The following is a 57,201-nucleotide window of genomic DNA, read 5'->3' as shown; positions in this document are numbered from 1 at the left end:
GACGGATGCCCGCGTTGTCACGCAGCCAGCGCAACGCCGGCGCGATCTGCCCGTCGGGAGTCTCACCGCAGCAATAGATGTCGCGACGGGTCTCGCCGCCCTCATAGAGCGCCGGATAGGCGTAGGGCACCCGCCCCGCCACCACCGGCGCCAACGCGTTGCGCACCGAGGAGATGTGCCAACCGCTCACCGCATGCGCGCGGCCGCTGGTGATCAGCGCGTCAACCGCTCCGGCGACGACCGCGGGCGGCGCTCCCCCGTCGACGATCTCGACGCACACCTCACGTCCCAATACGCCGCCGGCGCGGTTCAGATCATCGGCCACCAACCGGCTCACCGCTTCACACGACGGCCCGAACACCCCGCCCGGCCCCTGCAGCGGCACGACCATGGCCAGCCGCCATGCCTCGTCGCGACCCGAAGTCGCGGAGTGCCTGTTCACTGCGTCGTCCTCACCGGAGCCGTCGACGGATCGGCTGCTATCATTTCCACTTGGAAGTATTGCGCCCGCCGGGTGGTCTGGGCAAGGTCCGGAGGAGATGTCGTTCATGCCGAATGACCGGTCTGCCGATCTGGCAGCAACGACATCGACGGCACCGGCGGTGCTGCGGGCGGCGCGCAGACTCTCCGCCGGCCTCGAGGCCGAACTGCAGGCCGAGCAACTCGGCATCGATCATTGGCTGGCCATCGAGGCGCTGGCCGCCGCCAGCGGGTTGACCATGGCCGAGTTGCAGAGCGCGACCGCGACGGCCGGACCGACGCTGACCCGGATCGTCGACAAGCTGATCAGCCTCTCGCTGGCATACCGCGAGGTCGATGCGGTGGACCGACGCAAGGTGCGGGTGTACCTGAGCCCACGCGGGGAGCAGCTGCGTGACCGGCTCGCACCGGTCCTGGCCGATGTCGAACACCAGTGGTTGGAGTCCGAGGGCGGTGCGCTGCGCCGGTCTCTCACCCGTCGCACCTGAGCTCTGTTCTGTGCTCCCATCCGCCGTGTGTGTAGGACGTCGCCGAACTTGTCGGATTTGAGGACCAGTGACCTGCGGGATTCTCACCAGCCTTGCACTCGGTGTTTCACCAAGGTGTCGGAACCCTCGGGTGATTGCCTGGATGACGGCGCCGGCCGGTCGGTGACATGGGTCGTCAGTCGATGTCTGGCGCAGGTGTGGTCATGGAATGCCAAACGGAGAAACGGACGGTTGCGGCTACACGACGTCGATTCAATATCGTCGTCGCGCTGGAGCTGATCGTCGTGGAACTGCGCAACTCGTCGGCGCCAGCCTCGTCCGCGGTCACATCGGCTCAGTGTTCGCCGAGCACGCGAGGTTGGTCCAGTACCCGTTCGATCACGTCCGCAGCCGTGGCGGCGCCTCCGGCAGCATCCATCTCGGTACGCATCTGACCCAGTCGATCACGTATGCCCGCATCGCCGGCGGCCGCGGTCACCGCCGTCCAGATGGCAGTGGCGTCGAGGTGCTCCGGGTTGAGAGCGAGCCCGAGGCCAAGCCCGGCGATCCGATCGGCGTTCGCCCGCTGCTCGGCCATCTGCGGTATTGCGATCAACGGAACCCGCTGGTAGATGCTCTCCATGGTGCTGCCCATCCCGCCGTGGGTTAGGAAGGCGTGAGCGTGCCGTAGGACGGCCACCTGCGGCACCTGATCATGGACCTCGACATTGTCCGGGATGGGTCCGAGCCCGTCTGGAGCGACCTGTCCGCCGATCGCGAGCACAACATGCCAGGGCCGGTCGGCGGCCGACTCGACGATCATCCGGTAGAACTCGGGCCGGTCGTTGTAGGCCGTCCCGAGTGAGACCAGCAGGACCGGTCGACGGTTTGCCGGTGGCGTCCAGTCGGCGTTCAAAGCCTGCTCGGTGAGACATGGCCCGACGAAATGCCATCCCTCGAAGGTCTCACCGGAGTACTGGAAGGCGCGGGGCAGGGTGACGAGCCGCGCGGCTGCGGACCGGCCTTGGAGGAAGTTGCCGACCCCGCCGATGTCCTGGCTGCGCAAGTAGCGGCCGATCCGGAATATCTGCCACAGGAACCGCGGGCTGACCGGGTTGATCTCGGCATAGGTGTTCATCGACCAATGCTCATTGCTGACGAAGTTCGGCCAGGTCTCCACCGCGGGCACACGCCACCGATGAGCCAGGATCCTGCCCCACCAGGCGAGTGTGCCGTCGTGCAGCACTAGGTCGGGAGGCTGCGTCGCGGCGAGAAGGGGCACCACGGCTGCGGTCTCATCCAGCAGCAATCCCATCGCTCGGATCAGTTCCTTGCCATGCATTTGCGGTGGCCCACCATCGACCTGTTCCCAGGTTGAGATGACAGGTTCGAACCGGGCACCTGTCTCGGCGATTCGATCGCCGAACATGCGGGGCGCCCAATAGGTCACCCGGTGGTCCCGGCGTAAGAGTTCGGCCACGATCCCGAGCGTGGGATTGATGTGACCGGCTCCCAGCGGGCCGTAGGCATAAATGGTCGCCACTAAGGATCAAAGGTAACCGAAACTCGCGCCGGAGGCGCTAACGCGCGCGAACGAGCCTGACGGTGCACCGAAGATCCGAACAATATCGGCGGATTCCTACAGTGTGTTCGCCCACAGCGCAGCACCGCGCCGCCGGGAACAACCCGACCGCCTCCGTAGTTGAGCCCCTCAGAATCAACTTTGGAGGTTTGATGTCTGAAGCCATCGCAGTCCCGGTCTTGTTCGTCAGCGAACCCATCGTGCTGCCCGGCATGGTGGTGCCCATCGAGCTCGACGACGCCGCCCGCGCCGCCGTCGAAGCGGCCCAGGTCGCAGCCGGCGAGGGTGAGACCGGCACGCTGCTCATCGCCCCGCGCCTGGATGACCGCTATCCCACCCACGGTGTGCTGGCCTCGATCGTGCAGGTCGGCCGGGTCCCGGGCGGCGGCGCCGCTGCCGTCGTCAAGGGCGAGACCCGCGCACACATCGGCTCGGGCACGACCGGACCGGGCGCGGCGCTGTGGGTCGAGGTCGACCCGATCGCCGATGCCGAGGTGTCCGAGGAGACCAAGACGCTGGCGGGCGAGTACAAGAAGCTGCTGCTGGCGATGCTGCAGCGGCGCGAAGCCTGGCAGATCGTCGACGTCGTCAACAAGATCAGCGATCCGTCCGCGCTGGCCGACACCGCCGGCTACGCGTCGTACCTGACCGACGTGCAGAAACGCGAGCTACTGGAAACCTCCGATGTGGGCCGTCGCCTCCGTCTGCTGATCGACTGGACCGGCGAGCACCTGGCCGAGACCGAGGTCAACGACAAGATCGCCGAGGACGTCCGGGCCGGAATGGACAAGCAGCAGAAGGAATTCCTGCTGCGCCAGCAGCTGGCCGCGATCCGCAAGGAACTCGGGGAATTGGGCCCAGAGGGTGCTGACGACCCAGCGGATTATCGGGCCCGCGTGGAGGCCGCCGAGCTGCCCGAGAAGGTCCGCGAGGCCGCGCTGCGCGAGGTCGGCAAGCTGGAACGCACCAGCGACCAGAGCCCCGAGGGCGGTTGGATCCGCACCTGGCTGGACACCGTGCTGGACCTGCCGTGGAACTCCCGCACCGAGGATTCGACGGATCTGAAGTCCGCCCGCGAGATCCTGGACGCCGATCACCACGGACTCGACGACGTCAAGGATCGCATCGTCGAGTACCTGGCGGTGCGCGCGCGGCGCGCCCAGCGCAACATGTCCGTCGTCGGCGGTCGCGGTTCGGGTGCGGTCATGGTGCTGTCCGGGCCTCCCGGCGTCGGTAAGACCTCGTTGGGCGAATCCGTGGCACGGGCGTTGGGCCGCAAGTTCGTTCGCGTGGCTCTCGGCGGCGTGCGCGACGAGGCCGAGATCCGCGGGCACCGGCGCACCTACGTCGGTGCGCTGCCAGGCCGCATCGTGCGAGCCATCGGTGAGGCGGGATCGATGAACCCCGTCGTGCTGCTCGACGAGATCGACAAGGTCGGTTCGGACTACCGCGGCGACCCGTCATCGGCGCTGCTGGAGGTGCTGGACCCGGCGCAGAACCACACCTTCCGCGACCACTACCTGGAGCTGGATCTCGATCTGAGCGACGTGGTGTTCCTGGCCACGGCCAACGTGATCGAGAACATCCCGTCGGCGCTGCTGGACCGCATGGAGCTGATCCAGATCGACGGGTACACCGAGGACGACAAGGTGGCCATCGCCCGGGATTACCTGCTGCCGCGCCAGGCCGAACGGGCCGCGCTGACCTCCGATGAGGTCACCGTCACCGACGCCGCACTGCGCAAGATCGCGGCCGACTACACCCGCGAACCGGGCGTGCGCCAGTTCGAGCGGCTACTGGCCAAGGCACTGCGCAAGGTCACCACCAAGATCGCCGGTGACCCGATCACGATCGATGAGCCGGATCTCGTTGCGTACCTGGGCCGTCCGCGGTTCACCCCGGATTCCGACGAACGCACGTCGGTCCCGGGCGTGGCGACCGGCCTGGCCGTCACCGGACTGGGCGGCGATGTGCTCTACATCGAGGCCGGTTCGGTCGACGCGGAGCCGGGGCTGAAGCTGACGGGTCAACTGGGCGACGTGATGAAGGAGTCGGCGCAGATCGCGCTGTCCTACGTCCGCGCGCACGCCGAGCAGTTGGGCGTCGACCCGAAGGCACTGGACCGGCAGATCCACGTCCACGTGCCCGCGGGCGCGGTGCCCAAGGACGGCCCGTCGGCCGGCGTGACGATGGTGACCGCGTTGGTTTCCATGGCCACCGGACGGCAGGTGCGCGGCGATGTCGGCATGACCGGCGAGGTCACGCTGAACGGCCGGGTGCTGCCCATCGGCGGTGTCAAGCAGAAGCTGCTCGCCGCACAGCGGGCCGGGCTGAAGACCGTCTTCATCCCGCAGCGCAACGAACCCGATCTCGACGAGGTCCCGGCCGAGGTGCTCGATGCGCTGGAGGTGCGGCCGATGACCGATGTCGCCGAGATCGTGGCCTTGGCGCTGGAGCCGGCCGCCGAGACGGTGACCGCGGCCGCCTGACAGCTCTCCAACCCCCGCCGCGAGCAGACGTGAATGGCCCTATATCTCGGGATATAGGGGCCATTCACGTCTGCTCGCCGGGATAAGGTGACCGGCATGACCGGTAAGACGCATCAGTACGCGCTCGATATCACCTGGACGGGCAATACCGGTACGGGCACCAGCGGCTACCGGGAATACGAACGGGCGCACGAGATCAGCGCGCCGGGCAAGCCGACCATCGCCGGCAGCTCGGATCCGTCCTTCCGCGGTGATCCGCAGCGCTGGAACCCCGAGGAACTGCTGGTGGCGTCGCTGTCGCAGTGCCACATGCTGTGGTTTCTGGCGCTGTGCGCGCAGCAGGGCATCGTGGTCACCGGCTACACCGACCACCCGTCGGGGACCATGGCCGAAACACCGGACGGGGGCGGGCATTTCACCGACGTCACGCTTCGGCCGGTGGTGTCGCTGGCCGATCCGTCGCAGGCCGATGCGCTGCTCGATATCCACGAGCGCGCCCATCACCTGTGTTTCATCGCCAACTCGGTGAATTTCGAGGTCCGGTGCGAGCCCGGTTCGGCTTAAACTCGGCGGCATGACCGACGTGAACGCGCTCAAACGCCGTGTCGTGCATCCCGTTCAGCGCCGCGTCGTCAATCCCGTCGGACGGCGTCTGCCCGTCACCATGCTGGAGACCACCGGCCGCAAGTCCGGGCAGCCGCGGCGCACCGCGGTGGGCGGGCGGGTCGTCGACAATCAGTTCTGGATGGTCTCAGAGCACGGTGAGCATTCGCACTACGTGCGAAACATCAAAGCCGACCCGGCCGTCCGGGTCCGGATCAGGGGTCGATGGCGCACCGGCACCGCGCACCTGCTGCCCTCGGATGATCCGATCGCCCGGCTGGCCCAGCTGCCGCAGCTCAACAGCGCGATGGTGCGGGCCATGGGCAGCGACCTACTCACCATTCGCATCGATCTGGACTGACGATGGCCTACGACGAAGACCTCGCCGAGCGGGTCCGAGAGCTGCTCGGCGGCGCCGACGAGAAGCGGATGTTCGGCGGGCTGGCTTTCCTGGTGAACGGCAATATGGCCGTCTGCGTCTCGGGCCAGGGCGGGTTGATGGTGCGGGTGCCGCCCGAGACGACCGAAACGCTGCTGGCACGCGCCCATGTGACGCCGATGGTGATGTCCGGCCGTGAGGTCCGTGGCTGGATCCGGGTGGCGACGACGGGCCTGACCGACAAGCGCACGCTGCGATCCTGGGTGCAGCGCGGGGCCGACCACGCGAGGTCACTCGAGCCCAAATAGCCGACGTTTGTCGTGGCCCGTGCGCGGGGTACCTCAACCGGATGTCGGATCACGAAGAAACAGTCGATCGACTCCTCGAACACGCAGGCACCACCTACGCCGATGAAGCCGGCATCTCACTCAAGGACACACCGGCACCGCTGTTCCAACTGCTTACGCTGGCCATGCTGGCCAGCAAACCCATCGGCGCGGATATCGCCACCGCGGCCGCCCACGAGCTACACACGTCGGGACTGCGGACACCGGACGCCGTCCTCGACGCCGACCGCAAGACCATGATCGAGGCATTCGGCCGCGCCCATTACGCCCGCTACGACGAGAGTTCGGCGACCCGGATGACCGAACTGGCATCCCGGGTACGCGACGAGTACGGCGGGGATCTGCGCAATCTCGCCGAGTACGCGAAACATGATGTGGCAGTGGCCAAGCGGGACCTGCAGGAATTCAAGGGCATCGGCCCGACCGGTGCGGACATCTTCCTACGGGAAGTGCAGGACACCTGGACATGGGTGCGGCCCTACTTCGACGATCGTGCCGTCGACGCCGCCCGCGAGCTCGGACTGCCTGCCGCCCCGGACAACCTGGGCAGGCTCGCGCCCCGCCGATCGGCCCAACTCGCCGCCGCACTGGTGCGGGTATCCCTGGACGACGACCTGCGCGACACCATCAAGTCCGAGCGGACGGAGAAGCGGTCATGACCAAACCCACCCATGTCATCATCGGCGGCGGACTCGCCGGCGCCAAGGCGGTTGAGGCACTGCGCAGCAAGGACTTCGGCGGCACCATCATCCTGTTCGGTGCCGAGGACGAACTCCCCTACGAGCGTCCTCCGCTGTCGAAGGACTATCTGGCGGGCAAGGCCACACCGGCCGATTTCACCGTGCAGCAAGCCGATTGGTACCGCGAGCACGATGTCGATCTCCGGCTCGGTACCGAGGTCACGACGATCGACCCGGCGGCGCATGCCATCAGCTTCGACGAAGGCCGTCACGAGCACTACGACAAGTTGCTGTTGGCCACCGGTTCCCGGCCACGTCGGCTCACGATCCCCGGCGCCGACGCCGACGGTGTGCACGTGCTACGCACCGTCGGCGATGCCGCCACGCTGCTGTCGGTCCTGGAACACGGTAAGCGGCTGGCGATCGTGGGCGCGGGCTGGATCGGGCTGGAGGTCGCGGCGTCCGCACGGTCGCGCGGGATCGAGGTGACGGTCGTCGAAACGGCCGAGTTGCCCCTGCTGACTGCGCTGGGGCGCGAGAACGCCGAGATCTTCGCCGCCCTGCACACCGACCATGGCGTGGATCTGCGCTTCGGTGCCACCGTCGACGGCATCACCACCACCGCCGGCGGGCCCGCCACCGGACTGCGGCTGGGCGACGGTTCGACGGTGGTCGCCGACGCCGTGCTGATCGCGGTCGGTGCCCAACCCAACGTGGAGCTGGCCGAACAAGCCGGCCTGGACATCGTCGAGGGCGGTATCGCCGTCGACGCGTCGCTCAAGACCAGCGACGACGATATCTACGCCGTCGGCGATATCGTGTCAGCCCAGCATCCGCTGTACGGCACCCGGATACGCACCGAACATTGGGCCAACGCGCTCAAGCAGCCGGAGGTGGCCGTCGCCGGCATGCTGGGCACCCCGGGGATATACGACGAGCTGCCCTACTTCTACACCGATCAGTACGACCTCGGCATGGAATACGTCGGCTATGCACCCCAGTACGACTCGGTGGTGTTCCGCGGCGATGTCACCAAACGTGAATACACCTCGTTCTGGCTGGACAAGAAGAACCGCGTGCTGGCGGGGATGAACGTGAACATCTGGGAAGGACTCGATGACATCAAGGCGGTCATCCGGTCCGGCAAGAAGATCGACCCTGATCAATTGGCGGATTCGAAAGTCCCACTGGCCGAACTGTTCAACTGACCACCGCTAGGGTGGTCCCCATGTTCCCCACCCCGGTCAACGTCGTCGTCACCGGTGCCGCCGGCCAGATCGGTTACGCTGCCCTGTTCCGGATCGCCGCGGGCGCCATGCTCGGCCGTGACACCCCGGTCACCCTCCGACTACTGGAACTGCCCGACGCTGTCCGCGCCGCCGAGGGCGTCGTGATGGAACTCGATGACGGCGCCTTCCCACTGCTGGCCGGCACCGAGATCTACGACGACCCGGTGCGGGCCTTCGACGGCGTCGACGTCGCCCTGCTGATCGGTGCCCGGCCACGCACCAAGGGGATGGAACGTGCCGATCTGTTGGGTGCCAACGCCCAGATCTTCGCCACCGCGGGTGCGGCGCTCAACGCCGGCGCCTCCACGGGGGTGCGGGTTCTGGTCGTCGGAAATCCCGCCAACACCAATGCCCTGGTGGCCTCGACGCACGCACCCGACATCCCGCGCGAGCGGTTCACCGCGCTGACCCGACTGGACCACAACCGCGCGGTGGCCGCGATGGCCCGCCACGCACGCGTGCCGGTCACCGAGATCAGCCGGATGACCATCTGGGGCAACCACTCCCCGACGCAGTACCCCGACATCTTCCACGCCATCGTCGGCGGCCGGTCGGGCGCCGACTACGCCGCCGACACCCATTGGCTGGCTGATGATTTCATACCGACGGTGGCCCGGCGCGGCACCGCGATCATCGAGGCACGCGGTGCCAGTTCGGCGGCCTCGGCCGCCAACGGCGCCATCGACCACATCGACGACTGGGTGCACGGCACCCCCGACGGTGACTGGACGTCGGTGGCCCTGCCCTCCCCCGGCGCCTACGGTGTCGAGGAGGGACTGGTGTGCTCCTTCCCGTGCCGTTCGGTCGACGGGCGCTGGGAGATCGTCGAAGGCCTTGACGTCAACGCCTTCTCACGATCCCGCATCGACGCCTCGCTGACCGAACTACGCGAGGAACGCGACGCCGTGGCGGCGCTGGGCCTGCTGTAGCTCAGCCCAGCGTCGCCGTTCCGTCGGCGTGCACGGTGACCTTCGCGCCGGCGATGTCCTCGGCGACGCTGGCCTGCGCCTGGGAACGATCGTCGAGCACCGCCAGCGTGCGGGTGTCCGCCGGGGTGCGCACCGCCAGGAAGGCCTTCTCCGGCACACCGTCGCGGTCGAACGGCGTCGTCCAGGTCTCCACCGTCCCCACCCCGGACCACTCGACCTCCGCGGCCCGCGTCGGCTCGGCGTCCACCGCGGACTGCACGTCCTCCCAGCGGAATTCGTGGCTGGGCGGCTCGGTACCGTACACCCCGAAGCTGTGCTTGGTGAGGTAGCCGCCATTGGCGGTGATCAGCCCGCGGCTGCCCGGAGCGGCGACCAGGCGCTCCGCCATGGTCGCGATCGAGTGGGTGACGTAGTTGTTCCACGGGCCGCCGGCGAACGTCAGGCCGCCGGTGACCGTCAGCGGTCGCTGCGGGTCATCGAGGGGCAGCCCCAACTCGTTGGCCGCCACCTGCACCGCCGAGGGGAAGCAGGAGTAGACGTCGACCATGGCGATATCGCCGATACCGGTTTCGGCGAGTTCGAGCGCGCGGCGCCCACCGATCCGGATCGCCGGTGAGCCGTGGAACTCGGCGCGCTGACTGATCTCGTAGGTGTCGTGGGCGTCGGTCCCGGCGTACGGGAAAACCCAACGCTCCCTGGGAATCTGCAGGTACGTCGCCTTCTGCGCCGACATCAGGATCAACGCGGCGCCCTGGTCCACCATGTTGTTGGAGTTCATCAGCTTGGTGTAGGGCGCGCTGATCATCCGGTTCTTCGGTCCGGGCGTGGCGATCTCCTCGGCCGGCACCGCTTGCTGGTTCCAGGCGTGCGGGTTCGAGGCCGCCACGGCACTGAAGCGCGCCCACAGCTCACCGATGCGGTGTTGGTGCGCTGCCGGTGACTCCCCGGCGGCGATGCGCAGCGCCTGTTCGAACATCGGATAGACGAACGCCGGTCGGTCCAGGTGGATGCGCAGCTCACCCGGCCCGGCCAGGGCGAACTCATCCTCGGACCCGGGTGCCAGCGGCACCGACTCGTCCTGCTTGGTGCCGACCAGCTTTTCGCCTCGAGCCCGCAGCCGTGTGCGGCTGCGCCAGGTTTCACCGCCGCTGATCAGCACGACCTCGTTGCGGCCCTGCTGGATGTCCAGGCAGGCCTGGTTGACCAGTGACTGCGGGATGTTCCCGCCGATCGGGGTGTAGCAGGTCTCGGCGTCACCGGCTCCGATGCGCTGGGCCAGCAGCAGACCGGGGTCGCGGTAACGCCACGACAGCAGGTTCACGATCCGCACCGAGTCGACGGCGGCCAGCACCCGGGGATCGGCCGCCGCGCGTGCGGCGGACTCCATCAGGTCGACCGGCTCGTTCGCCGCGCTCTCCTCGCGCTGATTGACCTGGCCGTACCCGACGAGCACCGGGGTCCTGGGGTCGATGGTCATGGGTGCATTCCTCTCCACGAGCGTGCGGAAACTCTTGGCTGGGCGCGGCGTGTTGGGGTGCAGACACGCACGCTCGCCGATATCAGGCGGGGCCGACCCGGTAGATCGACTTGAGCACCTGATAGGCGGCCATTCCCTCGGGTCCGAGTTCGCGACCGAGCCCGCTGGCCTTGACCCCGCCGAACGGTGCGTTCACGTCCAGCTGGTACTCGTTGACGCCGATGGTGCCGGTGCGCACGGCCCGCGCGATATCGGTGGCCCGCTCGACGTCGGTGGACCACACGGTGCCGCCCAAGCCGAACTCGCTGTCGTTGGCGATGTCGATGGCCTCCTGCTCGGTGCCGTACGGGATGACCGTCAACACCGGGCCGAAGATCTCCTCCTGGGCGATGCGCGCCGAGTTGTCGACATCGGCGAACACCGTGGGCGAGACGAACCAGCCCTGCGGCTGATCGGCCGGAACCGAACCGCCGGCCACCAGTTTGGCCTCCGACCTGCCGATGTCGATGTAGTCGAGCACCCGGTCCTGCTGACGCTTGCTGACCAGCGGGCCGATATCGGTGGCCTTCTCCAGCGGATCGCCGACCACCAGTCCGTCGGCCAGCGCCGCGACCGCGTCGACCACCTCGGCATAGCGCGAGCGCGGCGCCAGGATGCGCGAACTCAGGTGACAGGTCTGACCGTTGTTGACGAACGATGCCGAGCGCAAACCCTTGACCGTCGCGTCCAGGTCGGCATCGTCGAGAATGATCGCCGCCGACTTGCCGCCGAGTTCCAGCGTCACCGGACGCAGCAGTTGGCCGCACACCTGCGCGATGGTGCGTCCGGCGGCGGTCGAACCGGTGAAGGCGACCTTGTCCACACCCGGATGTGCGACCAGGTGCGCCCCGGCCCCGGGTCCACCGGCGATGACGTTGAGCACGCCGGCGGGGAGACCGGCCTCCTGCGCGGCCTCGGCGAATACCAGTGCGTCCAGTGCCGTTTCGGGTGCGGCCTTGAGCACCATGGTGGCTCCGGCGGCCAACGCGGGCGCGATCTTCATCGCGGCCAGCGCCTGCGGATAGTTCCACGGCGTGATCGCGGCGACCACACCCACCGGTTCGCGGCGCACGATGGTGTGTCCGATGGCCGCCGGGCGGGTGTCCTCGTCGGCACCGGACTCGATCAGGTCCGCGTAGTAGCGCAGCAGCAGCGCGGGATAGATGCCGTTGGCGCCCTTGGACAGCCGGATCGGCATGCCGTTCTCACGCGAGCACAGGCGGTGGGTGTCCGCGCCCCGTTGTTGCAGGGCGTCGGCGAAGCGCCGCAGCACGGCGGCGCGCTCGGCAGCGGGGGTGCCTGCCCAGACCTGCAGCGCGTCGCGGGCCGCCGCGACCGCGGCGTCGACCTCGGATTGGGTTGCCGCCGAACCCAGTCCGAGTTGTTGCTCAGTGGCCGCCTCGATGACGGGGGTGGACTCTGCCGCAGTGCGGAACTCGCCACCGATGAAGATGGATGCGGTGCTCACGGGGTCACTCCTGGTGGTCGTCGGTGTATTCGAACAAGACGTCGGCGGCGATCAGCCGGTCGATCTCGACCTGGTCGAGGCCGAGCGCCCGGTGGGCGATGTCACGGGTGTGCTGCCCGGCCATCGGGGCGGGACGCAACTCACCGCGGGGAATGCGGCGATACGGAGCTGGTCCGGTTTCACTCGGCATCGGTTCGTCGAACAGCGGGTGCTTCAGCTCGGCGTATAGCGACCGGAACTGCACCTGCACATCGTCGAGCACATCGCCGGCCCGGTTCATCGGGCCGGCCGGGATGCCGGCGCGCTGCAGTTGCTCGCTCACCTCGTGCTTGTCCCGGTCGGCGGTGAAGGCCCCCAGAATGGCGGTGAGCGCGCCGGCGTCGGCGGGCAGATCGATGCCGATCAGGGATGCCAGCGTGTCCCGGTCCTTCTGGTCGCGCACCGAGATGACACACCATTCGTCCTCACCTGCGCACGGGCACACCGCATGCACCGCAGGGTCCGCGGTGACGGCCACCCCGGCCCGCGTCGCGGCCTCGCCGACATAGGCCATGGCGAGCTGATTGACCGCGACCTCGGCCTGCGAGATGTGCACATGCGCACCGGTTCCGGTGCGTTCCCGGCCGATCAGCACGGCCAGGGTGGCGATCGCGGTGATCCGGGCGGCGACGTGATCGGGGAAAATCGTGGTGGCGTCGAAGAAGTGGTCGACCTGCGCCCCCACACCGCGCCACAATCGGGTGACACCGGTGGTGGCGCGCACCAGCGGCCCGTAACCCATCCGGTCACTCCACGGCCCGGAATCCCCGAATGCACTGCTCTCGGCGAGCACCACCCGGGGATTCAGCTCGCGCAGCTTGTCATAGGAGAAGCCGAGTGCGGCAAGCGTTCCCGGTTTGAAGTTGGCGAACACCACATCGGTCCGGCTGACCAACCGTCCGAAGATCTCCGCGCCCTCCGGTGACCGCAGGTCGACCCCGAAGCTCAGTTCGTTGCGGTGGGTCAGCGCCCAGGAGGAGCTCATCGCCTGCCCCGGTGCGGTCTGGCGCAGCCCGTCGGGATAGGCGGCACTCTCCACCTTGACGACCCGTGCCCCGAGGTCGGCGAACAACCTTCCGAGTTCACCGCCGGCGACGATGACCCCGAGGTCGAGAATCCGCAGCCCGTCGAACGGCCGCCGTCCGTCCTTGCGGGGCCGTCCCAGCGGATTCGGCGCGTCGAGCCACTGCGCGGCGGCACCGTCGCACGCCGGTGCGGTCAATCCGACATGTCTGCCGTCGATGACGAACGGGCCCACGGGGACCGTCACGGACCCGCCGTCGGCGACCGGCAGCGGAGCCAGCGCGCCGACGGCGCGGAAATGATCGGAGGCCAGCGCCTCGGCCGGCGTCTGCACCGCCGCGATCGGCACGCCTCGACTCTGTCCCTGGGCGACCAGATCGTGCATCGACTCCGGCGCGAACAATGCCCCGATGGCCGCGTTGAGTTGGGCGGAGGCCGCGAAGCGGGCACCGATCGAGTCGAATTCGGGTCCGCTGAACTCCTCGGGCTCCCCCAGCCACGCCCGCATGCCACGCCATTGCCGCGCCGACAGCAGGCAGATGCGCACATACCCGTCGCGGCACCGGAAGGTCGGGTAGATCTGCTGGTTACGCGGACGTCCACGCCAGCCGCCGGTGCGCTTCAGACCCGAGGCGGCCTGTCCCTGCGACCCGAACGGCGGGTCGAGCGCCTGCACGACGGCCTCGAACCGGGAGAAGTCGATGTACTCCCCGCCGCCGTGCCGCAGTCGGTGGTAGTAGGCCGCCAGCACGGCCCACGCCGCCTGCGCTGCGGCGGTCGCCGTGGCGATGCCCGACGGTGGCAGCACCGGGGTACCGGTGGGCGGGCCCGAGCGCGACAGCGCGGTCGACATGGCGTAGAAGACGGCGTCGGTGCCCTGCCAGTCCCGGTAGGGACCGTCGACGCCGAAGTCGGTGACCGACAGCGCCACCAGGTCGGGGTGGCGCTCGGCCAGTGCCGCACAGGAGGTGCCGAACGCGCCGAGCCGGCCCGAACCGCTGTCGACCAGGATGTCGGCGCCGGTGACCAGTTCGTCGAAGCGAGCCCGGTCCGCGGCGTCCACGGGATCCAGCGCGGCGCACCGCTTGTTGGCGTTGTCCAGGATGAACGGCACGCTGGTGCCGTTCACCAGCGGCGCCGCCCGACGGTCCTCGTCGCCGCCGGGAACCTCGACGCGCAGGACGTCGGCGCCCAGATCGGCCAGTAGCCGGGTGACCGCCGCGGCGTCGGGACCGCCGAGGTCGAGTACCCGTACCCCCGCCAGCAAGGGCTGCTCGGCCGTCACCGCGTCATCCTCAGCACGACCGACACCATAGCGCGTCAGTTCGCTAACTTAGGTAGACAACCACGGCACGTACACTGACAGACGATGTCTGACGCCGGCGCGGTGGCCACACCACTGGATGCACCTGCCCATCCGCTGATAGGGCAGCTTTCGGCGTTGCACCACTTCCGGATGTACGTCGATGTGGCGATCGTGGTCGTGGTGCTGGTGGCCACCAATCTCATTGCCCATTTCACCACCCCGTGGGCCAATGTCGCGATCGTGCCGGCGGCCGCCATCGGCCTGCTGGTCATGGTGCGGTCCCGCGGACTGTGCTGGTCGGAACTGGGCCTGGGCCGCGAACAGTGGCGCGCCGGTGCCGGGTACGCCGCGGCCGCGGTCGGCATCGTGCTGGCCGTCATCGCGATCGGTGTGCTGCTGCCGTGGACCCGCCCGATGTTCATGAACAACCACTACGCGACGCTGTCGGGCGCGCTGATCGCCTCGATGGTGATCATCCCGTTGCAGACGGTGATCCCCGAGGAGATCGCCTTCCGCGGCGTCCTACACGGGGCGCTCGACCGGGCCTGGGGTTTCCGCGGGGTCGCCGCCGCGGGGTCGCTGCTGTTCGGGTTGTGGCATATCGCCAGTTCGTTCGGATTGACAAGTGGCAACGTCGGATTCAGCCGAGTCCTGGGCGGCGGTGTGTTCGGCATGGTCGTGGGTGTCGTCGGCGCCGTGATCGTGACCGGCGCCGCCGGTTTCGTCTTCACCTGGCTGCGTCGGCGCAGCGGCAGCCTGATCGCCCCCATCGCACTGCACTGGTCACTGAACGGGATGGGCGCGCTGGCGGCCGCCCTGGTGTGGCACGCCTCGACCTGAGTGCTAGCCGGTGTGTTCCAGGTCCTCGCCGAACAGGCAGATATCGGCCAACTCGTCGAGCGACAGCGGTAGCACCCGCGCCAGCGCGGCGATCGTGCCGAACGCCGGGGTGGCCAACCGGCCGGTCTCGATCTTGCGCAGCGTCTCCGGCGAGATGCCGGCCGCCTGAGCCACCGCCGCCAGCGTTCGCTCCCCGCGGGCCTGACGGAGCTGCTCCCCCAGGCGTTTACCCGCGGCGAGCTGTTCTGCGGTCAACGGAAGGCGCACCATGCGGCCAGCCTAGCGCGGCCGGTATGAAAATACCGAAAACTGGTCTAGGGTGATTCTCGCTACCGGTATTTCTATACCGATCCGAACGTCGATGAAGTGAGGCGCAACGCGATGGTGGAACTCAAGACACCGCAGGAGATCAAGGCCATGGGTGTCACCGGCGCCTTCATCGCCGAACTGCTCGACGATCTGACCGAACGGGCGCGTCCCGGCGTGAACCTGCTCGATCTGGAGCACCGGGCCAGGGACCTGATCACCCGACGCGGCGCCCAGTCCTGCTACTGGGACTACGCCCCGTCGTTCGGTCGGGGCCCGTTTCGCAACGTCATCTGCCTGTCGGTCAACGACGCGGTGCTGCACGGATTACCCCATGATCATGTGCTCGCCGACGGTGACCTGCTGACCATGGACATCGCGGTCTCGATCGACGGATGGGTGGCCGACTCGGCGCGCAGCATCATCGTCGGCACACCACGGGCGGCCGATCAGCGGCTGATCGAGGCGACCGAACGGGCGCTTGCCGCCGGGATCGCCGCCGCCCGGCCGGGCGGACGCCTCGGTGACATCTCCGCGGCGATCGGAGCCGTCGCGGCCGACTACGGCTACCGGGTCAACACCGACTTCGGCGGGCACGGACTCGGACGCACGATGCACGAGGATCCGCACGTACCGAACGTCGGACGGGCCGGTCGCGGCCTCAAGCTGAGGCCCGGCCTGACGCTGGCCCTGGAACCCTGGTTCGCCGCCGGTACCGACCGCATCGTCTACGACCCCGACGGCTGGACCATCCGGTCCGCGGATGGGTCGCGAACCGCGCACAGCGAGCACACCATCGCGATCACCGATGGTGCGCCGCTGGTTCTGACGACGTGCGCCTGAGGAGTCGCTACTTCTTGGTGGCGGCGGTGTAGCCGACGGTGAGGATGGCGGCCGCCGCTATGCTGATGATCCAGCGGATCCAGTCGATACCGCCGGTGTCGGCATTGCCCTCGTCGGCGATCAGCCCCCACAGCCAGTAGCCGATGAGGGCACCGGCCACCCCGAGCACCACGGTGATGATCCAGCCGATGGGCTGTTTGCCCGGGATGACGAGGCGCGCCAGCACGCCGATGACAGCGCCGAAGATGATGGTTCCGATGATCGAGCCCATGACAGTTCCTCCCCGGACCTGACATGGCCGACAGGCCCTGTCTCAGGCATACCGATCCCGGATAACGATCGTGCCCGCGAAACGGGCACGATCGTTCATCACCGATGTCAGGCCGGCGGCAACATCCCCGGAGCGGTGTTCGGATCGACCGGCACCGGCACACCGACGCCCGGCCGCGGCGGCGGCGCGTTCGGGTCGGGTGGCGGCGGAGGCGCATTCGGGTCCGGCGGCGGAGGCGGCGGAGGCGGGCTCCACGGCCGGATGGACTGTGCCAGCGCGACGGCGGCGGCCTTGTCCACCGGATTGTTCTGCGTGCCCAGCCACACCACGAACCACCGCTCGGGAGCACGCTGACCGCGTTGGGCGGCGGTTGCGTTCGGCGTGCCGATGACGCCGGCCCAGATCTGACCGGTCGGCTTGTTGGTGTCGGTGAACTTGACCTCGTAGTAGGAGGCGCTGCCGGTCAGGTCACCGGCGGCCAACGGAGTGGTCTCCTGCGCCAGACGAGTGCCCGGGAAGGGCATGAAGAACTCGCCCATGTCCGAGGCCAGTCGGGCGGCGGCCTTGGCGTTGTCGGCTTCCGAGCCGGCGAAGAGCTTCAGGTCCAACCTGCCGAGCAGCACGCTCGTGTCGTTCGGCGGCTGTTCGCTGCCGGCCGGCGGGATCTTGGTCAGCAGCGCCTGGCCGTACGACAGCTGCGTCGCGTCGGCGACCTTCCAGCCTTCGGGCACCACGTAGCTGAGGCCACCGGCGGCATTGTCGACGCGGCCGGGCTCGGGAGCCGGAGGGGGCGGCGCGTTCGGATCCGCCGGCGGCGCGTTCGGGTCGGCGGGTGGCGCGTTCGGGTCGGCGGGTGGCGGCGGCACACCGGGAGGCAGGGGCGGCGGCACGCCCGGGGGCAACGGAGCCGGCGGGGCACCCGGGGGAACCGGAGCGGGCGGCGCAGGCGCCGGCGGCGCACCCGGCGGTGGCACCACGGGCGGCGCGGCGGGATCGGCAGGGGCCGGAGGCGGAGGAGGCGGTGGAACCGGTTCCGCCTGCGATACCGCAACCGGAAGCGTCAGCGCCGCGGCGGCCGCAGCCAGGCCCGCGGCGAGCCGCCTGCGGTGCGGGGGATTCACGTCCGACTGATCCATGGAGAAGAAACTACCGTGTTACGGCCGTGACGCAAGTGTGAGTTGCTCTAATAGTGTTTCGCGTCGCGATAGCTGAACGCCACCAAAAGCCATGCAAACAGCCATCTTTGGCGTTGCCCACCATTTCCGCCCACGGCGGCGCCGGCCGACCGCGCACAGTGCGCGGTCGACGGGTCTCGCTGCTCTATCGCCACGGCCGACCCCTCCGTTACCGCGCATCGGCCGACACGCCCGGGATGCGGCGCGTCGGATTTCGTCACCTAGCTACTGTCCAGTAACATCGACCAGATCGCTGACTCAGCGCTGAGCCAAGGAGGGTTCGATGCACGTGCTGCTCACCGGTGGCGACACCGACCTCGGCCGCCACATCGCAGGGGGATTCCGCGACGCCGGCCACAGCATCATCATCGCCGGTTTCCGGCGTGACGATCTGGAGGTCGCCGCCAAGGAACTCGATGTCGACTTCGTCGTCTTCGACAACACCGACCCGGCCAGCCTGGAGGCTGCCCGCGGTGCGCTCCCCCAGCATCTCGACGGCATCATCAACGTTCCCGCGCCGCGCTGGGATGCCGGCGACCCGCGCACCCAGTCACTGGCGGACCGGGCGTCGGCGTGGCGCCACGCATTGGACACCACCGTGCTGTCGGCGGTGCTCACCGTGACCGTCCTGGGCGACCAGCTGAGTTCGGGCGGTTCGATCCTCAACGTGATTCCGCAGAACCCCGCCGACGGCACCGCCGACGCCGCGATCAAGGCAGCCGTGTCCAACTGGACGGCCGGCCAAGCCGCGCACTTCGGGATCCGCGGCATCACCATCAACGCGGTGGCCGCCGGCCGCGGCGCCGAGCCCGGCTACAACAGGGCGGGCACCTCCGGACCGTCGACCGCAGACGAGATCACCCGTCTTGCACTGTTTCTCACCACGCCGGCGGCCCGGCACATCACCGGCGAGACGCTGCACGTCAGCCAGGGCGCGTTGGCAAGCTTCGGCTGAATTATTCCGTGTTCACCCCGAGCTGAAACGGGGTGACCGCTCCGCTTGGGTGTGGTTTGGTGAGTTCCATGGCGATTCGACTTGGACTCCAGATCCCCAACTTCTCCTATGGCACCGGCGTTTCGGAGCTGTTCCCGACCGTCATCGCACAGGCCAAGGAAGCCGAGGACGCCGGCTTCGACTCGGTCTTCGTGATGGACCACTTCTATCAGCTGCCCGGCCTCGGCGCTCCGGAGGAGCCGATGCTGGAGGCCTACACCGCCCTCGGCGCGTTGGCGACCGCCACCGAACGGGTCCAGCTCGGCACCCTCGTCACCGGCAACACCTACCGCAATCCGACGGTGCTGACCAAGGCGATCACCACCTTGGACGTCATCAGCCAGGGTCGAGCCGTCCTCGGTATCGGCACCGGCTGGTTCGAGCTCGAGCACGACAGCCTGGGCTTCGAGTTCGGCACCTTCACCGAACGGTTCAAGAAGCTCGACGAGGCGCTGCAGATCATCCTGCCGATGCTCAAGGGTGAGCGGGTCACCGTCGACGGCGCCTACTACCGCACCAAGGAAGCCTTCGCCAATCCCCGCTTCCGCGACCACATTCCGCTGATGATCGGTGGCAGCGGCGAGAAGAAGACCATCCCGCTGGCCGCGCGACACTTCGACCATCTCAACATCATCGCCGGGTTCGACCAGTTGGCGCACAAGCTGAGCGTCGTGCGCCGGCGCTGCGAGGAGATCGACCGCGACCCGGCCACCCTGGAGACCAGCATGCTGGTGCTGGCGATGATCGGCGAGAAGTACACCGCCGAGATGATCCCCGACGATTTCAAGCAGCAGGCCGTGTTCGGGACCCCCGAGCAGATCGCCGAGCAACTCAAGGAGAAGGTCTACGACGTCGGCGTCGACGGGGTCATCCTGAGCCCGATCACGCTGGGCGGATACGTGCCCGGCGGTGTCACGGCGGTGGCCGAGGCGCTGAAACCCGTCATTTCTGGGTAGACGTGCTGTCGGAGACCGCGACCCAGGGGTGAACTCTCGGTGTGGTGCGCCATCTCACCGCGCTGGTGGGATGGCCACCCACTACCCTAGGGTTGTATTAACAAAGTACTTCGCTAGGAGCAAAGATGAGCCACCCCGGAGCTACGGCATCGGATCGGCACAAGGTCGTCATCATCGGGTCGGGCTTCGGTGGCCTGAACGCCGCACAGGCGCTCAAGCGCACCGATGTCGACATCAAGCTGATCGCGCGTACCACCCATCATCTGTTCCAGCCGCTGCTGTACCAAGTGGCCACCGGCATCATCTCCGAGGGTGAGATAGCGCCGCCGACCCGGCTGATCCTGCGCAAGCAACGCAATGCGCAGGTGCTGCTGGGCGATGTGACGCACATCAACCTGGAGCGCCAGACCGTGGAATCGGTGCTGCTGGGCCACACCTACAGCACGCCGTACGACACCCTGATCCTGGCGGCCGGTGCGGGTCAGTCCTATTTCGGCAACGACCACTTCGCGGAGTGGGCGCCCGGCATGAAGACCATCGACGACGCGCTTGAGCTGCGTGGCCGCATCCTGGGCGCCTTCGAGCAGGCCGAGCGGTCCAGCGACCCGGAGCGCCGCAAGAAGCTGCTGACCTTCGTCGTCGTCGGCGCCGGCCCGACCGGTGTCGAGATGGCCGGTCAGATCCAGGAGCTCTCGGACCAGACGCTCAAGGGCAGCTTCCGCCACATCGATCCCACCGAGGCGCATGTCATCCTGCTCGACGCCGCGCCCGCGGTGCTGCCGCCGATGGGTGAGAAGCTCGGCCTGAAGGCCAAGGAGCGCCTGGAGAAGATGGGTGTGGAGATCCAGCTCAACGCCATGGTCACCGACGTCGACCGCAACGGCATCACCGTCAAGGACTCCGACGGTAGCCTGCGGCGCATCGAATCGGCGTGCAAAGTGTGGTCGGCCGGTGTGCAGGCCAGCCCGCTGGGCAAGGACCTGGCGGCGCAGTCCGAGACCGAGGTGGACCGCGCCGGACGGGTGATCGTCAACCCGGACCTGTCGATCCCGGGTCACCCCAACGTGTTCGTGGTCGGCGACATGGCGTTCGTGCCGGGTGTGCCCGGCATGGCCCAGGGCGCCATCCAGGGCGGCAAGTATGTCGCGGCGATCGTCAAGAACGAGGCCGCGGCCCGCGCGCACGGCACCAAGCCCAAGCCGCGGGTGCCCTTCAAGTATTTCGACAAGGGCTCCATGGCCACCGTCTCGAAGTGGAACGCGGTCGCCAAGGTCGGCAAGCTGGAGTTCGGCGGTTTCATCGCCTGGCTCGCCTGGCTGGGTCTGCACCTGATCTACCTGGTCGGGTTCAAGACCAAGGTCGCCACGTTGCTGTCCTGGGCGGTGACCTTCCTGAGCCGCCAGCGCGGCCAGCTGACCATCACCGAGCAGCAGGCCTATGCGCGCACCAGGATCGAGGAGTTGCAGGAGATCGCTGCTTCGGTCCAGGAAAGCGAGCGCGCGGCCAGCTAGAGCCGCGCTCCCTGCCAGGTGGACAGCGCTCCCCCGGCAGCCAGCCGCAACACGGTGCCTGCGCCTGCGAAAGTGTCTTGTGGATAACGCAATTCGCTGACGCAGGCGCGCGGCGCAGAGATCTCGTCATCGGCCACCGACGCGGTGCCGAGTTCGACTCGATGGCGCAGCAGCGGTGTGCCGTCCACATCGGCGTGCAGGGCTGCGGTCCAATAGCCGTCGCGCTCACCGGTGCGGCCGATCTGGACGCGCTCGCGAACCCGGACCCGCCCGTCGGCACCCAGCCGCAACCGGGTGGTCGCCGAATGCCTTGAGCCGCCGGCGATCACGGTCGGTTCGGGGTCGACATCGAGATCTCCGTGCACCTCCAGATCCCAGCTGCTGCACGAATCCGGTGTCGCGGCGCCGGGTAGCACGACGGTGGCCGCCGCCGAACGCACGTGCAGCGCGGCGCCCGGCTCGACGATGATCCGCACGGCGATGCTGTCGCCACCGAGCGGGGTGGCCGCGGCCGACAACAGGTGCACGGTGTCGGTTCCGGTACGGCGGGCGGTCAACCCGCCGATGCACTCGATGTGCGGGCCGCGACCGGGCCGTGCCACCAGCAGGACATCCGACCGCATCGATGTCAGCTCATTGCCAGCTGCTCGTGCACCCACTGCAGTACCGGACCCGCGGTCGGGTCGTCGGTGAGCGAGATGAGCACGAACGGTCGGTCCCCGCGGACTTTGGCCGAATCCCGGCGCATCACATCCAGATCGGCGCCGACCATCGGTGCCAGGTCGGTCTTGTTGATCACCAACAGATCCGAGAAGGTGACACCGGGCCCACCCTTGCGGGGCACCTTGTCCCCGCCGGCCACGTCGATGACGAAGATCTGCACGTCGATCAACCCCGATGAGAAGGTCGCGGTGAGGTTGTCGCCGCCGGATTCGACCAGGATGAGGTCGAGTCTCGGGTTGGCCGCGATCAGATCGTCGATGGCGTCGAGATTGGCGGTGATGTCATCGCGGATGGCGGTGTGCGGGCAGCCGCCGGTCTGCACCGCGGTGATCCGCTCGTCGGGGAGCACCGCGTGCCGGCGCAAGAAGTCGGCGTCCTCGGTGGTGTAGATGTCGTTGGTCAACACCGCCAGCGAGAGCTCGTCACGAAGCTGACGGCACAGCGCGGCGGTCAACGCGGTCTTTCCGGAGCCGACCGGACCGCCGATCCCGATGCGTAGCGGTTCACCCGGCTGCCGCACCCGTCTGGGGCGGTCGTGGGTGTGGGTGTGCGGTTCGCCGTCGATCAGATGTGGTGGCATGTCGGGCCCTATCGGTCAGATGGATGGTCAGGAGGAGAACAGGGGCCGTTCGCGTGCGGCGTGATCCTCGGCCAGCACGTCGAGCAGCGGATCGGACAGGTCGGCGAGTCCCTCGACCGCGGCTGCGGCCGTCTGCTCGCACAGCGGCGACATCTCGAATGTCAGCGCAGCCACGTCGGCGGGATCCAGCGCCAGCAGACGCTGAGCGGCGGTGGCCGAACCGGTCATCGTGGTGTAGACGATCGACAGTGCGGTGTGTTCGGACGCAACCCCGCCGGCGATACCGACCGCGCCGGCGGCCACCGCCAGATGGGGCCTGCCCCCGAGCGGTTCCCACGGGTATTGCGGCCAGACCCGCTTGGCCAGTCGCAGCAGTCCCCGCCCCTGTGCCCGGGATGCCGCCCGGGCCGCCGGCGACGGTGTGCGAGAATCGGTTTCGGCGTCGGCCGCGGTGATCTGCAGGCGGCCGTCATGCACGGCCGCGGCCACCGACGCACTCACCAGACCCTGGGTGGCGATCCGACGTCGCAGGTACGCCCGCAGCGTCACCAGATCGTTCACCCGGCCGGTGGTGACGGCTTCCTCGATACCGCCGGAGTGCACGTGCCCGCCGGTGGGCAGCCGCGAGTCCGCCAGGGTGAGAAGCGTGGCCAGCTGGTGGGGTGACGGGTGGTCCGCAATCATCAGAACAAGAAATACCGCTGTGCCATCGGCAGTTCGGCGGCGGGCTGTTCGGTCCACACGTCACCGTCGATGCGGACGGTGAAGGTGTCCGGGTCGACCTCGATGCGCGGTGTGGCGTCGTTGAGCGGCATCTGGGCCTTGCCGACCTGCCGGACGTTGCGCACCGCCACCAGCTTTCGCCGGATGTCCAGGCGCTCGGCCAGGCCGTCCTCGACGGCGGCCGGCGCGACGAAGTGCACGGAGGTCGCGGCCGCGGCCACGGGATCGGCGCCGAACATCGGCCTGGGCAGCACCGGTTGCGGGGTCGGGATGGAGGCGTTGGCATCCCCCATCGCCGCCCACGCGATCATGCCGCCCTTGATGACCGCGTGCGGACGCACACCGAAGAAGGCCGGCTCCCACAACACCAGATCGGCCAGCTTGCCGACCTCGATTGAGCCGATCTCGCCGTCGAGGCCGTGGGCGACCGCCGGGCAGATGGTGTACTTGGCGACGTAGCGGCGCGCCCGATTGTTGTCGGCACGACCATCACCCTCGAGCGCTCCGCGGCGGCGCTTCATCACATGCGCGGTCTGCCAGGTGCGCAGCACCACCTCACCGATGCGGCCCATCGCCTGGGCATCGGACCCGATCATCGAAATGGCGCCGATATCGTGCAGCAGGTCCTCGGCGGCGATGGTCGACGGCCGGATCCGGCTCTCGGCGAAGGCCAGATCCTCGGGGATGGCCGGATTCAGGTGGTGACACACCATCAGCATGTCGAGATGCTCGTCGAGGGTGTTGACGGTGTGCGGGCGGGTCGGATTGGTGGAACTGGGCAGCACATTCGGGTGGGACGCGACGGTGATGATGTCCGGTGCGTGGCCGCCGCCGGCGCCCTCGGTGTGATAGGCGTGGATCGACCGGCCCTTGATCGCGGCCAGGGTGTCCTCGACGAACGCCATCTCGTTGAGGGTGTCGGTGTGGATATTGGCCTGCACCCCGGCGGCATCGGCCACCGTCAGGCAGGCGTCGATGGCGGCCGGGGTGCTGCCCCAGTCCTCGTGCAGCTTGAAACCGGCTGCCCCGCCGCGCAGTTGTTCCCACAACGACTCGGCGCTGACGGTGTTGCCCTTGCCCAACAGCGCGATGTTCAGCGGCCAGGAGTCCAGCGCCTCCAGCATTCGGGCCAGGTGCCAGGAGCCCGGCGTCACGGTGGTGGCCTTGCTGCCCTCGGCCGGGCCGGTGCCGCCGGCGACGATCGTGGTGATTCCCCCGCCGAGCGCCTCTTCCATGATCTGCGGGCAGATCAGGTGGACGTGGCAGTCGATGGCGCCGGCGGTGACGATGCGATTGTTGCCGGCGATGATCTCGGTGGACGGGCCCACCACGAGGTCCGGGTGCACACCGGACATGATGTCCGGATTACCGGCCTTGCCGATCGCCACGATGCGGCCGTCTCGGATCCCGATGTCGGCCTTGATGATTCCCCAGTAATCGATGATGACCGCACCGGTGATCACCGTGTCGGGGGCACCGTCGGCACGCGTCGCCCGCGACTGACCCATCGATTCGCGCAAGACCTTGCCACCGCCGAAGACGGCCTCGTCACCGGCCAGACCCGGCCCGCCACTGCGATCCTCGGTGATCTCGACGACCAGATCGGTATCGGCCAGCCGGATCCGGTCGCCCACGGTGGGTCCGTACAGCGCGGCATAGTGGTCACGGGAGAGTGCGGTCACTGCACAACCAATCTGTTCTTCGCGCAGGCGCTCATCACGCGTCCAATCTGCCGGGCGGATCGAGCGATAGTCCGTGGACTTCGCGGGTGCCGCGCAGCGGGACCAGCGAAACCTGCTGAGCGATGCCGGGTTCGAAGCGGACGGCGGTGCCGGCGGGGATGTCGAGGCGATGGCCGTGCGCGGCGGCGCGATCGAAGTCCAGCGCTCCGTTGGCCTGCGGCAGATGCACGTGGCTGCCGACCTGGACGGGCCGGTCCCCGCTGTTGACCACCGGCAGCGTCAGCCGCGCCACACCGGTGTTGAGTTCGACATCGCCGTCGCCGTAAAGGATTTCACCAGGAATCACGAGACCGGCTCCTCACGGGATCGGGTGGTGGACGGTGACGAGTTTCGTCCCGTCCGGGAAGGTGGCCTCGACCTGGACGTCGTCGAGCATCTCCGGGATCCCGTCCATCACCTGCTCGCGGGTCAGCACCTCGCGTCCGCTGACCATCAGCTCGGCGACGGTGCGGCCGTCGCGGGCACCCTCGAGGATGTGATCGGTGATCAGGGCAACGGCCTCGGGATGATTCAGGCGCAGGCCGCGCTGCTGCCGACGGCGCGCGAGGTCGGCGGCATAGGAGATCAGTAGCCGTTCCTGTTCATGCGGCGTTAATCGCATAGTGCGCGATCCTGCCACGCCAGGCGCAAATCAGCAGCGCTCGCGGATCATTCGGCGATGTTCTGCAACCGGACTTGACCGCGTGCGACAGTTTTGCCGTCCTCGTCGGTGATGGTGATCAGCCACAGCTGCTGGCGACGTCCGCGGTGGATGGGTGTCGACACCGCGGTCACCGTGCCCGCTCTGATGGCACGCAGGAAGTCGGTGTTGTTGTTCACCCCGACGACCGTGCCGCCACCGTTCTCGGCGAGCCAGACGTGCCCGGACACGCTGGCCAGGCTCTCCACGATGGCGCAGTACACCCCGCCGTGCACGATGCCCCACGGCTGTTTGACCTTGTCGGTGATGACGAGCTGGGCGCGTCCACCGTCGGGTGTCACCTCCAGGTACTGCAGTCCCAGTTCACTGTCGAAGCCGGCGCCGAGGCCGGGCGGCACGTTGGATGTCACGGATTCAGTGTCTACACCGTCGCCCTCGGCGCGGCGGACTCACCCGACTCGATACCGCAGAAATGCGGAAGGGCCCCACGCTGTCCGCGTGGGGCCCTTCCTTCGAGTGGACCGGGGGTCTCTGCAGCCCTCAGGACTCCGGCTCGGTCCGTTAGCCTCGCACCAATAGGATAGGCAAGGCTGCCCTAATTAAGCAAGGCCTTCCCCATGGCGAGTCTGCCGGCGCCGCGCACCGGCAGGCCGAATCCGACCAGGGCGTCCAGGATCGCCTGACCGCGGCACATGCTGGTCAGCTCACTGGACCCGGCCAGCAGCGGAACCTGGGTGGACGCGCCGACGACGGCGGCACCCACGATGTTCCACATGGCGGCGATCGAGATCGCGCCGCCACTGACCTCGAAGAGCTTGGCGAACAGCGGGGCCAGCGCACGATGACTGCGGTGGGCCACCCAGGTGGTCAACGCCGCCTCGCTGGGCAGCGCGACGATCCCGTCGCGAGTGGTGCGCACCGCGCCGACGGTCGAGCGCTGCGCCAGATGCGGATCGTCCGGCAGCGCCCGCAGTGTCGGGTCGACGACGCCGACCCAGTCGATCGCGCCCTCGGAGTCCACGTGGACCCACAGGTTCTCCAGTCCGGTGTCCCAGGCCCGCCCCTCCAGGGCCACCAGCGGCACAACCCGTCCGACCACCACGTGCGACAGCGTCGCCGCCAACTGCTGGGCCACCGCGGCCCGGCTGTCGGTCTCGGCCACCGCCGCGTCGAACATGCACCGCAGGCGATCGGTGGTCAGCACCTCCATCAACGGCCACCACCGCCGCCGGGACAGATCACCCATCACGGCCACGCCGTACACCCGCGGGCACTCCGGATACAGCTCACGCAGTCGGCGGCTGGACTCATGCAGCGGCAGCGCCCGCCGAATCGACATGCGTGCGATCAGTGGATCGTCGACCACGACCGTCATCAGCACCTCCTTCTTCGGTTAGGTTAGCCTTACTATAGTCACGGACGCCAACCGGACCAGTACCTGTGACTGGACTCACAGATACGCGGAAAACGGGCTGTGACCGGCGCAGGAGGGGCGCAGACCAGGCGAACGACCTGGCACGACGAATGGATACGACGCACGGTAGTAACCGCGTAGTACCCTGTTTTCATTGCTCAGGAGAGTGAACGAAACATGGCTAAGTTGACGCGACTCGGGGAACTCGAGCGCGAGGTGATGGACCACCTCTGGACCTCACGCGAACCACAGACGGTGCGCCAGGTCCATGAGGCGCTGTCCGCACGCCGCGACCTCGCCTACACCACGATCATGACGGTGCTGCAACGCCTGGCGAAGAAGCACCTCGTCGTCCAGCACCGTGACGACCGCGCGCACCGGTACGCCCCGACCCACGGACGCGACGAGCTGGTGGCCGGATTGATGGTCGACGCGCTGGACCAGGCCGCCGACTCCGGAAGCCGGGAAGCCGCGCTCGTCCATTTCGTGGAACGCGTCGGTGCCGGCGAGGCCGCCGCGCTGCGTCGTGCCCTGGCCGAACTCGAGGCCAAGCACGGACCGGTCACACCGACTGGTAATTCCGGTACCGACTGAGAGACACTGACGGCGTGTCCGCGCTGGCCTTCTCCATCGTCGCGCTGGTGCTTGTCGGTCCGGTACCTGCGCTGCTGGCCCGTGCCTCCTGGCCGTTACGAGCTCCCCGCGCGGCGATCGTGCTGTGGCAGGCCATCGCGCTGGCCGCCGTCCTCTCGGCATTCTCCGCGGGCATCGCGATCGCCAGCCGGTTGTTCGTCGTGGGTCCCGACGGACGTCCGACCGCCACGTTGACCAGCGAGATCGCGGTCCTGGGCTGGCCGGTGTGGACCCTGTACGTGGTCGTGTTCGCCCTGACCCTGCTGATCGGCGCGCGCCTCATCGTCGCCGTCATCCAGGTCGCCGTCGCCACCCGGCGCCGCCGCGCGCACCACCGCATGGTCGTCGACCTGGTGGGCAGATGCCGCGATCAGGTACGCACCCCGGCGCGACGCCCGGCCGGTCTGCGCATCCTGGACGTGGCCCAGCCGATGGCCTACTGCCTGCCCGGTGTCCGCAGCCGCGTCGTCGTCAGCGAGGGCACCCTGACCTCCCTGTCGGAGAGCGAGGTCTCGGCGATCCTCACCCACGAGCGCGCCCATCTGCGCGCCCGCCACGATCTGGTGCTGGAGATGTTCACCGCCGTACACGCGGCCTTCCCGCGCTTCGTCCGCAGCGGCAGCGCCCTCGACGCGGTGCGCCTGCTCATCGAACTGCTCGCCGATGACGCCGCCGTCCGGGTCGCCGGGCCCGCACCCCTGGCCCGCGCCCTGGTCGCCTGCGCCGGCGGGCGCACCCCGTCGGGCGCGCTGGCCGCCGGTGGTCCGACAACCGTGGTCCGGGTGGAGCGCCTGTGCGGCAAGGGCAATAGTCTTGCCCTGTCCGTGGCGGCCTACCTGGCGGCCGCGGCCATCCTGATCGTCCCCACCGTGGCGGTGGCACTGCCATGGCTGACCGAGCTGCACCGCCTGTTCAGCAGCTAGCGGATAACCGCCGGCCCCGGCGGCGATGTACCCAGTACGACGACACCTTCGGACCAACGCGAAAGGCTTCCGCATGACCAACTCGGGCAACACCGGTAAGGCACAGATCGGAGTCACGGGCCTGGCGGTCATGGGATCCAATATCGCCCGCAACTTCGCCCGGCACGGCTACACCGTCGCGCTGCACAACCGCTCGATCGCCAAGACCGATGCCCTGCTGGCCGAGCACGGCTCCGACGGCAACTTCATCCGCAGCGAGACGATCGCCGAGTTCCTGGATGCGCTGGAGAAGCCGCGCCGGGTGCTGATCATGGTCAAGGCCGGTGACCCCACCGACGCCGTCATCAACGAGCTCGCCGACGCCATGGAGGAAGGCGACATCATCATCGATGGTGGCAACGCGCTCTACACCGACACCATCCGCCGCGAGAAGGCCATCCGCGAGCGTGGACTGCACTTCGTCGGCGCCGGCATCTCCGGCGGCGAGGAGGGCGCGCTCAACGGCCCCTCGATCATGCCGGGCGGGCCGGCCGAGTCCTACGTGTCCCTGGGCCCGCTGCTGGAGGAGATCTCCGCGCACGTCGACGGCGTGCCCTGCTGCACCCACATCGGCCCCGACGGTGCCGGGCACTTCGTGAAGATGGTGCACAACGGCATCGAATACTCCGATATGCAGCTCATCGGTGAGGCCTACCAGCTGCTGCGCGACGGGCTCGGGCTGGCCGCCGCCGATATCGCCGACGTGTTCGCCGAATGGAACAAGGGCGACCTGGACAGCTACCTCATCGAGATCACCGCCGAGGTGCTCAAGCAGGTCGACGCCAAGACCGGCAAGCCGCTGGTGGATCTGATCCTGGACGAGGCCGAGCAGAAGGGCACCGGCCGCTGGACGGTCAAGTCCGCACTGGACCTGGGTGTGCCGGTGACCGGCATCGCCGAGGCCGTCTTCGCCCGCGCGCTGTCCGGCTCGGTCGCCCAGCGTCAGGCCACCACCGGACTGGCCTCGGGTGACCTGGGTCAGAAGCCGAGCGACGCAGCGCAATTCACCGAGGACATCCGCCAGGCGCTGTACGCCTCGAAGATCATCGCCTACGCGCAGGGCTTCAACCAGATCCAGGCCGGCAGCAACGAGTACGGCTGGGACATCACCCCCGGCGACATGGCGCGGATCTGGCGCGGCGGCTGCATCATCCGAGCCAAGTTCCTCAACCGGATCACCGACGCCTTCGACAACAACGCCGACCTGCCGACGCTGATCGTCGACCCGTACTTCCGCGACGCCATCGAGGCCGCCATCGACAGCTGGCGGCGCGTCGTGGTCAAGGCCACCGAGCTGGGCATCCCGATCCCCGGCTTCAGCTCGGCGCTGTCCTACTACGACGGACTGCGGACCGAGCGGCTGCCGGCGGCGCTGACCCAGGGACTGCGCGACTTCTTCGGCGCACACACCTACGGCCGTATCGACGCCGACCGCGGCAAGCGGTTCCACACCCTGTGGAGCGGTGAGCGCAACGAGATCGAGGCCTAGCTTCTCTCCGCGAGCAGTCGCAAAACTGCACTTTTCGGCCTGTTCTGAGCAGTTTTGCGTCTGCTCGGCGGGGAAGTGACTGGCACTAGACTCGAGGTATGCGTTTCCTCGATGGCCACCGGCCGCCGTACGACCTGACCTACAACGACGTCTTCATCGTCCCCGGTCGCTCGGAGGCGGCATCGCGCTTCGACGTGGACCTGTCCACCGTCGACGGCTCGGGCACCACGATCCCCGTGGTGGTGGCCAACATGACCGCCGTCGCCGGGCGCCGGATGGCCGAGACGGTGGCCCGCCGCGGCGGCATCGTCGTACTCCCGCAGGACCTGCCGCTGTCGGCGGTCCAGCACACCGTGGACTTCGTCAAGAGCCGCGACCTGGTGGCCGACACCCCCGTCCAACTGGCCCCCGACGATTCGGTGTCCGATGCGCTGGCGCTGATCCACAAGCGGGCCCACGGCGCGGCCGTCGTGGTGTTCGAGGGCCGCCCGATCGGCGTGGTCACCGAGGCCGGATGCGCCGGTGTGGACCGGTTCGCCCGCGTCCGTGATGTCGCCGCAGGCGATTTCGTCACCGCCCCGGCCGGCACCGATCCGCGCAAGGTGTTCGACCTGCTGGAGCACGCACCGGTCGACATGGCGGTGCTGACCGACGCCAACGGCGAACTCGCCGGTGTGCTGACCCGCACCGCGGCCGTGCGGGCCGGGATCTACTCCCCCGCCGTCGACGCGAAAGGCCGGTTGCGCATCGCCGCGGCGGTCGGCATCAACGGCGATGTCGGCGCCAAGGCCCGCGGCCTGGCCGAGGCCGGCGTCGACCTGATCGTCATCGACACCGCCCACGGGCATCAGGCCAAGATGCTGGACGCGGTGGCCGCGGTGGCGTCGTCGGACCTGGGGCTGCCACTGGCCGCCGGCAACGTCGTCTCCGCCGAGGGCACCCGCGACCTGATCAACGCGGGCGCCTCCATCGTCAAGGTGGGGGTGGGCCCCGGCGCCATGTGCACCACCCGCATGATGACCGGCGTCGGCCGCCCGCAGTTCTCCGCCGTCGTCGAATGCGCCTCGGCGGCAAGCGAACTCGGCGGACACGTCTGGGCCGACGGCGGCGTGCGGCATCCCCGCGATGTGGCACTGGCCCTGGCGGCCGGGGCGTCCAACGTGATGATCGGCTCGTGGTTCGCCGGCACCTACGAATCCCCCGGCGACCTGCTGCGCGATCGCGACGGCCGGCCCTTCAAGGAGAGCTACGGGATGGCGTCCAAGCGCGCGGTCGCCGCCCGCACCGCCGGCGACGGCGCCTTCGACCGCGCCCGCAAGGCACTGTTCGAGGAGGGGATCTCCAGTTCGCGGATGAGCCTGGACCCGGCGCGCGGCGGTGTCGAGGATCTGCTGGACCACATCACCTCCGGGGTGCGCAGCACCTGCACCTATGTCGGTGCGACCACCCTGCCCGAACTGCACGACAAGGTGATCCTGGGAGTGCAGTCGGCCGCCGGATTCGCCGAGGGCCATCCGCTGCCGACCGGTTGGTGATGTCCACCCGCCGGATGCGGGCGGCTACCATATAACGATTCCGTCGCCACTGATCGCTGCGACAACGTCGCCTATCGACAGAGAGGGACCCCGTGCCACAGGCACCCGTGGACGCTCACGGTTCTCAGGTGGGCTCGGGGATTCCCGGTGGCACACCGCTGTGCGAACCGTGCGACGCCGAACCGTCCCCTAGTCGGCCGGGCTCGCGGCCCGGCAACACTGCGGTGAGGTGGCCGTGAACCTCACCATGACCCTGCTCAGTCTGTTCGCGTTCGTCCTGCTGACGGCCGGCACCGCGATCTTCGTGGCCGCCGAGTTCTCGCTGACCGCCCTGGAGCGCAGCGTCGTCGAGGCCAACGCCCGCGCGGGCGGGCGACGCGATCAGTTCGTCCGCAAGGCCCATCGCACCCTGTCGTTCCAGCTGTCCGGCGCCCAGCTGGGCATCTCCATCACCACCCTGGCCACCGGCTATCTGGCCGAACCGGTGGTGGCCCGGTTGCTGTACGCCCCGCTGACCGCGATCCGGGTGCCCCAGAACTGGGTCAGCCCCATCGCGCTGGCGCTGGCCCTGCTGATCGCGACCTCGGTCTCGATGATCTTCGGCGAACTGGTGCCCAAGAACCTCGCGGTGGCCAAACCGCTGCCGACGGCGCGCTTCGCCGCCGCACCGCAGTGGTACTTCTCCAAACTGTTCACCCCGGTCATCAAGGCGACCAACGGCACCGCGAACTGGGTGCTGCGCCGGATGGGCATCGAACCGGCCGAGGAGCTGCGCTCGGCGCGCTCCCCGCAGGAGCTGGTGTCGCTGGTGCGCACCTCGGCGCGCAGCGGTGCCCTGGATGCCGATACGGCCGTGCTGGTGGACCGCTCGCTGCAATTCGGCGACCGTTCGGCCGAGGAGCTGATGACGCCGCGATCCAAGATCGAATCGCTGGAGATCGAGGACACCGTCGCCGACCTGATGGCCGCCGCCATCCGCACCGGGTACTCGCGATTCCCGATCGTCGACGGCGATCTCGATCAGACCGTCGGGATGGTGCACGTCAAACAGGTTTTCGAGGTCCCACCCGAGCTACGCGACCGGACCCGGCTGTCGCGGCTGGCGGTGCCGGTGCCCACCGTGCCCTCGACGCTCGACGGGGATGCGGTGATGACCCAGATCCGCGGCAACGGCATCCAGACGGCGATGGTGGTCGACGAATACGGCGGCACCGCGGGCATGGTCACCTTCGAGGACCTGATCGAGGAGATCGTCGGCGACGTCCGCGACGAGCACGATGACGCCACCCCCGATGTCGTGCAGAGCCGCACCGGATGGGAGGTGTCGGGTCTGCTGCGCATCGACGAGGTGGACTCCGAGACGCCGTTCCGCGCCCCCGAGGGTGACTACGAGACCATCGGCGGACTGGTGCTGGAGAAGCTCGGCCACATCCCGGATGTGGGCGAGACGGTGGAACTCACCGAGTTCGACCCCGACCGTCCCGGTGACCCGGCGGTGCGCTGGCACGCCCGGGTCCTGAAGATGGACGGCCGCCGCATCGACCTGCTGGAACTGGTCCAGGTCGACAACGACGGCGAGGACGGGGAGGCCACCGATGGGCGGTGATCTGTTCGGGGTGGTACTCACCGTCGTGCTGCTGGCCCTCAACGCGTTCTTCGTCGGCTCCGAGTTCGCGCTGATCTCGGCTCGCCGCGACCGCCTGGAAGCGCTGGCCGAACAGGGCAAGAAGCGCGCGGTGACGGTGATGCGGGCCGCCGAGAACCTGTCGCTGATGCTGGCCGGCGCCCAGCTGGGCATCACCATCTGCTCGATCCTGCTGGGCCGCGTCGGCGAGCCTGCCGTCGCGCACCTGCTGGAGAAACCGGCCGCTCTGCTCGGCATCAGCGACGCCATGCTGCACACGGTGTCGTTCGTCATCGCGCTGGCGATCGTGGTCACCCTGCACGTGCTGCTCGGCGAGATGGTGCCCAAGAACATCGCGATCGCCGGGCCGGAGAGCACCGCGATGCTGCTGGTGCCGCCGTATCTGCTCTACATCCGTGCGGCCAGACCGTTCATCGCGTTCTACAACTGGGCGGCCAATACCACCCTGCGGGCGCTGCGGGTGGAACCCAAGGACGAACTCGACGTCACGGTCTCGACCGTCGAACTGTCGGACATGATCGCCGAGTCACTGTCCGAGGGGCTGCTGGACCGCGAGGAACACACCCGGCTGACCCGCGCCCTGCAGATCCGCGACCGCAGCGTCGCCGATCTGGCCATCCCGCTGGAGCGCATCCATGCGGTGCCGGCCGCTCAGCCGGGTGCCGGGCCGACCATCGACGCCGTCGAGAAGGCTTTGTCCGAAACCGGCTACTCGCGCTTCCCGGTGACCAACGCCGACGGCAGCTACCTGGGCTACCTGCACATCAAAGATGTGCTGCCGGTACTCAGCGAGGAGCGCACGGCGCTCGACGCGGCCATGGTGCGTCCGTTGATCCAGGTGCCGTCCACCATGTCCCTGCCGGATGCGCTGACCCGGCTGCGCCGCAACAAGAGTCATCTGGCGCTGGTGACCAACGGGGGCCGGGTGACGGCCATGGTCACACTGGAGGATCTGGTCGAGGACCTGGTCGGCACGGTTCGCGACGGGACCCACCGGGTCTGATGGAACTGCTTGCCGAGGATGTGTGGACGGCCCGCGAGGTCGCCCACCTCCGGCGGACCGAGGCCTTCCTGGCTCCGCACCTGCAGCGCGCACAGCGCGGTCAGGCGCACCCGGTGTGGGATTTCCTGTTCACCTACTACAGCCTGCGACCGCGGCAGCTGCGCCGCTGGCATCCCGGCTTCGGGGTGGCGCTGGCCGGTGCGGGCGCCCGGCGTTTCCTGGACCGCACGGGTTATGTCCGCGACGAATCCGGCGCGGTCACGGTGGCTGCCGAACTGCTGTCCGCACGGCGCGACACGGTGGCGTTCATCGCCGATCTGCTGCGTCGTACCGCCGAGCGGCCGGCCCGGTTCAACTGTTTCGGACTGCACGAGTGGGCCATGGTGTACCGCTGCGACGAGGTGCGGCACAGCGCTGTCCCACTGCGCCTGGGCACTGCGGGCACCGACGCGGTGGTCGATTCCATGCCCCTGCGGTGCAGTCATTTCGATGCCTTCCGGTTCTTCACCCCGGCGGCCGCCGACCGCAACGCCGATCGCCTCACCAGGGCCGGTCAGATCGCGACCGAGCAGCCGGGCTGTGTCCACGCGGCGATGGATTGCTACAAGTGGGCCTACAAGCTGGGCCCGCTGGTGCCCTCGGAACTGCTGATGGACTGCCTGGATCTGGCCGCCGACGCGCGGGCACTCGATATGTGTGCCAGCCCATACGACCTCACCGACTATGGTTTTGCACCGATAGCCATCGAAACCGCCTCGGGCCGTGCCGAGTACGTCAAGGCTCAGCAGGACATCGCCGACCGGGCCGCGCCGCTGCGCGCGGCGCTGTCGGACCGATGCGACCTGCTGCTCGCACGGTCCGCCGCGAGTTCACCGGTAGTTACCGACGGGTAAACTGGGCCGACTGTTCAAGGAGGAATCATGACCGAACGCGTGACGGCCGGAAACCTGCGGGTCGCCAAGGTGCTGCACGACTTCATCACCAATGAGGCGTTGCCGGGCACCGGTGTGGATCCCGACAGCTTTTGGGCAGGCGTGGACAAGGTGGTCACCGACCTCACCCCGCAGAACCAGGACCTGCTCGCCCGCCGTGACGATCTGCAGGCCCAGATCGACAAGTGGCACCGGGCCCGGGTGATCGGCGAATTCGACGCCGCCGGCTACAAGCAGTTCCTGGATGACATCGGCTACCTGGCCCCCGAGCCGGCCGACTTCACGATCACCACCTCCGGCGTGGACACCGAGATCACCTCGACGGCCGGTCCGCAGCTGGTGGTGCCGATCCTCAACGCGCGCTTCGCGCTCAACGCCGCCAACGCCCGCTGGGGATCGCTGTATGACGCGCTGTACGGCACCGACGTCATCTCCGAGGACGACGGCGCCGAGAAGGGGTCGAGCTACAACAAGGTGCGCGGCGACAGGGTCATCGCGTACGCCCGCAACTTCCTCGACGAGGCCGTCCCGCTGGCCGACGGTTCCTGGGCCGACATCACCGAGGTCAAGATCGACGACGGCGTGCTCGTTCCGGCCCTGGCCGATCCGTCGGCATTCGTCGGCTACACCGGTGAGCTGGGCGCCTCGGCATGGTCGGTGCTGCTCAAGCACAACGGCCTGCACATCGAGATCCTGATCGACCCGTCCTCGCCCGTCGGCGCCACCGACAAGGCCGGCATCAAGGATGTGGTGCTGGAGTCGGCGATCACCACGATCATGGACTTCGAGGATTCGGTGGCCGCCGTCGACGCCGAGGACAAGGTGCTCGGCTACCGCAACTGGCTGGGTCTCAACCGTGGCGATCTGGCCGAAGAGGTGTCCAAGGGCGACAAGTCCTTCACCCGCGTGCTCAACCCGGACCGCGTCTTCACCACCCCGGACGGCGAGGGAGAGCTGACCCTGCCCGGACGCAGCCTGTTGTTCGTCCGCAACGTCGGACATCTGATGACCAACGACGCCATCGTCGATGCCGATGGCAACGAGGTCCCCGAGGGTATCCAGGACGCGCTGTTCACCGGGCTGATCGCCATGCACGGGCTCAAGGAGTCCGAGGACAACGGCCCGTACCGCAACTCGCGTACCGGCTCGGTGTACATCGTCAAGCCCAAGATGCACGGCCCCGACGAGGTCGCCTTCACCTGCGAGCTGTTCAGCCGCGTCGAAGACGTGCTCGGTCTGCCGCAGGGCACCCTCAAGGTCGGCATCATGGACGAGGAACGGCGCACCACGCTCAACCTCAAGGCGTGCATCAAGGCCGCCGCCGACCGCGTCGTCTTCATCAACACCGGCTTCCTGGACCGCACCGGCGACGAGATCCACACCTCGATGGAGGCCGGTCCGATGATCCGCAAGGGCGCGATGAAGAGCCAGCCGTGGATCAAGGCCTACGAGGATCAGAACGTCGACATCGGTCTGGCCACCGGGCTGTCCGGGCGCGCCCAGATCGGCAAGGGCATGTGGGCGATGACCGATCTGATGGCCGACATGGTCGAGCAGAAGATCGGTCAGCCCAAGGCCGGCGCCACCACCGCCTGGGTGCCCTCGCCGACCGCCGCCACCCTGCACGCCATGCACTACCACCAGGTCGATGTGGCCGAGGTGCAGGCCGAACTCGCCGGCAAGAAGCGCGCCGGTATCGACGAGCTGCTGACCATCCCGCTGGCCGGCGAACTGGCCTGGTCTCCCGATGAGATCCACGAGGAGGTCGACAACAACTGCCAGTCGATCCTGGGTTACGTGGTGCGGTGGATCGACGCCGGTGTCGGTTGCTCCAAGGTCCCCGACATCCACGACGTCGCGCTGATGGAAGACCGCGCCACCCTCCGCATCTCAAGCCAGCTGCTGGCCAACTGGCTGCGCCACGGCGTCATCACCGAAGGTGACGTCAAGGCCAGCCTGCGCCGGATGGCCGCCGTGGTCGACGAGCAGAACTCCGGCGACGCCGCCTACCTGCCGATGGCCACCGACCCCGAGGCCAGCATCGCCTTCCAGGCCGCCCAGGAGCTGATCCTGTCCGGCGCCCAGCAGCCCAGCGGCTACACCGAGCCGATCCTGCACCGGCGCCGCCGCGAGTTCAAGGCGCGTGCCGCGAACCAGTGACTAGACTTCGGCGGGGCATTCGACACGACGCGTTGAGAGGGTAGGGATGGGCAGGCACAGCATTCCCGATCCCGACGACCAGCCGGACGAGGAAGCCGTCAGCGGCGGCTATGACGACGCCCGCGGCGAACCCGCTGCGGGGTCGTCGCACGGGCAGCACGAACAGCCCGAATTCGGTTATCCGGCAGACGAATACCGGTATGAAACCGACGGTTACGACGCCGGCGATCGATATGACGCCGGCGATCGCTACGACGCCGACCGGTACGCCGGCGAGGATCGGTACGACGCCGAGGACCGGTACCGCGACCCCGATCCGGCTCCGCGCGGGTTCCCGGCCGTAGCCGACGAAGACTCCCCCACCCAGGCGTTCTCGGTCACCGGCCGGCAGCGCACCTGGGAGGGTGGCGAGTGGACCGGTTCGCACCGTGCCGTCACCACCGGCCGACGCACCGTCAGCCGCGGTGTCATCGTCGCGCTCGTCACCGTCGTCGCCGTGGTCGGCGCGGTGATCCTGTGGCAGTTCTTCGGCGACGCCCTGTCTGACCGCAGCCAGGCCTCGGCCGACCGTTGCGTCGAGGGTGAGGTCACCGTCGCCGTGGTGGCCGATCCGGCCATCGCCGAGCAGGTCGGCACCCTGGCGCAGGACTACACCTCGACCAACCCGCGCGTCGGCGACCGCTGCGTCAACGTCGCGATCAAGCCCGCCGACGCCGATGCCGTGGTCAACGGCTTCACCGGCCCCTGGCCCGGGGATCTGGGTGAGCGGCCGGCGCTGTGGCTGCCGGCCAGTTCCTCCGCCGAGGCCCGACTGGAGGCCGCCGCCGGCGCCGAGGCCGTCATCGACAGTCGTTCGTTGGTCAGCTCGCCGGTCGTGCTGGCCATCCGGCCCGAACTCAAAGAAGCGCTGGCACAGCAGAACTGGTCCACCCTGCCCGACCTGCAGAGCAACCCTGCCGCGCTGGACGGGCTGAACCTGCCGGGCTGGGGCGGATTGCGGCTGGCGCTGCCGATGGCCGGTAACAGTGATGCCGGTCTGCTGGCCGCCGAGGCCGTCGCCGCCGCATCGGCACCACCGGGCGCCCCGGCGAGCGCCGGTGCCGGGGCCGCGCAGCGCCTGATGGGAGCTCAGCCCGAACTGGCCGATGCGCAGGCCTCGACCGCGCTGGACGCGCTGGTCAACGCCGCCGACCCGGCCGCAGCTCCGGTACACGCGGTCGCGACCACCGAGCAGCGGTTGGTCCAGCGGGCCAGCGGCCTCTCCGATGCCGCGGACAAGCTCGCCTCCTGGACGCCACCGGGTCCGGCCGCGATCGCCGATTTCCCGGCCGTCCTGCTCAGCGGCGACTGGCTGTCCAAGGAACAGGTCACCGCGGCCAGCGAGTTCGACCGTTTCATGCGCAAGCCCGAACAGCTCGCCAAGCTGGCCGAGGCAGGATTCCGCGCCGAGGGGGCACCGACACCGGAAAGCCCGGTGACCGATTTCCCGGCGCTGGGCCAGCCGCTGTCTCTGGGTGATCCCGCCGAGCGCGCCGCTCTGGCCGACCGGCTGACCGCACCGGTTCAGGACGGCACCGTCACGGTGATGCTCGGCCAGTCGATGCCGGGTCTGACCGATGTGGCCGCGACGCTGAACCAGCGACTGCAGCAGATGCCGCCGTCGGCCGCTGTCGGGTTGTGGACGTTCGACGGGGTGGCCGGTCGGTCGGCGATCAGCACCGGCCCGCTCAGCGATGACGTCGGCGGCACACCCCGCTCCGAGGCGCTGGGATCCAATTTGCAGTCCCAGGGTGGATCGGCCAGTGGCGCGGTGTCGTTCACCACGCTGCGCCTGGTCTACGGCGACGCGCTGGCGAGTTTCCGTGCCGATCAGCCGAACTCCGTGCTGGTCATCACCGCCGGCCCGCACACCGACCGCAGCCTGGACGGCCCCGGCCTGATCTCCTACATCCAGGGCGCGGTCGACCAGCAGCGCCCCGTGGCGGTCAACGTCATCAACATCGGTGACGACCCGGACCGCGCCACGTGGGAGGCGGTCGCCCAAGCCAGCGGCGGCCAGTACCGCAGCGTGCCCAGTTCGACCGACCCGGCGCTGGCCGACGCGGTGGCAGAGTTCCTGGGTTAACCGCGACGCGTCAGCGTGCACCGCACGCCGAAGTGATCCGAGGGAAACACCCGCGGTAGGTCGTCGGCGATCGGTTCGCGACCCAGCAGGGTGATGTCCTGTGCAGCCCAGCGCTCGCCCTTGAGCAGTACCCGGTCGAAGCGGACATGTCGGTGCTTGTCCTTCATGTCGTAGCGCATGTGGTTGATGGTGGTGTCCTCGGTGTAACCGGGGTCGTCGGGGCGCAGCGTGGGCCAGACGTCGACGAAGGGCGTCGGGATGATGCCGTTCTCGGCGTCGCGCAGGTTGAAATCGCCCAGCAGCGCCACATCATCGTGCCCGTGCACGGAACCGACGATCTGACCGAGTTGGCGCTGACGTAGTTCGGCTGCGGCCTTACCGCTCTCGAGGTGCAGGCCGACCACGGTGAACGCCACCCCGCCGAACTCGAACCGCGCCGTCAGGTATCCGCGCGACAGCCGCGTCGGCAACCGGGTGTAGGTCACCCGGGCGATCGGCAATCTGGACAACAGCAGCATGCCGTAGTTGCCGAGGCGACCACCGGTCACCGCGGCGCTGCGGTAGTTCTCCCGGATCCAGGGTTGCGCGCGAAAGACGTTGAGCGCGCGTGGTGTCACCTCCTGGAACACCATGACATCCGGCGGTTCGGAGGCCAGCACGTCGGCGATGGCGCGGTAGCGCTGTTGCGCGTGCAGGGCGTTGAACCAGATGTTGTAGGTCGCCACATTGAGCCGATCCCGGCGCCCGGCGTCGCGTGCCCCCGCGGCGCCGACCCACCGGCCCGAATCGAAACGCTGCACCCGAACGGGTGTCGGACGGCGGAACGGGTTGGGCCACAACCGTTGCATGCCGCCCAAGTTACGCGGCCGCGGCGGCGCACTCCCGCGGTGCGCACCAGGCGCGCGGCAGGGTCACCGCCATGCCGATCACCCCGAGGGTCACCGGTACCAGCAGCGCGTCGCGGTAGGTGTCGAGTTGACCGACCCCGGCGGCCTCGGCCGCGACCTGCACCGCGGTCGTGCCGGCCAGCCCGATCGCCGCGCCGAACTGGAACGTGGTGTACAGCAGCCCACTGGTCAGCCCCTGTGCCGAATCCTCGACGCCGTCGGTGGCGGCGATCGTCAGTGGGCCGTAGGCCAGCGTGAAGGCCAGGCCGAGCGCCAGGAAGCTGGGCAGCATGCTCGCATAGACCCAATCCTGCTCGACGCCGAGGAACAGGGCGAACGACACCGCCGCCAAGGTCATACCGACCGAGATGACCCGCCACAGACCGAATCTGCGCACCAGCATCGGGGTGAGGGTGGGCGCCAGGATCGCGTCGATGGCAAGGACGAGCAACGCCAGCGCGGTGGCCAATGCCGACCAACCCCGCAGTTCCTGGAGGTACAGCACGACGATGAACTGGAACCCCATGAACCCGGCGGCCAGGCAACCCGCCCCGACATAGGCGGTGACCAGGGCGCGGTTGCGCAGCAGTGCCGGCGGGACCAGCGGGTCCGATGCGGTGCGCTGCCTGGCGGCGAAACCGGCGAACAATCCGGCGGCGACGACGCCGATGAGCGCCGAGGTCAGCACGGGGCCGTGCGCGATGTTCTCGATGGCGATGACCGTGAGCACCACCGCCGCGGTGATCAGCACCGCCCCCGGCAGGTCCAACGATCGCTTCACGGTACTGCGGTCCCGCGGGATCAACGGCACGGCGAGCACCAGCACCGCCAGGGCCAGCACGACGGGGGCAAAGAACACCCAGCGCCAACCGAAGGAGGTCAGCAGTCCGCCGGCAACCAGTCCCAGGGAGAAGCCGGCCGCCCCGATCCCGGCGTAGATCAGCACGGCCCGATCTCGTGACGGCCCCTCGGGAAATGTCGTGGTGATGATCGCCAGTCCGGCGGGCATCAGGAACGCCGCGGCGATGCCGGTGATGACCCGCACCGTGATCACGAGTTCACCGCTGGGCGCGATACCGCCCAGGGCGGAGAAACCGATGAACACCGCCAACGCAACGAGAAACATCCGTCGCCTGCCGTACACATCGGCCGTGCGCCCACCCAGCAGCATGAAACCGCCGTAGCCGATCACGTATCCGCTGACGATCCACTGCAATTGGACGGTCGGCAGGTCCAGTGCCTCCCGGATGACCGGCAGCGCGATATTGAACATCGCGATGTCGATGCCCTCCAGAAAAGCCGCCCCACACAGCGCCGCCAACAGCAACGCGGACCGGATCCGTGAACGTGTCTCGATCGTCGTCATCCAACCAACTTTCGGTTCCTATTGGTAACTGACCACATCATCAGGCACCATGAACCGATGGCGGAAGAAGGCACTTCGAAGTCAGCCGGTATCCCCGAGGTAACCGACTGCTGCCCGGACGCCTTCCAGTGGGATCGACGCGAGGACTGTGAGGTCCGACAGATCCTGGACCGGATCGCCGACAAATGGTCGCTACTGATCATCGCGCTGCTCGACGACGGGTCCATGCGCTTCACCGAGCTCAAGCGGATGATCGACGGGGTCAGTCAGCGGATGCTGACGGTGACGTTACGGCAGCTCGAGCGCGACGGCCTCGTGCGTCGCACCGTGCATCCGGTCGTGCCGCCGCGCGTCGACTATGAGTTGACCGAGCTCGGCCGCACTTTGCACCAGACCGTGCAGTCGTTGGTGCACTGGACCGAGCGACACCAGACCGATATCGCCGCGGCCCGACAACGTTTCGATGCGGCGCAGCGCTGACCGCGAGGCGCCTAGATGCTCAGCAGCTTGAGCGCCTCAGCAGCGAACTGCCGGGGCACCTCGACCTGCGGGTAATGGCCCACCCCGGGCAGCTCGACCACCGTGGCCGCCGGACGCAGGTCACGCAACCCGGACAACACGTTGACCGTGGCCACCGGGTCATCCAGCCCCCACAGGAAGCTCAGCGGTTTGTCCCACGCGCTGATCGCGCCATGCCACCGCCGAGCGTGCCGCACCCGCTCGTCGAGGTAGGCGCACAGTAGATGCATGACGCGGTTTCCGCCGTTGTAGGCCAACAGTTCCCACTGCGCCTGCGCCTCGGCGGACGTCAGCGGATGTGCCGCACCGAACAGCCGCCCGAACCCGCGCACGAAACCGGCCCGACCGGTCAGCCGCGACACCACCGGCCCCAGCGGGCCGCGCAGCAGCTTCTGCGAGGGCCGCAGACTGGCCCGCTCCAGGATGATGCTGCCGTTGCTCAGCACCGCGGCATGCAGATCGAACGGCAGTTCGCCGGCGATATCGCGGGCCAGCAGTTCGGTGGCCACCGAAGTGCCCATGTCATGGGCGATCAGCACCACCGGACCGGTGACCGTGCGTTGGACGACTTGCTGCACCAGGTCTGCCTGTTCCAGCAGGCTGTACCGGTGCGGGGCCGGCTTGTCCGACAACCCGAACCCGAGGAAGTCCAGCGTCAGCCAGGCACGGCCGCCGAGCGCCGACACCACGTCGCGGTAGTCGAACGAGCTCGACGGAAATCCGTGCAGCAGAAGGACCGTCGGGCCCTCTCCGGCCGCGCTGCGGACAAAGAGGTTGCCCGCCGTCGTGTCCAGGTATCGGCCACCGTCGCGCCAACCCTGGACACTCGGCATCACGGGGTCAGGTTAGGCGAACGCCTCCACCGGCGGGCAGGAACAGACCAGGTTGCGGTCGCCGTAGGCCGCGTCGATGCGGCGCACCGGCGGCCACACCTTGGGTCGGAACGCCTTGCCCAGCGGGTAAGCCGCCTGCTCCCGGGTGTACGGGTGCGACCAATCCTGCACCAGCAACGATTCGGCGGTGTGCGGAGCACCGCGCAGCGGGTTGTCGTCCACCGGCCACTGTCCCGAACCGACCTTGTCGATCTCGGCCTTGATGGCGATCATCGCGTCGCAGAACGCGTCCACCTCGGCGATGCTCTCGCTCTCGGTCGGCTCCACCATCAGCGTGCCGGCCACCGGGAAGCTCATGGTCGGTGCGTGGAAACCGAAGTCCGCCAACCGCTTCGCCACATCGTCGACGGTGACGCCGGTGGCCTTGGTGATCGGATTGAGGTCCAGGATGCACTCGTGGGCCACCATTCCGTTCTCACCGGTGTAGAGCACCGGGAAGTACTCGTCGAGGCGGCGGGCGACATAGTTTGCCGAGGCGATCGCGGTCAGCGACGCCGCCCGCAGTCCCTTACCGCCCATCATCCGGATGTAGGTCCAGGTGATCGGCAGGATCGACGCCGACCCGTACGGGGCCGCCGACACCGTGTAGTCGTCGCCCAGCTCGTCGGCCAGCGGATGCCCGGGAAGATAAGGCGCCAGGTGGCTGCGCACCGCGACCGGTCCGACGCCGGGCCCGCCACCGCCGTGCGGGATGCAGAACGTCTTGTGCAGGTTCAGGTGGCTGACATCGCCGCCGAAGCGGCCCGGTCGGGCCAGTCCGACGAGGGCGTTGAGGTTGGCGCCGTCGACGTAGACCTGCCCGCCGGCGTCGTGCACGGCGGCGCAGATGTCGGCGACGTCGTGCTCGTAGACGCCGTGGGTCGACGGGTAGGTGATCATCAGCGCCGCCAGCCGGTCGGCGTGCTCGGACACCTTGGCGCGCAGATCATCCAGGTCGACGTCACCGTTGGCGCGGCATTTCACCACCACCACGCGCATACCGACCAGGGCCGCGGAGGCCGCATTGGTGCCGTGCGCGCTGGACGGGATGAGGCAGACATTGCGATCGGGTTGACCGTTGGCACGGTGGTAGGCCTGGATGGCCAGCAGGCCGGCGTACTCCCCCTGCGATCCGGCGTTGGGTTGCAACGAGATCTCGTCGTAGCCGGTGATACCGGTCAGCCAGGTCTGCAGATCCGCGATCAGCCGGCGCAGTCCCGGGTTGTCCGAGGCCGGGGCGAACGGATGCTGCTTGGCGAACTCGGGCCAGGTGATGGGCTCCATCTCGGCGGCCGCATTGAGCTTCATGGTGCACGAGCCCAGCGGGATCATGCTGCGGTCCAGCGCGATGTCCTTGTCCGCCAGGGAGCGCAGGTAACGCATCATCGAGGTCTCGGTGCGGTACCGGTGGAACGCCGGGTGGGTCAGGAATTCCGATGTGCGGGTGGCGATCACGGTGTCGGCGGGCTCGACCGGGGCGACGCCGAAGGCCTGCAGCACGGCCGCCACATGGGCCTCGGTGGTGGCCTCGTCACACGCCACCGACACGTGATCGGCGTCCACCCGCCACAGGTTGATGCCGGCGGCCTTGGCCGCGGCGACGATCTCGTCGGCCCGGCCCGGCACCTTGGCCAGCACGGTGTCGAAGAACGCCTCGTGCACCAGCGAATCACCCAGGGCCGCGGCGATCCTGCGGGCGTGCCCGTGCACGCGGGTGGCGATGGTCTTGAGTCCGCCGGCGCCGTGGTAGCTGGCGTACATGGCGGCGATCACGGCCAGCAGCACCTGCGCGGTGCAGATGTTGCTGGTCGCCTTGTCCCGGCGGATGTGCTGTTCGCGGGTCTGCAGGCTGAGCCGGTAGGCCGCTGTCCCGTCGGCGTCCTGGGAGACACCGACCAGGCGGCCGGGCAGCTGCCGGGCGTGCTTGGTGTGCACCGCCAGGTAACCGGCGTGCGGCCCGCCGAATCCCATCGGCACACCGAAGCGCTGGGTGGTGCCGAACGCGACGTCGGCGCCGAAGTCACCGGGCGGGGTGGTCAGCGTCGCGGCCAGCAGGTCGGTACCGACGGCGACCAGCGCACCGCGCTCGTGCGCGTCGGCGACCAGATCCGACCAGTCGTGGATACGGCCGCTGGCGCCGGGCAGCTGGACGATGACGCCGAAGAAGTCACCCTCGGGCAGACCCTCGCGCAGGTCGGCGGTGACGATCTCGATGCCCAGCGGTTCGGCGCGGGTCGCGATCACCGCGGCGGTCTGGGCGTAGACGTCGACGTCCACGGCGAGCCGGTTCGACGAACTCTTCACCGCGCGGTGCATCAGGGTCATGGCCTCGGCGGCGGCGGTGCCCTCGTCGAGCATCGAGGCGTTGGCGACGTCGAGTCCGGTCAGGTCGCTGACCATGGTCTGGAAGTTCAGCAGGGCCTCCAGGCGACCCTGGCTGATCTCGGGCTGGTAGGGCGTGTAGGCGGTGTACCAGGCCGGGTTCTCCAGGATGTTGCGCTTGAGCACCGGCGGGGTCAGCGTGTCGAAGTACCCCTGCCCGATCATCGACACCGCGACGGTGTTGGAGTCGGCCAGCGCACGCAGTTCGGCCAGCGCCTCTTCCTCGGTGGCCGGCGGCGGCAGCTGCTCCAGGCCGGGCGCCATACCGTCGGCGCCGACCTTGTCGAGGATGCCGGCAGGCAGTGCCTTGTCGGCCAGTTCGTCGAGAGAACCGACGCCGATGACGCCGAGCATGGTTTCGATGGCATCGGCATCGGGCCCGATATGGCGGGCAACGAAACCGGACGAGGTGGAGGGCACATCAGGTGACACAAAGTCTCCCCGGGTCGAGGTGGGCGCCGCGAAGCGCGTCCTCTCCCTCTGTCGGGGCGCCTGAGAGATTCGGCCGGGCGGCCTTTCCCCATGGGCGGGTGCGCGGGGCACCGCTTTCCAGAGGCATCGTGGCCGTGCGCGGTCCTGGGTGCCTGAGAGGTTGACGGAGAGGTGTTGCTCCTTCGGCGTCCGTGGCTGGCGGCCACGAAGCTCTCCCGCGCGCGGGCGATGCGTAGGAGAGTTTACCCGCGGGCCGCGAGCGTGCGCACACTCAGCCCGACACGCCGCGGCGCGGGCCGCAGACACGCACGGTCGCCGGGAAAAGCTAGCCGATCTTGCGGTCGCGGCTCTTACGCCGCGAGGCGAGTTCGTCCTCGGGCGCGGCGATGGACTCGCCGCCGTCGGCGCGTTCGCCGGGGAAGTCGGCGATCGCCCCGGTCAGTTCCCGCATGGCACCCGACACCGCGATACCGAATACGCCCTGTCCGCCCTGCAGCAGGTCGACGACCTCTTCGGCCGAGGTGCACTCGTACACCGTGGTGCCATCGGAGAACAGCGTGATGTTGGCCAAATCCTGCACGCCGCGCTGGCGCAGATGATCGACGGCCACCCGGATGTTGTGCAGCGAGATGCCGGTGTCCAGCAGTCGCTTGACGATCTTGAGGACCAGGATGTCCTTGAACGAGTACAACCGCTGGCTGCCCGACCCGGCGGCGCCGCGGATCGAGGGCACCACCAGCGAGGTGCGCGCCCAATAATCCAGCTGTCGGTAGGTGATGCCGGCGATCTGGCAGGCACTCGGCCCGCGGTAGCCGACCAGTTCGTCGGGCACGGAATCATCGGGGAACAGGCCGCCCTGGACGGGCTCACCGACCACCCTGTTCATCGGCGCCGCCGACGCGTCCGTCGAAGACAGGTCCAGCTCCCCCTGATGTGGCGTGCGTGGCGTGTCGCCCACAGTCCATCCTCTCGCCGATCGCTCCCGGGGTCGTGACCGCACCACGGGCTCGAATGTGTCGAGCATACGCTCAACACAGTGCCGCTACTGCTCGTCGTCGATCAAAATTATGGCTGCCCGCTGCACTCGCCGCTCACACACGCACCGCGTGTCGACATCACGAGACGCATCCGTGATCTTGGTCAGGTCGCCTTGAAGTCATCGGGCGACACACTGTCGAGGAACTCCTTGAACTTCTCCACCTCGTCCTCGCGCACCGGCTCGGCCGAGTCCTCGTCGTTCTCATCCGGGATCAGCAGTCCGGCCTCGGCCAGCACCGATTCCTCGACATAGATCGGCACTCCGACCCGCAACGCGATGGCCACCGAATCCGACGGCCGGGCCGAGACCTTGATATCGCGGTCGAAGATCAGATCCGCATAGAAGGTGCCCTCCTGCAGATCCACGATGCGCACCTCTTTGAGCGAATGCCCGAGTGCGGCAATGAGATCCCGGATCAGGTCATGGGTCTGCGGGCGCGGCGCCTCGATGCCCTGCTGCTCGTGGGCGATCGCCTGGGCCTCGGGCTGGCCGATCCAGATGGGCAGATAGCGGTCGCCGTTCGCCTCGCGCAGGAGCAGCACCGGCTGATTCTGGGGCTGCTCCACGCGAATACCGACAACCCGAACCTCACCCATCGCCTGCCTGCCTTCCGCGAAGAAGCCGTCTTGGAAAAGTCTAGTCCTCAACGGTCGAGAACGTCGCGCACCGCGGACTTGATCAGCGACGTGTGCAACGTGATCGCCAATGCCGCCACCTCACGGGCCAGGTCGTCGGCGCGGTCACGCGCGCCGGCCTTGCCGGCCGCGGCCACCGGACCGGCGATCTGGGCGATCAGATCCGACTGCCGGTCGGCGGCCGACCGGAAGGCCCGCAGGTGCCGTGGCTCGACCCCGTAGTCGGCCAGCGCCCGGGCGCACTGCGCGATGGTCACCGAGTGTTCGTCGAACAGCCCGGCCGGGCCGGGTTTGATGACACCGGCGGTGACGAGCGCCGACAGCATGGCGTTGTCGATCCCGGATCGGGCCAGCAGATCCTCGCGGCTCAGCCGCACCTGCGCCGGGGCGACATCACCGGGTCCGTCGGCGGTGTCGCCGGAAACCTGCACCAGCCGCGGTGCGGCGTAGGCGGTGCCGGTGGCCGGCAGTTCACCGTCGGGTTGGGCGTCCAGTTGGGCCTTGATGACCTTCAGCGGCAGGTACTGATCACGCTGCGCGGTGAGGACGAACCGCAGGCGCGCGCAGTCGTAGGCGGTGAACCGCCGATAACCGGCCGCGGACCGCTGCGGCGTCACCAGCCCCTCGGCCTCCAGGAACCGGATCTTGGAGATGGTGACGTCCGGGAAGTCCGGGCGCAGCAGATCCAGCACTGCTCCGATGGACATCCCGGCGGGCACCGGGTCCGGTTGGGTCATCTGGTCCTCGCGGATGAGCTCCGGCCGTCAGCCGGCATCCTCGGTCTTCGGCCCGGTCAAGAAGACCAACCGGAACTTGCCGATCTGCACCTCGTCGCCGTTGGCCAGCACCGCCGAGTCCACCGGCTCGCGGTTGACGTAGGTGCCGTTGAGGCTGCCGACGTCGACGACCTGGAACTCACCGGACTCCAACCGGAACTCCGCATGGCGACGGCTGACCGTCACGTCATCGAGGAAGATGTCGCTGTCGGGATGCCGACCGGCCGACGTGGTGGCCTGGTCGAGCAGGAAGCGCGAGCCCGCGTTCGGGCCCCGCTTGACGACGAGAAGCGCCGAACCCGCAGGCAATCCCTCGACGCCCGACACCGAGCTCTCGGTGCCGGTGCTGGCCGGGGCATCCAACTCGTTGAGGAAATCCGCGCGGAAAACCGAGGTCGTCTCCACTGTGACTTCGTCGGACTGGTCGGCCTGAAAGTTGCTGTTCTCCGTCACCCGCTGCTCCTCTACTGGCTGCTGTGGCGTGCCTGGCCGGCGGCCGGTGGTGGACCTCCGGCCGTCATTGCGTCTCACGTCGACCGTACCGCGCCGGGCAGGCCGTTGGGTCCGCCACCGCCGGATCCGTCTGACGCGTACGTGGTCACGCCTATCCCTGATGAACCGATCCGCAGAACCCTAACAACACCTACTCGGGAAGGATTGCCCGGTAGCCGTCTGCGTCCAGCAGATCCGGCAGCGGGCCTGGTTCGGCAGCGGTCTCGGTCTGCAGTTCGACCAGCCAGCCGGCACCGTAGGGGTCGGAGTTGACCAGCTCCGGGTTGCCTTCCAGCTCACCGTTGACCGCAACGACTTTCGCGGTGATCGGCGCGTACAGGTCCGACAGCGACTTGGTGGATTCGACCTCACCGAACGTGTCGCCGGCGGTGACCGCGGCGCCGACATCGGGCAGCTGGACGAACACGACATCGCCGAGCGCGGCCTGCGCGTAATCGGTGATGCCCACCCGCACGGTGTCCTCACCGGTGCGTCGCACCCACTCGTGTTCGGCGGTGTACTGCAGGTCGGACGGGATCTCGCTCACGGGGCTCCTTCGGTGCAGGCTCGAGCGGGGTTATTTGACGGGCTGAGCGTATTGGCGAGGTTTCGGTTGCCGCAAGGCGGTCACCTCGATGGTCTCGGACTGGGTGACGGTCATGGTGCCGCCGACCCGCTTGACGCTGTCCATAGCGCCGCCGGGAATGTTGAGCGCCGCCGCCAGCGTCGGCGGATCGCCAATGGCCAGAACCGAATACGGTGACCCGAGGGTCACCTCGTCGACCACCAGCGCGCCGGGCGCGCCGACCACCCAGGTGTCCACGCCGACCCGGACCGGCTGACCGCCGGCACCGCGGATCTCCATGGCCTCCGCACCGGCGGCGCGCAGTTCGTTGATGACGTCGAGCATGGTCTCCGGCGACACCCCGCGGGCGGTGTCGTCGATGGCGATCGTCACCCCCGGGCCGACCGCCGCGACGGTCCCGATCAGGATCGACAGCGCGGCGAGCCGGGCCTGCGCGTTCTCGATCGCCGCCTGATCGCTGGTACCCGAGGCCTGCAGGGAGTTCAGCGTCTGCTGCAGGTCGGCGACCTCGGTGTTGAGGGCCGCCTCGCGCTGCTGCAACGAATCCAGCAGCACCAGCAGATCGGCCGGGCGTGCCGAGTCCAGCGAGTCGCCCGAGGACGTCTGCCGCACCTGGGTGGCGATGGCCACGCCCAGCACCAGGCACAGCAGCACCCCGAGCGTGCCGAACACCAGTTGGGACCGGCTGCCGCGCGCCCCGGTGGCCGCGTCCGGCGGCAGTTCGTGGCGGCCGTGTTCGGGTTCTTCGTGGGCGGCGTGCTCGGCCATCGCTACGCCCCGAACAATCGGCGGCGCAGCGCGGCGGCGTTGCCGAAGATCCGGATACCGAGCACCACGATGATCGCGGTGGACAATTGCGTGCCGACCCCGAGTTGATCACCGACATAGACGATCAGCGCGGCCACCAGCACGTTGAACACGAAGGACACGACGAACACCTTCGAGTCGAAGATGCGCTCCAGATAGGCCCGTAGACCGCCGAACACCGCATCCAGTGCGGCGACCACGGCGATCGGCAGATACGGCTGGATGGCCTCGGGCACGCCGGGGTGGAACACCAACCCGAGCACGATGCCGACGACGAGCGCGGCGATTCCGATCATGTCTGTCTCACCAGGTCATGGCCCAATCTCTGTGGCGAAGCGGATGTCTCGGACCGAGCCCCCCGGCACGCTCAGCGCCTCACCGGTACTGACCGTAACCCCGACGCCGTAGGACTGCTGCAGCAGCATCAGCCGCTGCATGCCGGGGCTGCGGTCGAAGACGTCCTGCATGGCGTGCGGCGGACCGAGGGCGACGACGTCATAGGGGCTGGCGATCGGCCGGTTGTCGACCAGGATGCCGCCACCGGCGTGCCGGATGGTGACGCCGGGCCCGAGCCGGACACCGCCGACGGACACCGCCTCGGCACCGCCGACCCACAGCGAGTTGACCACCAGCTGCAGGTCGCGATCCAGGATCACCTGCTGGCTGCCCGCGACGCGTTGTTTGGTGACGTCGGTCAGATCCCGCGACACCCCGGGGTCGGTCACGGTCACGGTCAGTCCGGGTCCGAGCGCGGGTGTGACGGACGCGGCGAATTCGGCATCGTCGAGTTCGGCCAGCAGCGCGCGGCCCTGTTCGTCACCGGCCAGCCGGCTGCGGCGTTCGGCCTCCACCCGGATCGCCAGATCATCGCGGGTGGTCTCCACCGCGGCCGTGCGGGTGTCGGCGGCGCGGACACTGTCGGCCAGCACCTGCTGGGTCTGCCGGTTGGCCGGGGCCAGCGACTGTGCCTGCGAGGCCGCCGCGGCAAACACCGCGGCCACGGTCAACCCGGCCAGCACCGTCCACGCCCAGCCGTGCCCGCGGCGCTGCGGGTCGCGCGCCCGCGCCTCGGCGGCGGCGGCATAACCCGGGTCGAGGTGATCGGTGAGCAGGGAGCGCAACAGCGACGGGACCGGAATGCGTTGCGGGGCACCGGCTTCGTGGGCGTTGAGGCCGGCTTGCGGGTTGTAACCACCCAGTGAGCTCCTGCGCTCAGCCATCGGCGGCGGACCCCGTTCGCGGCCGCTGCCGCAGCACCATCCCCACCTGGATCAGGTAAAGCACCGCCGACCACAGGTACAGCGCCAGCCCCCAGATCAGAAACGCCCACCCGCATGCCAGGATCACCCGGCTCCACAACGCGTCGAACTGGCCCAGCAGCACCAGCGGCAGACCGGACATCAGCGCAAACGTCGCGGCCTTGCCCAGATAGGTGACCGGCAGCGCGGTCAGCCCGCGGGCGCGCAGCAGCGGCAGCGTCGCGGCCAGCAGCAGATCGCGTCCCAGCAGCACGACCACGAACCACCACGGCACGACGTCGGCCAGTGCCAGGGCCACCGGTGTGACCACCATGTAGATGCGGTCGACGGCGGGGTCGAGCAGCTCACCGAGCCGCGAGGACTGGTTGTCGACCAGCCGGGCGATCTTGCCGTCCGCCCAGTCGGAGAATCCGCTGAACATAAGGATCGCCACCGCCCAGCCGGTGGCCTCGGCGACCAGCAGCAGGTACAGGAACACCGGCACCAGGATCAGCCGGATCACCGACAGCGCGTTGGGGATCGTCAGCACCCGATCGCGGTCCGCGCTGCGCTGAGCCGGATCTCCCGTCGCTCCGCTCCCCCGGGTCATAGCCTTCAGAACCTAGCGGAACACACCCGGCAGGCTCAGCGCCGACATGGCGTTGTCGGCCAGCGGATCGTCGTGGATCATGTACGTCCACGTCGAGGTCGGCCGTGCCAACCGGGTCAGGTCAAAGCCGGTGTCACCGTCGACGATGTTGGCCGTGTCGAAGGTCTGCTGGGCCGCTTCGATGGCATCGGCGGCCAGCGAGGCGAACGCGTCGACCGCCATCCGGTGGAACTCGTCGAGCGGGCTCTGGTTGCCCAGGGCGCGCAGGCTGATGCTCTCCCGGATGTCGGCCAGATACGCCAGGTGATCGGCCCAGCCGCGGTCCAGGTGGTACAGCATGATCAGCCGGCAGATCTCCTCCAGCCGTTCCTCGGAGACCAGTTCGGCGATCTGCTCGTAGCGCTTGGGCGACCGCTCGGCGAGCTCCTCGCGCGCGGCCGAGGTGCGCAGCAGGGTGTTGCGCCGGTCCACCAGGATGGCGCGCTGCTGGGCGGTCAGCTGGTTGTAGCGCCAGGTGTTGGCGTGCAGATCCAGGGTCTTGCCCTCGGCCACCCGCTGCGCGTGGTCGAGCAGCGCGCCGGCCTTGGGGCTGGTGACCTTGCCGTTCTCGTCGGTCTGCAGCGGCAGCTTGTTCGGTTCCAGGTGGGCGACGACGACATCGTCCTCCCAGCTGGAGAAGAACACCGACGAGCCGGGGTCGCCCTGCCGTCCGGCGCGGCCGCGCAGCTGGTTGTCCAGTCGCTCGGTGTAGTGCCGCCCGGTGCCGATGACGTGCAGGCCACCGAGTTCGGCGACCTGTTCCTTCTCGGCGGCGTCCTCGTCGACATCGGAACCACCGAGCCGGATGTCGGTGCCGCGGCCGGCCATCTGGGTGGACACCGTGACCCGTCCGCGCGCGCCGGCTTCGGCGATCACAGCCGCCTCCTCGGCATCGTTCTTGGCGTTCAGCACCACCGCCGGAATACCTGCTTTGACCAGCCGCTCGTGCAGCTCCTCGGATTCGGCGACATCGCGGGTACCGACCAGGATCGGTTGCGAGGTGGCGTGGACCTCGACGATGTGTTCGACGATGGCGTCGTTCTTGGCGGCGACCGTGATGTACACCCGGTCGGCCTCGTCCTCGCGCACGTTCGGGGTGTTCGGCGGGATCGGTGACACACCCAGCTTGTAGAACTGGCGCAGCTGTTCACCGGCCGCCAGCGCGGTGCCGGTCATCCCGCACACCCGTGGGTAGCGGTTGATCAGCGCCTGCACCGTGATGGTGTCGAGCACCTCACCGGTCTCGGTGATGTCGATGCCCTCCTTGGCCTCCACCGCCGCCTGCAGGCCGTCGGGCCAGCGCTGCAGCGAGGCGATGCGACCACGCGAGGCGTTGATCAGGTGCACCGCGTCATCGCGGACGATGTAGTGCACATCGCGCTCCAGCAGCACGTGAGCGTGCAGCGCGACGTTGATCTCGGTGAGCGTGGTGCCGACGTGTTCCTCGGAGTACAGGTCGATTCCGCCGAGCTTGGATTCCAGCTTGCGGGCTCCGGCATCGGTGAGCTGCACATTGCGACGGTCGGCGTCGGTCTCGTACTCGACGCCCTCGCGCAGGTCACCGACCATCCGGATGATCTCCAGCCGGGGCGACTCGCGATGCGATGTGCCAGCCAGCACCAGCGGCACCAGCGCCTCGTCGACGAGCACCGAGTCGGCCTCGTCGATCAGCGCGACATCCGGGCTCGGGGAGACCAGGTCGTCGACGGAGATCACCAGCTGATCGCGCAGCACGTCGAATCCGATCTCGTTGACCGAGCCATAGGTGACGTTGCAGGCGTAGGCGTCTCGGCGCTGCTCGGGCGTGGAGTCGGCGGTGATCCAGCCGACGGTGAGGCCCAGCGCCTCCAGCAGTGGGCCCATCCAGCCGGCGTCGCGTCGGGCCAGGTAGTCGTTGACCGAGATGACGTGCACGCTGCGGCCACCGATGGCATAGCCGGCGGCGGCGATCGCGCCGGCCAACGTCTTGCCCTCACCGGTGGCCATCTCGACGACATCGCCGGCCAGCATGCGCAGCGCGCCGAGCAGCTGAACGTCGAACGGCCGCAGCTCGATCGACCGTTCGGCAGCCTCCCGGACCAGGGCCAGGAACTGCGGGATGTCGGAGGAGTCCGCGAGGTCCTCGAGGTTCAGCAGACCCGCGGCTTTACGCAGCTGCTCGTCATCGAGGCCGGCGGCCTTGTCGTCGAACTTGGCCGAGGCGCGCACCTGCGCCATGGAGCGCGCCTGATCCTTGTCGGTGCTCGCGCCGAGCAGCTTCCAGAATCGGTTACTGATCCGTCCGGACTTGGACGCCTTCGAGGTCTTGGAACTCACAGCCACAGTCATACGGTACGCGGGAGCGGCCCGGCGTCCGCAGCGCCGTACAGGGGTCCCGTGCTGCGCGAACCATCGCCCGATGACCAGCGACGCGTCCCTCCCGGCGAGCCGCCGGTGCACCGACCGGAAACGGGCGCCGGACCACCGGTGAACTCACCGGTGTCGGCGACGCCCCGTGGCACGCTCCCGACAGCCACACGCGGTACCTTGCCCGCATGGAGATGTTCACCCCGACCCTCGACTGGGGCGATGAGCTGTTCACGTCGCTGATCTGGATCGCGAGGGCGTGGGCCATCGCGGCGGTGAGCACCCTGATCGTGCTGTACCTGTTGGGGAAGTTCACCACCTGGGGCCGGCAGTTCTGGCGCGTCACCGGCAGCTACTTCACCGGCCGGGAATCGTGGAAGGTCTGGCTGTGGCTGGGCGCGATCCTGCTGTCGGTGATCGCCGGGGTGCGCATCGACGTGCTGCTCAGTTTCCAGGGCAACGACATGATGAGCGCCGCACAGGTCGCGGTGCAGGGACTGTCCGGCGGCGACGAGGCGGTGCGGCAGTCCGGTGTCGACGGGTTCTGGTTCGCCATCTGGACCTTCGCGGTGCTGGCCACCATTCACGTCACCCGGGTGATGCTCGACCTGTTCATCACGCAACGGTTCATGTTGGCCTGGCGCGCCTGGCTCACCGGTCGGCTGACCAACGACTGGCTCGACGGCAAGGCCTATTACCGCAGCCGCTTCATCGATGACACCATCGACAACCCGGATCAGCGCATCCAGGCCGATATCGACATCTTCACCGCGAACATCGGTCCGTTGCACAACACGCCGAACAACACCAGCGGTGCCACGCTGCTCTTCGGAGCGATCGAGGCCATCGCCTCGGTGATCTCGTTCACCGCGATCCTGTGGAATCTGTCCGGCAACTACGTGATGTTCGGCATCGACGTCCCGCGGGCCATGTTCTGGATCGCCATCGTGTACGTGCTCATCGCGACCGTCATCGCGTTCTGGATCGGCCGCCCGATCATCCGTCTGACGTTCGACAACGAGAAGTACAACGCCGCGTTCCGTTACGCGCTGGTGCGGTTGCGCGACGCCTCGGAGTCGGTGGCGTTCTACCGCGGCGAGGTCGCCGAGCGGGTGCAGTTGCGCAAGCGGTTCGCACCGATCGTGTCGAACTACAAGCGCTACCTGAACCGGTCGATCGGGTTCTACGGATGGAACCTCACGGTCAGCCAGATCATCAATCCTCTGCCGTGGATCATCCAGGCGCCGCGGTTGTTCGCCGGTGAGATCCAGCTCGGCGATGTCTCGCAGACCTCGTCGGCGTTCGGCAGCATCCAGAACTCGCTGTCGTTCTTCCGTAACTCCTATGACGCGTTCGCCGGCTGGCGGGCGTCGATCATCCGTCTGCACGGCCTGGTGATCGCCAACGAGGAGGGCCGCGCGCTGCCGGAGCTGAACGTCGAGCCGTGCGGCAGCTGCCCGGTCGAGATCCGCGATATCGATGTGCGCACCCCCGCCGGTGAGGTGCTGATCGAGGATCTGAACCTGGAGATGTATCCCGGGGACACCCTGATCATCACCGGTCAGTCGGGCACCGGTAAGACCACCCTGCTGCGCAGCCTGGCCCAGCTGTGGCCGTTCACCACCGGGACGCTGCGCTGCCCGGACGGGATCAACGAGACGATGTTCCTGTCGCAGATGCCGTACGTGCCACTCGGTGATCTGCGCGCCGTGGTGTCCTATCCCAAGGGACCCGAAGAGCTGTCCGACGAGGAGCTGATCGACGCGCTGAACAAGGTGTCGCTACCGCAGTGCTCGCGGCGGCTCTCGGAGGTGGCCGACTGGGTCAAGGTGCTCTCACCGGGCGAGCAACAGCGCATCGCCTTCGCGCGGGTGCTGTTGACCAAGCCGCGGGTGGTGTTCTTCGACGAGGCCACGTCCGCGCTCGACGAGGGCCTGGAGTACACCATGTACGACCTGATCCGCCGCGAGCTGCCGGACACCATCCTGGTCAGCGTCACCCACCGCAGCACGGTGGGCCAGCATCACGAGAAGCATCTGCACCTGCTCGGCGGTGGCGAGTGGGTGCTCGGCGACGTGGACGCCTCTACCGGCAAGCCGCGCCAGCCCGAGCCCCAGTAGGACCACGCGCCCAACCTGAGGTCGATGGCGTGAGATCGCCGGAATTGCGCCATCGAGTTCAGATTCGGCGACGGCTACCGGGCGGCCGCGTGCCTGCCGGCGCGGCGGCCGAAGAAGGAGCCCTCACCCAGTTGCACGCCACTGGCATACCCCTTGGCGTCGCGGGCGATATTGGATGCGCAGGCACCGGCGGCGTACAGGCCGGGCACCGCGGCGCCCGCGCCGTCGAGCACCTCACCGTCGAGTGAGACCGTCA

At 68.5% G+C, this 57,201-nt stretch carries 55 protein-coding genes and 2 riboswitches (2 of these 57 only partly in view); of the genes, 24 read left to right on the top strand and 31 right to left on the bottom strand.

The window, feature by feature from the left end; translation table 11 throughout:
* Positions 1-391 carry the 5' end (the start) of a substrate-binding domain-containing protein gene (locus ACWDUN_RS16905; RefSeq protein ID WP_449930677.1) on the bottom strand. The gene continues 635 nt to the left of window position 1, outside the view, so the window shows 391 of its 1,026 coding nt (coding positions 1-391); its start codon is at positions 389-391; the stop codon falls past the left edge of the window.
* A 157-nt stretch (positions 392-548) separates the two neighbouring features.
* Here ACWDUN_RS16905 and ACWDUN_RS16900 point away from each other — a divergent pair, with 157 nt between their 5' ends.
* Positions 549-968, top strand: a complete 420-nt coding sequence (locus tag ACWDUN_RS16900; protein ID WP_449930545.1) for a MarR family winged helix-turn-helix transcriptional regulator — start codon at positions 549-551, stop codon at positions 966-968.
* A 334-nt stretch (positions 969-1,302) separates the two neighbouring features.
* Here the strand turns inward: ACWDUN_RS16900 and ACWDUN_RS16895 are convergent, their stop codons facing one another.
* Positions 1,303-2,490 (bottom strand): macrolide family glycosyltransferase, encoded by a 1,188-nt coding sequence (locus ACWDUN_RS16895; protein ID WP_449930543.1) that lies wholly within the window; start codon positions 2,488-2,490, stop codon positions 1,303-1,305.
* Between the two features lie 191 nt (positions 2,491-2,681).
* Between ACWDUN_RS16895 and lon the strand changes: the two genes are divergently transcribed.
* From lon to ACWDUN_RS16860, 7 genes are all read left to right on the top strand, one after another.
* Positions 2,682-5,018, top strand: coding sequence for an endopeptidase La (gene lon / locus ACWDUN_RS16890; protein ID WP_449930541.1), 2,337 nt, complete (start codon positions 2,682-2,684; stop codon positions 5,016-5,018).
* A 96-nt stretch (positions 5,019-5,114) separates the two neighbouring features.
* The gene (locus ACWDUN_RS16885) at positions 5,115-5,582 is read left to right on the top strand and encodes an OsmC family protein (RefSeq protein WP_449930539.1); all 468 of its coding nucleotides are present in this window, start codon (positions 5,115-5,117) and stop codon (positions 5,580-5,582) included.
* A gap of 10 nt (positions 5,583-5,592) precedes the next feature.
* On the top strand, positions 5,593-5,982 hold the full coding sequence (locus ACWDUN_RS16880) for a nitroreductase family deazaflavin-dependent oxidoreductase (protein WP_449930537.1): 390 nt from the start codon (positions 5,593-5,595) through the stop codon (positions 5,980-5,982).
* Between the two features lie 2 nt (positions 5,983-5,984).
* A complete protein-coding gene (locus tag ACWDUN_RS16875; protein ID WP_449930535.1) occupies positions 5,985-6,308 on the top strand; it encodes a TfoX/Sxy family protein in 324 nt (107 codons plus the stop codon).
* A 41-nt stretch (positions 6,309-6,349) separates the two neighbouring features.
* Positions 6,350-7,006, top strand: a complete 657-nt coding sequence (locus ACWDUN_RS16870) for an endonuclease (protein WP_449930533.1) — start codon at positions 6,350-6,352, stop codon at positions 7,004-7,006.
* Positions 7,003-8,235, top strand: a complete 1,233-nt coding sequence (locus ACWDUN_RS16865) for an NAD(P)/FAD-dependent oxidoreductase (RefSeq protein ID WP_449930531.1) — start codon at positions 7,003-7,005, stop codon at positions 8,233-8,235. Before ACWDUN_RS16870 ends, ACWDUN_RS16865 begins: the two co-directional genes overlap by 4 nt.
* Positions 8,236-8,255: 20 nt before the next feature.
* A complete protein-coding gene (locus ACWDUN_RS16860) occupies positions 8,256-9,245 on the top strand; it encodes a malate dehydrogenase (protein ID WP_449930529.1) in 990 nt (329 codons plus the stop codon).
* 1 nt (position 9,246) lies between these two features.
* Here ACWDUN_RS16860 and ACWDUN_RS16855 read toward each other — a convergent pair whose 3' ends face one another.
* The 3 genes from ACWDUN_RS16855 to ACWDUN_RS16845 form a co-directional block, all read right to left on the bottom strand.
* Positions 9,247-10,722 (bottom strand): acetyl-CoA acetyltransferase, encoded by a 1,476-nt coding sequence (locus ACWDUN_RS16855; protein WP_449930527.1) that lies wholly within the window; start codon positions 10,720-10,722, stop codon positions 9,247-9,249.
* Positions 10,723-10,804: 82 nt separating this feature from the next.
* Positions 10,805-12,229 (bottom strand): aldehyde dehydrogenase, encoded by a 1,425-nt coding sequence (locus tag ACWDUN_RS16850; protein WP_449930525.1) that lies wholly within the window; start codon positions 12,227-12,229, stop codon positions 10,805-10,807.
* A gap of 4 nt (positions 12,230-12,233) precedes the next feature.
* Positions 12,234-14,576: a CoA transferase gene (locus ACWDUN_RS16845; protein ID WP_449930523.1), complete on the bottom strand. Its 2,343-nt coding sequence runs from the start codon at positions 14,574-14,576 to the stop codon at positions 12,234-12,236.
* A gap of 84 nt (positions 14,577-14,660) precedes the next feature.
* Between ACWDUN_RS16845 and ACWDUN_RS16840 the strand changes: the two genes are divergently transcribed.
* Positions 14,661-15,437, top strand: coding sequence for a CPBP family intramembrane glutamic endopeptidase (locus tag ACWDUN_RS16840; protein ID WP_449930521.1), 777 nt, complete (start codon positions 14,661-14,663; stop codon positions 15,435-15,437).
* Between the two features lie 3 nt (positions 15,438-15,440).
* Here ACWDUN_RS16840 and ACWDUN_RS16835 read toward each other — a convergent pair whose 3' ends face one another.
* Positions 15,441-15,707 carry a helix-turn-helix domain-containing protein gene (locus ACWDUN_RS16835; protein WP_449930519.1) on the bottom strand — a complete coding sequence of 89 codons (267 nt, stop codon included), beginning with the start codon at positions 15,705-15,707 and terminating at the stop codon, positions 15,441-15,443.
* A gap of 111 nt (positions 15,708-15,818) precedes the next feature.
* Between ACWDUN_RS16835 and map the strand changes: the two genes are divergently transcribed.
* Positions 15,819-16,586 carry a type I methionyl aminopeptidase gene (gene map, locus ACWDUN_RS16830; RefSeq protein WP_449930675.1) on the top strand — a complete coding sequence of 256 codons (768 nt, stop codon included), beginning with the start codon at positions 15,819-15,821 and terminating at the stop codon, positions 16,584-16,586.
* 7 nt (positions 16,587-16,593) lie between these two features.
* Here map and ACWDUN_RS16825 read toward each other — a convergent pair whose 3' ends face one another.
* Positions 16,594-16,857, bottom strand: coding sequence for a GlsB/YeaQ/YmgE family stress response membrane protein (locus ACWDUN_RS16825; RefSeq protein WP_449930517.1), 264 nt, complete (start codon positions 16,855-16,857; stop codon positions 16,594-16,596).
* 107 nt (positions 16,858-16,964) lie between these two features.
* A complete protein-coding gene (locus tag ACWDUN_RS16820) occupies positions 16,965-17,993 on the bottom strand; it encodes an APA family fibronectin-binding glycoprotein (protein WP_449930515.1) in 1,029 nt (342 codons plus the stop codon).
* Positions 17,994-18,315: 322 nt separating this feature from the next.
* Between ACWDUN_RS16820 and ACWDUN_RS16815 the strand changes: the two genes are divergently transcribed.
* From ACWDUN_RS16815 to ACWDUN_RS16805, 3 genes are all read left to right on the top strand, one after another.
* The gene (locus ACWDUN_RS16815) at positions 18,316-18,987 is read left to right on the top strand and encodes an SDR family oxidoreductase (RefSeq protein ID WP_449930513.1); all 672 of its coding nucleotides are present in this window, start codon (positions 18,316-18,318) and stop codon (positions 18,985-18,987) included.
* A 68-nt stretch (positions 18,988-19,055) separates the two neighbouring features.
* The gene (locus ACWDUN_RS16810; RefSeq protein WP_449930511.1) at positions 19,056-19,982 is read left to right on the top strand and encodes an LLM class F420-dependent oxidoreductase; all 927 of its coding nucleotides are present in this window, start codon (positions 19,056-19,058) and stop codon (positions 19,980-19,982) included.
* A 125-nt stretch (positions 19,983-20,107) separates the two neighbouring features.
* Positions 20,108-21,493 (top strand): NAD(P)/FAD-dependent oxidoreductase, encoded by a 1,386-nt coding sequence (locus ACWDUN_RS16805; protein ID WP_449930509.1) that lies wholly within the window; start codon positions 20,108-20,110, stop codon positions 21,491-21,493.
* Here ACWDUN_RS16805 and ACWDUN_RS16800 read toward each other — a convergent pair.
* The 8 genes from ACWDUN_RS16800 to ACWDUN_RS16765 all read right to left on the bottom strand — a co-directional run bounded on the left by ACWDUN_RS16800 (position 21,490) and on the right by ACWDUN_RS16765 (position 27,276).
* Entirely contained in the window at positions 21,490-22,116 is a 627-nt protein-coding gene (locus ACWDUN_RS16800; RefSeq protein WP_449930507.1) for an urease accessory protein UreD, read from the bottom strand. The two genes, ACWDUN_RS16805 and ACWDUN_RS16800, sit on opposite strands and share 4 nt — an antisense overlap.
* A gap of 5 nt (positions 22,117-22,121) precedes the next feature.
* Positions 22,122-22,796, bottom strand: coding sequence for an urease accessory protein UreG (ureG, locus tag ACWDUN_RS16795; protein ID WP_449930505.1), 675 nt, complete (start codon positions 22,794-22,796; stop codon positions 22,122-22,124).
* Between the two features lie 27 nt (positions 22,797-22,823).
* Positions 22,824-23,480: an urease accessory protein UreF gene (locus tag ACWDUN_RS16790; RefSeq protein ID WP_449930503.1), complete on the bottom strand. Its 657-nt coding sequence runs from the start codon at positions 23,478-23,480 to the stop codon at positions 22,824-22,826.
* Complete coding sequence (locus ACWDUN_RS16785) at positions 23,480-25,201, bottom strand: urease subunit alpha (protein WP_449930501.1); 1,722 nt, start codon at positions 25,199-25,201, stop codon at positions 23,480-23,482. Before ACWDUN_RS16785 ends, ACWDUN_RS16790 begins: the two co-directional genes overlap by 1 nt.
* 34 nt (positions 25,202-25,235) lie before the next feature.
* Positions 25,236-25,547, bottom strand: coding sequence for an urease subunit beta (locus tag ACWDUN_RS16780; protein WP_449930499.1), 312 nt, complete (start codon positions 25,545-25,547; stop codon positions 25,236-25,238).
* Between the two features lie 12 nt (positions 25,548-25,559).
* Positions 25,560-25,862 carry an urease subunit gamma gene (locus tag ACWDUN_RS16775; RefSeq protein WP_449930497.1) on the bottom strand — a complete coding sequence of 101 codons (303 nt, stop codon included), beginning with the start codon at positions 25,860-25,862 and terminating at the stop codon, positions 25,560-25,562.
* 47 nt (positions 25,863-25,909) lie between these two features.
* Positions 25,910-26,311 carry a PaaI family thioesterase gene (locus tag ACWDUN_RS16770; RefSeq protein ID WP_449930495.1) on the bottom strand — a complete coding sequence of 134 codons (402 nt, stop codon included), beginning with the start codon at positions 26,309-26,311 and terminating at the stop codon, positions 25,910-25,912.
* Positions 26,312-26,496: 185 nt separating this feature from the next.
* Complete coding sequence (locus ACWDUN_RS16765; RefSeq protein ID WP_449930493.1) at positions 26,497-27,276, bottom strand: iron reductase; 780 nt, start codon at positions 27,274-27,276, stop codon at positions 26,497-26,499.
* A 216-nt stretch (positions 27,277-27,492) separates the two neighbouring features.
* On the opposite strand from ACWDUN_RS16765, the gene ACWDUN_RS16760 reads away from it, so the two are divergent.
* From ACWDUN_RS16760 to ACWDUN_RS16720, 9 genes are all read left to right on the top strand, one after another.
* Entirely contained in the window at positions 27,493-27,909 is a 417-nt protein-coding gene (locus tag ACWDUN_RS16760) for a BlaI/MecI/CopY family transcriptional regulator (protein WP_449930491.1), read from the top strand.
* A gap of 14 nt (positions 27,910-27,923) precedes the next feature.
* Entirely contained in the window at positions 27,924-28,871 is a 948-nt protein-coding gene (locus ACWDUN_RS16755) for a M56 family metallopeptidase (RefSeq protein ID WP_449930489.1), read from the top strand.
* 73 nt (positions 28,872-28,944) lie between these two features.
* The gene (gene gndA / locus ACWDUN_RS16750; RefSeq protein ID WP_449930487.1) at positions 28,945-30,399 is read left to right on the top strand and encodes an NADP-dependent phosphogluconate dehydrogenase; all 1,455 of its coding nucleotides are present in this window, start codon (positions 28,945-28,947) and stop codon (positions 30,397-30,399) included.
* Positions 30,400-30,497: 98 nt separating this feature from the next.
* Positions 30,498-31,934 (top strand): GuaB1 family IMP dehydrogenase-related protein, encoded by a 1,437-nt coding sequence (locus ACWDUN_RS16745; protein WP_449930485.1) that lies wholly within the window; start codon positions 30,498-30,500, stop codon positions 31,932-31,934.
* Positions 31,935-32,169: 235 nt separating this feature from the next.
* Positions 32,170-33,540 (top strand): hemolysin family protein, encoded by a 1,371-nt coding sequence (locus ACWDUN_RS16740; protein WP_449930673.1) that lies wholly within the window; start codon positions 32,170-32,172, stop codon positions 33,538-33,540.
* Positions 33,530-34,582, top strand: coding sequence for a hemolysin family protein (locus ACWDUN_RS16735; protein WP_449930483.1), 1,053 nt, complete (start codon positions 33,530-33,532; stop codon positions 34,580-34,582). The genes ACWDUN_RS16740 and ACWDUN_RS16735 overlap by 11 nt, the downstream gene beginning before the upstream one ends.
* Entirely contained in the window at positions 34,582-35,475 is an 894-nt protein-coding gene (locus ACWDUN_RS16730) for a 3-methyladenine DNA glycosylase (RefSeq protein WP_449930481.1), read from the top strand. Before ACWDUN_RS16735 ends, ACWDUN_RS16730 begins: the two co-directional genes overlap by 1 nt.
* Before the next feature lie 27 nt (positions 35,476-35,502).
* Positions 35,503-37,674 (top strand): malate synthase G, encoded by a 2,172-nt coding sequence (locus tag ACWDUN_RS16725; RefSeq protein ID WP_449930479.1) that lies wholly within the window; start codon positions 35,503-35,505, stop codon positions 37,672-37,674.
* A 46-nt stretch (positions 37,675-37,720) separates the two neighbouring features.
* Positions 37,721-39,799, top strand: coding sequence for a hypothetical protein (locus tag ACWDUN_RS16720; protein ID WP_449930477.1), 2,079 nt, complete (start codon positions 37,721-37,723; stop codon positions 39,797-39,799).
* On the opposite strand, the gene ACWDUN_RS16715 is transcribed toward ACWDUN_RS16720, so the two are convergent.
* Positions 39,796-40,647, bottom strand: a complete 852-nt coding sequence (locus ACWDUN_RS16715; protein WP_449930475.1) for an endonuclease/exonuclease/phosphatase family protein — start codon at positions 40,645-40,647, stop codon at positions 39,796-39,798. The genes ACWDUN_RS16720 and ACWDUN_RS16715 overlap by 4 nt on opposite strands.
* Positions 40,648-40,657: 10 nt before the next feature.
* Positions 40,658-42,052 (bottom strand): MFS transporter, encoded by a 1,395-nt coding sequence (locus ACWDUN_RS16710; RefSeq protein ID WP_449930473.1) that lies wholly within the window; start codon positions 42,050-42,052, stop codon positions 40,658-40,660.
* Positions 42,053-42,109: 57 nt separating this feature from the next.
* On the opposite strand from ACWDUN_RS16710, the gene ACWDUN_RS16705 reads away from it, so the two are divergent.
* Complete coding sequence (locus ACWDUN_RS16705; RefSeq protein ID WP_449930471.1) at positions 42,110-42,532, top strand: winged helix-turn-helix transcriptional regulator; 423 nt, start codon at positions 42,110-42,112, stop codon at positions 42,530-42,532.
* An 11-nt stretch (positions 42,533-42,543) separates the two neighbouring features.
* Here ACWDUN_RS16705 and ACWDUN_RS16700 read toward each other — a convergent pair whose 3' ends face one another.
* The 12 genes from ACWDUN_RS16700 to secA2 form a co-directional block, all read right to left on the bottom strand.
* Positions 42,544-43,404, bottom strand: coding sequence for an alpha/beta fold hydrolase (locus tag ACWDUN_RS16700; RefSeq protein ID WP_449930671.1), 861 nt, complete (start codon positions 43,402-43,404; stop codon positions 42,544-42,546).
* Positions 43,405-43,416: 12 nt separating this feature from the next.
* On the bottom strand, positions 43,417-46,245 hold the full coding sequence (gcvP, locus tag ACWDUN_RS16695) for an aminomethyl-transferring glycine dehydrogenase (protein WP_449930669.1): 2,829 nt from the start codon (positions 46,243-46,245) through the stop codon (positions 43,417-43,419).
* Positions 46,246-46,295: 50 nt separating this feature from the next.
* A riboswitch (glycine riboswitch) is annotated at positions 46,296-46,386 on the bottom strand.
* Positions 46,387-46,485, bottom strand: a riboswitch (glycine riboswitch). It abuts the riboswitch before it with no gap.
* Positions 46,486-46,582: 97 nt separating this feature from the next.
* A complete protein-coding gene (locus tag ACWDUN_RS16690) occupies positions 46,583-47,215 on the bottom strand; it encodes a MerR family transcriptional regulator (RefSeq protein ID WP_449930469.1) in 633 nt (210 codons plus the stop codon).
* A gap of 182 nt (positions 47,216-47,397) precedes the next feature.
* A complete protein-coding gene (locus ACWDUN_RS16685) occupies positions 47,398-47,892 on the bottom strand; it encodes a bifunctional nuclease family protein (RefSeq protein WP_449930467.1) in 495 nt (164 codons plus the stop codon).
* 47 nt (positions 47,893-47,939) lie between these two features.
* Positions 47,940-48,668 (bottom strand): transcriptional regulator FtsR, encoded by a 729-nt coding sequence (ftsR, locus tag ACWDUN_RS16680; RefSeq protein ID WP_449930465.1) that lies wholly within the window; start codon positions 48,666-48,668, stop codon positions 47,940-47,942.
* Positions 48,669-48,695: 27 nt separating this feature from the next.
* Positions 48,696-49,160: a glycogen accumulation regulator GarA gene (gene garA, locus ACWDUN_RS16675; RefSeq protein ID WP_449930463.1), complete on the bottom strand. Its 465-nt coding sequence runs from the start codon at positions 49,158-49,160 to the stop codon at positions 48,696-48,698.
* 190 nt (positions 49,161-49,350) lie between these two features.
* Entirely contained in the window at positions 49,351-49,746 is a 396-nt protein-coding gene (gcvH, locus tag ACWDUN_RS16670; protein ID WP_449930461.1) for a glycine cleavage system protein GcvH, read from the bottom strand.
* A 30-nt stretch (positions 49,747-49,776) separates the two neighbouring features.
* Positions 49,777-50,553, bottom strand: a complete 777-nt coding sequence (locus ACWDUN_RS16665) for a DUF881 domain-containing protein (RefSeq protein ID WP_449930459.1) — start codon at positions 50,551-50,553, stop codon at positions 49,777-49,779.
* A 2-nt stretch (positions 50,554-50,555) separates the two neighbouring features.
* Positions 50,556-50,888, bottom strand: a complete 333-nt coding sequence (locus ACWDUN_RS16660) for a small basic family protein (protein ID WP_449930457.1) — start codon at positions 50,886-50,888, stop codon at positions 50,556-50,558.
* Between the two features lie 15 nt (positions 50,889-50,903).
* A complete protein-coding gene (locus tag ACWDUN_RS16655; RefSeq protein ID WP_449930455.1) occupies positions 50,904-51,812 on the bottom strand; it encodes a DUF881 domain-containing protein in 909 nt (302 codons plus the stop codon).
* Entirely contained in the window at positions 51,805-52,440 is a 636-nt protein-coding gene (locus ACWDUN_RS16650) for a CDP-alcohol phosphatidyltransferase family protein (protein WP_449930453.1), read from the bottom strand. The genes ACWDUN_RS16655 and ACWDUN_RS16650 overlap by 8 nt, the downstream gene beginning before the upstream one ends.
* 12 nt (positions 52,441-52,452) lie before the next feature.
* The gene (gene secA2 / locus ACWDUN_RS16645) at positions 52,453-54,795 is read right to left on the bottom strand and encodes an accessory Sec system translocase SecA2 (RefSeq protein ID WP_449930667.1); all 2,343 of its coding nucleotides are present in this window, start codon (positions 54,793-54,795) and stop codon (positions 52,453-52,455) included.
* A gap of 218 nt (positions 54,796-55,013) precedes the next feature.
* Between secA2 and ACWDUN_RS16640 the strand changes: the two genes are divergently transcribed.
* The gene (locus tag ACWDUN_RS16640; protein WP_449930451.1) at positions 55,014-56,945 is read left to right on the top strand and encodes an ABC transporter ATP-binding protein/permease; all 1,932 of its coding nucleotides are present in this window, start codon (positions 55,014-55,016) and stop codon (positions 56,943-56,945) included.
* Between the two features lie 74 nt (positions 56,946-57,019).
* Here the strand turns inward: ACWDUN_RS16640 and ACWDUN_RS16635 are convergent, their stop codons facing one another.
* Positions 57,020-57,201: the end of an FAD-binding protein gene (locus tag ACWDUN_RS16635; protein WP_449930449.1), read on the bottom strand. Its footprint extends 1,303 nt past the window's final position; the window shows 182 of its 1,485 coding nt (coding positions 1,304-1,485); its start codon lies off the right edge, out of view; its stop codon occupies positions 57,020-57,022.

Source organism: Mycobacterium sp. NPDC003323, from assembly GCF_053589535.1.
This window is presented reverse-complemented; position numbering and strand designations above follow the sequence as displayed.

Excerpts from the sequence above, each read along its gene's own strand:
- ACWDUN_RS16900 (WP_449930545.1), top strand. The coding sequence starts at position 549 with ATGCCGAATGACCGGTCTGCCGATCTGGCAGCAACGACATCGACGGCA.
- lon (WP_449930541.1), top strand. The coding sequence starts at position 2,682 with ATGTCTGAAGCCATCGCAGTCCCGGTCTTGTTCGTCAGCGAACCCATC.
- ACWDUN_RS16885 (WP_449930539.1), top strand. The coding sequence starts at position 5,115 with ATGACCGGTAAGACGCATCAGTACGCGCTCGATATCACCTGGACGGGC.
- ACWDUN_RS16880 (WP_449930537.1), top strand. The coding sequence starts at position 5,593 with ATGACCGACGTGAACGCGCTCAAACGCCGTGTCGTGCATCCCGTTCAG.
- ACWDUN_RS16875 (WP_449930535.1), top strand. The coding sequence starts at position 5,985 with ATGGCCTACGACGAAGACCTCGCCGAGCGGGTCCGAGAGCTGCTCGGC.
- ACWDUN_RS16870 (WP_449930533.1), top strand. The coding sequence starts at position 6,350 with ATGTCGGATCACGAAGAAACAGTCGATCGACTCCTCGAACACGCAGGC.
- ACWDUN_RS16865 (WP_449930531.1), top strand. The coding sequence starts at position 7,003 with ATGACCAAACCCACCCATGTCATCATCGGCGGCGGACTCGCCGGCGCC.
- ACWDUN_RS16860 (WP_449930529.1), top strand. The coding sequence starts at position 8,256 with ATGTTCCCCACCCCGGTCAACGTCGTCGTCACCGGTGCCGCCGGCCAG.
- ACWDUN_RS16855 (WP_449930527.1), bottom strand. The coding sequence starts at position 10,722 with ATGACCATCGACCCCAGGACCCCGGTGCTCGTCGGGTACGGCCAGGTC.
- ACWDUN_RS16840 (WP_449930521.1), top strand. The coding sequence starts at position 14,661 with ATGTCTGACGCCGGCGCGGTGGCCACACCACTGGATGCACCTGCCCAT.
- ACWDUN_RS16835 (WP_449930519.1), bottom strand. The coding sequence starts at position 15,707 with ATGGTGCGCCTTCCGTTGACCGCAGAACAGCTCGCCGCGGGTAAACGC.
- map (WP_449930675.1), top strand. The coding sequence starts at position 15,819 with ATGGTGGAACTCAAGACACCGCAGGAGATCAAGGCCATGGGTGTCACC.
- ACWDUN_RS16825 (WP_449930517.1), bottom strand. The coding sequence starts at position 16,857 with ATGGGCTCGATCATCGGAACCATCATCTTCGGCGCTGTCATCGGCGTG.
- ACWDUN_RS16820 (WP_449930515.1), bottom strand. The coding sequence starts at position 17,993 with ATGGATCAGTCGGACGTGAATCCCCCGCACCGCAGGCGGCTCGCCGCG.
- ACWDUN_RS16815 (WP_449930513.1), top strand. The coding sequence starts at position 18,316 with ATGCACGTGCTGCTCACCGGTGGCGACACCGACCTCGGCCGCCACATC.
- ACWDUN_RS16810 (WP_449930511.1), top strand. The coding sequence starts at position 19,056 with ATGGCGATTCGACTTGGACTCCAGATCCCCAACTTCTCCTATGGCACC.
- ACWDUN_RS16805 (WP_449930509.1), top strand. The coding sequence starts at position 20,108 with ATGAGCCACCCCGGAGCTACGGCATCGGATCGGCACAAGGTCGTCATC.
- ACWDUN_RS16800 (WP_449930507.1), bottom strand. The coding sequence starts at position 22,116 with ATGCGGTCGGATGTCCTGCTGGTGGCACGGCCCGGTCGCGGCCCGCAC.
- ureG (WP_449930505.1), bottom strand. The coding sequence starts at position 22,796 with ATGCCACCACATCTGATCGACGGCGAACCGCACACCCACACCCACGAC.
- ACWDUN_RS16790 (WP_449930503.1), bottom strand. The coding sequence starts at position 23,480 with ATGATTGCGGACCACCCGTCACCCCACCAGCTGGCCACGCTTCTCACC.
- ACWDUN_RS16775 (WP_449930497.1), bottom strand. The coding sequence starts at position 25,862 with ATGCGATTAACGCCGCATGAACAGGAACGGCTACTGATCTCCTATGCC.
- ACWDUN_RS16765 (WP_449930493.1), bottom strand. The coding sequence starts at position 27,276 with ATGACGGTCGTGGTCGACGATCCACTGATCGCACGCATGTCGATTCGG.
- ACWDUN_RS16760 (WP_449930491.1), top strand. The coding sequence starts at position 27,493 with ATGGCTAAGTTGACGCGACTCGGGGAACTCGAGCGCGAGGTGATGGAC.
- gndA (WP_449930487.1), top strand. The coding sequence starts at position 28,945 with ATGACCAACTCGGGCAACACCGGTAAGGCACAGATCGGAGTCACGGGC.
- ACWDUN_RS16745 (WP_449930485.1), top strand. The coding sequence starts at position 30,498 with ATGCGTTTCCTCGATGGCCACCGGCCGCCGTACGACCTGACCTACAAC.
- ACWDUN_RS16735 (WP_449930483.1), top strand. The coding sequence starts at position 33,530 with ATGGGCGGTGATCTGTTCGGGGTGGTACTCACCGTCGTGCTGCTGGCC.
- ACWDUN_RS16730 (WP_449930481.1), top strand. The coding sequence starts at position 34,582 with ATGGAACTGCTTGCCGAGGATGTGTGGACGGCCCGCGAGGTCGCCCAC.
- ACWDUN_RS16725 (WP_449930479.1), top strand. The coding sequence starts at position 35,503 with ATGACCGAACGCGTGACGGCCGGAAACCTGCGGGTCGCCAAGGTGCTG.
- ACWDUN_RS16720 (WP_449930477.1), top strand. The coding sequence starts at position 37,721 with ATGGGCAGGCACAGCATTCCCGATCCCGACGACCAGCCGGACGAGGAA.
- ACWDUN_RS16715 (WP_449930475.1), bottom strand. The coding sequence starts at position 40,647 with ATGCAACGGTTGTGGCCCAACCCGTTCCGCCGTCCGACACCCGTTCGG.
- ACWDUN_RS16710 (WP_449930473.1), bottom strand. The coding sequence starts at position 42,052 with ATGACGACGATCGAGACACGTTCACGGATCCGGTCCGCGTTGCTGTTG.
- ACWDUN_RS16705 (WP_449930471.1), top strand. The coding sequence starts at position 42,110 with ATGGCGGAAGAAGGCACTTCGAAGTCAGCCGGTATCCCCGAGGTAACC.
- ACWDUN_RS16700 (WP_449930671.1), bottom strand. The coding sequence starts at position 43,404 with ATGCCGAGTGTCCAGGGTTGGCGCGACGGTGGCCGATACCTGGACACG.
- ACWDUN_RS16685 (WP_449930467.1), bottom strand. The coding sequence starts at position 47,892 with ATGGGTGAGGTTCGGGTTGTCGGTATTCGCGTGGAGCAGCCCCAGAAT.
- ftsR (WP_449930465.1), bottom strand. The coding sequence starts at position 48,668 with ATGACCCAACCGGACCCGGTGCCCGCCGGGATGTCCATCGGAGCAGTG.
- ACWDUN_RS16665 (WP_449930459.1), bottom strand. The coding sequence starts at position 50,553 with ATGGCCGAGCACGCCGCCCACGAAGAACCCGAACACGGCCGCCACGAA.
- ACWDUN_RS16660 (WP_449930457.1), bottom strand. The coding sequence starts at position 50,888 with ATGATCGGAATCGCCGCGCTCGTCGTCGGCATCGTGCTCGGGTTGGTG.
- ACWDUN_RS16655 (WP_449930455.1), bottom strand. The coding sequence starts at position 51,812 with ATGGCTGAGCGCAGGAGCTCACTGGGTGGTTACAACCCGCAAGCCGGC.
- ACWDUN_RS16650 (WP_449930453.1), bottom strand. The coding sequence starts at position 52,440 with ATGACCCGGGGGAGCGGAGCGACGGGAGATCCGGCTCAGCGCAGCGCG.
- ACWDUN_RS16640 (WP_449930451.1), top strand. The coding sequence starts at position 55,014 with ATGGAGATGTTCACCCCGACCCTCGACTGGGGCGATGAGCTGTTCACG.